The following is a 56,502-nucleotide window of genomic DNA, read 5'->3' on the forward strand; positions in this document are numbered from 1 at the left end:
GAATATCAAATTTAGAGTTTCTAGATTAGGAAGAGTGGCATTATATGGTGAGCCTGATATAAAAACTATAGCAATTTTTGTAGAAAGGTTAGTGAATATATTAACCTATATAAGGAAAGGGGACTAAAATAGTGAAAACTGTATGGGATTCTATTTCTAGTCATCCTATATTTACATTAATAGCAGGTTTATCTTCGCTAGTTTCTCTCGTTTTGTCAATAACAAATGATAAATTCTTTATTTGGGTACTTTTAACCTTAATCTGTGCAGTCATTTTACTATTATTATTTTTACTAAACACTAATTCTAAAGTATTACAAAATACTAATTTGGTAATAGGTCAAATGAATACAGTGAAATTAGATGTATTTCAGTCAAGTCTTGAGTTAGAGCTATCGCCTACTGGAGATTTTATCTCAAAATCTGACCTATTTATAGTCGTGTCTTCAGTTTGTACACCGGAAAAAGTAGAAGAAAATCCTAATGCGATTGTTAAATTACAATATCCTTCACAAATAAAAATGAAGTTTAATTTAGGTAAGGGTATCAAGAAACTTCAAGGACAGGCAAACAATACTTGTAGTTTTTTGGTTGAACTAGGAAAAGGTAGCCAATTTATTAGTTTAAACTCTATTTTGGTAAAAAATGAAGATGAGCAACATTTTAAAGAGTCGAGTAAGCTGATAGAAATAAGTGTATCTTCTGAATGCTTCGATAAAAAAATATCCTTGGATGAATCTATAATCATTGAAAATTTAGGTTGGTAGTAAAAGAAAAGAGTCTAATTAGTACTGTTACATAATTAAATATATAATGTTTTTCGAATCAGGTTCATAAAAATTCCCTATATTATAGTGATGGAATCGTTGTTTACACTTAACATAGTCGAAATCTTTAGAGGTTCGTGGATGACTAACCACTTAATAAAATTGACTTTATAAAAACTCGACTTATCAATAGAATAGTGGTATATTTTCCTTACTAGAAAAAGAGGTTGGTATAGTTGGTGGAAATCCCGTCATATCAACGTTTGATGCAGATGGGACAAAAACCTTCACAGAAGAAGATCAATCAAATGATGGCACAAATGAACAAAGTAAGTGACAATGCGGGCAAGAAAAAATAAGTTAACTTATCTTCGTTTGATTTTTTGTACAAGCTGTCTAAATATCGATTTAATCGACAAAAACCACTTTTAACTGATGTAGTAGATCAGGAAAGTGGTTTTTTTGTATTCGCATGCTGTTTGAATAGGTAAATGAATGGTTTTTAGTCCTAAAACTGAGTTGGTTGTCATGCGAGCAGCATTTTTTTCGTTGCGAATCAAGTTGATTGTAAAGCGAATCTGTTTACTTGCGTTGCATGCCGTTTTCATTGTGTTGCGGCTGTTTCATTGTGATACGATGCAATCAACATTTTACTAAAATTCATTTTTAATTTGGATAAAAATTCATAATTCATATACATATTCATGATATAATCAACTTACTATAAGCGGAAACCAGGATGGCAATCCAAATTAGTGAAGGCAAACACTTATTTTCAGAAAGCGCAAAGAGGGGTTATTAGAAATGGAGAAGAAACAGACAAAGCCCGGTAGTAAATTTATTATATTGGATTTGTTTTTCTACGCACTGATTCCTTATGTGCTTTGGAAGTTCGGCAGGAATCCTTTGGGGGATTATCCTGCAATGCTGATTTCTACGATTCCAGGATTTATTTATACTGTTTATCGCTTTGTGAAAGAAAAACAACTTAATATTACGGGATTGTTTGTGATTGTATCACTTTTTTTGGGGACTATAGTGGATTTGTTATCTGGATCAGCGGAAAAAATGCTATGGAATGGGGTATATCTTGGTCTTTTTTTTGTGATCATTCATTTCATTGCTTTAGCGGTAAGACGGCCATTTGCTTTATACTTTGCGGTGGATTTCGCTTATTTGCAAGGACATGAACGGAAAAGCAGCACGAAATTGTTTTATGAAAAAGGAATCTTTAAATGGTTCCAGATTATCCAGTTGGTATTTATTGTCCGTGGTCTTTTTATGGCGGGCTTAAAGGTTTATTTGCTGAAAAGATTTGGCGTGGACGGCTACGATCAGATGTTGATATATAGACAAATAGCAGACTGGGTATTTAGCGCATTAATTATGGGACTATTTTTTTATACAAATAAACCGATACAGAACTTTGTAAACTCACAATCGAAACATTCTATGGAGCAGGAAGGGGCCACGCCAGTTGCAATAGAAGAGTTAGCTAATAAGTAAAAAGGTTTTAGCAAGCAAGCGTTTGGATTAAATATTACCGTTTCACCTAAAGGAGTAATACTAATTATGGAGTTGCTATTGTTTATTTTATTCGTCTGTTTTCTTGCATTAATGTTTAGTTCGATATTGAGCAACCAGCATAAAAAAATTCTAAGCAATAAGAGACTAGAACAGAAATTAGATAAGTTAATAGAGATGCTTGAAAATGAAAAAAGTAATAAGTGAGGCAGATAAACTACGTCCTCAAATCTGGAACATGATTTGCCAGTGAATCGTAAACGTAAACATTAAAAACTCCAAAAACCCACTAGGGTTTTTGGAGTTTCTTTATTAGAAGCTCACCTGCACAGGGATGGTCTTCATTTCATAGATTTGTTGAAGCGTAAGGACTTGCTTTGTCTTCTGGTCCTCGTCTTCTGTAAAGAGGTACGACTCCACTAGCCTGTATCCGAATGCGAGAAGGATCATCTCATAGACGCAATGATCAGCGATATGGGATACATCCACATACTCCGAAAAGCCTTTATAATACGCGGGGACACATCGCTGGTAGTATTCTAGCATGTGATTGATATCCGATTCATCCGCAATCAGGCTTGCGAGGTCTTCTCCCAAGTAACCCCATCCAGATGTATCCCAATCGATGAGCACGAATTTCCCGTCGGCATAGATCAGGTTGGTTACCCAGAAGTCCCGGTGGCATAGCACGAGGGGCAGTCTTTCGATACGAGTGAGTATTTCGTCTGCGTGCTTATCGGTGTCGATGAGCATTTGCCGCACGTGATGTGGCAATTCGCAGTCTTCCGAGCGTATATAATTGTAGACGACCGGCCATGACCGGTAATGCAGATACGTATTCTTCATGCAATCCGCATGGCTCAGGTTGTTCAGGCTCTGCAATACAGCGGGCTGCTCCGTATACAGTATGCCTTGGTAGCGTCCTAACTCTAGTGCGGCCTGTTCATACATGTCCCCGGTTAAGTCTAAGCCGGTTACTCCATCGATATATTCCAGCCACAGCCGGAATTCATTTTCATCGGCATTCATCTCGGCGTATAAACAAGCCGGCCAGCGGAAGGCATCCGAGAACGTCGCTCCCAAATCGGACGTATATAGATCATATTCCCGGCGCCATGAACCTGGATCTCCGTAACGCTCCCATTTCTTCTGGATTTTCAGCACGATATTGTACGGCGATTTTTCACTTTCCGCGGTTTCAGCGATTCCCGTTATTAAGTACACATTTCCCACAGTCCCGCCTTGTAACTGCGTAGTTTGGCAGTCGGCATAGATGATATCCTTGTTAAACTTTCGGCTTAAGGCATAGATCAGCGTTTCTAAATTAATAATCATTTTTTCCATTTCCTGTTTTAGCTCCTTTTAATGTTGTTTTTTTGGACGCAAAAATGCCACGGACAAGCAGCCTCTAAAGAAGCTGCTGTCGCGCGGCATCAGGACGCAAAAAAGATACGACCTTCATCGTATCTTGCAAACAGCAATATTCACGAAAGGTTACTTTGGAAGGCATGCCAAATAATACGGGCGTTTTCCCGCTATATTCACGTATGCCTACTATTCTGTTTTAAAACCAAACCACCATATAAGTAGTTGCCATTTAAAAACATCTCCCTTCGTGTCAGGAACTTGCTTATCGATAAGCTATTTATAGAATAACTTGTTTTGAAAAGTAAATCAATTCCTAACAGCGCAAATTTTTTCGGCCACACCATCGGTCTGTGCTTATATAAGTATTTGATAGAGTTGTTAGAATATTACTTGCAACTTTTCATGGAATGAAACGTATTACTAATAGTTGGAAAACTAATAAGGGGGGTATTTTTTTGACAGCGGAAATGATTATGCCCTAGAAAGACGGTATAGTTAGCTACATTAGAGCGATTGGAAGTCTTGATCTGAAATTAAATCACTCCATCACGCCTATCCTGAGGATTTAGAATTTATACAGGATCAACTTGGACAGTAATACCACAAGTGGACGCCGGTTTTGCAAAGGGTCAGATTAGTGGATAGGGGGTAATTAAGATGGCAAAAAGGGGTGCTGGAATTGCATTCATTGCTATATCTGCTTTATTACTATCAGTAAAATATATAAGTGCTGCAATATTTGGTTCTGGGGTTGCAAGTTGGGATGAGGGGTTATTTAATGCGATGCTTTCCTATGTCGGTAATACTTTAAACATTTTTAGTCTATTGTCTTTACTTGTGGGGATTTTATATATTGCATGGGGAGAGTATGACGAATTAAAACGTAAAGAGAAAACTAATATCTAATCTTCAAGAATCGGGACATTTAACGGAATAAGGTGCCATCCAATTTTGGTATGGGAGTGATTTTTTGAAAAAGAAGTTTATGCTCTTGACGTTTTCTCTGATTACACTCGTACTTGTTAGCTGGATATCTACTACGATTGTTCGTTCTGGTAACTTTAAAAAACGAGACCATACATCCATAGGGGCGGAATATTTTATAAGTAGGGATGCTTTATATTTTGGTTATGACCTGTCGTGGGAAGGGATAGGCCGACCAACGCTGAAACAGATTGATTTTATAAAGAAAGATGGAACGCCAATAACACCAGAAGATGATTTTCTAATACAACCGTTTATAGAAATTTCTTCGGACGGTAACACAATTGGGGTGTTGGATGAAAAAACGGTTATGAATGAGGGGTTTATTAACAATTTACTTCCATTCGAGGATTTTCAGGTGGATGGGAAGTTTCGTTTAGTTCTCAGAGTAGAATTTCATGGGAATAGTATAGAAAATGATATTAGTGAGCTTGAAATAACTTACAAAAAGTTTGGTATTACCCAAAGTAAAGACATTTCGTTTGATGAAGGAATTTTCACAGATGAATAGTGAGTTAGGGCGCTCAATCGAAATTAAAGCGCATTCAAGTTTGTGTAGGGGGGTGATGATATATTGAAAATATTTGAGGCTACATATGATGGTCATCAAATACAAGTGGAGAATAGATGGTTTGCTGGTGAAAAGTTATATGTAAATGGAGAATTGCAGGATGAAAATATTGGCCTGGCATTAAGAGCGACGTTGACTGGAAAATTAAGGATTGATAGTAATGAATCTAAGAACATAAAGGTGACAATTGGCGGTTTTTTTAGTATCCACTGTAAAATCTTTGTTGATCATGTATTAGTTCCTTCTCATCGAATTAAAAAACGTTAGTTGTAAGGGGATTTTGAGGGGAAATGCTTTAACCAATCCCCGAAAGAAAAGAGGTGTTAGATATGAAAATCCATAGAATAGATCATGTGGGTGTAGTAGTAAATGATCTTCCCACTGCTAAAACTTTTTTTATTGACCTTGGACTTAAGGTGCTAGGGGAAACAGAAGTGCAAGGGGAGTGGGTAGAACGGATTATTGGGCTTCATGATGTTCGAAAGACGATTGTATGGTTAGGGATGTCGGACGGCCAGGCAGCTTTGGAGCTGGTCAAATACCATACTCCGTCAGACGCAAAAGGTATTCAGCAACCGTTTGCAAATACCTTGAGTGCCACGCATATTGCATTTGCCGTTGAAGATATTGAAGCCATTGTCGCCAAACTGAAAAAGAAAGGCGCGGAACTTTTTGGTGAGATACAAAACTACGAAAATGCTTATAAATTATGTTTCGTCCGAGGACCAGAGGGAATTATTTTGGAGTTGGCGGAGAAAATGAAATAAATATTGTATGGAACTTTGGATTGATTTTGATCACCTACTTGGTCATTTAAACTTGTTTTGACAGCAAAGACAATTATGTTAGATTGAACATTGATTATCATGACGGTATTGATTTTATCAAGTCAAACAATCAGGCGCTTTTCCCTCATAAGGAACAGCGCCTGTTTTATTAGATACATAAGGATAATAACGACTTTTTACCCCACCCTGACTAAACAAATTGTGTAGGTTAGGATGGCGGGGATTTTGGATTTTTATAAAAAAGTATTTAATACGGTTGATATCATTGTTTATGATGAGGATTTCATGGGAGATACGTTATGGATTGCAACAGCTTGATTATCCGTGGGAAGAATTGAAGGCGCCTCATGAATAAAACTATATATTTTGATTAGGAAGCGTAAAAATCTTTACTTTGGATGCCTATAAAATTCCCCAAAAAGCATTAAAGTTAATGGTTTCAGAATATTGACAAGATGGGTTTATTGCAATAAACTTATCAACAAGAGGTTTATCTTAATAAACCGAATAGAAGGGTGGTCAGAATGGAGCCGTATAAATTGTTCGATGCCGAATACAAATTTACATGTCTGATTTGGGATAACGAACCTATTAATTCGACTGAGCTTGTAAAAATTAGCCAAGCAGTTCTTGGCTGGAAAAAGTCTACAACTTATACCGTTTTAAGAAAGTTGTGTAAACGGGGGATTCTTAGAAACGAGGAAGCAACGGTCACATCCATTGTTAAGAAAGAGGAAGCACAGAAATACGAAAGTCAGATGGTTGTTAAAAAGTCCTTCGATGGATCCTTACCGCAGTTTTTAACTGCTTTTCTAGGTGGAAAGGGGATTTCAAAAGAGGAAGCCGAAGAGTTGAAACGGATTATCGAGGAGGCAACTAAATCATGAACTTGTTTCTTGTAATCCTTAATATGAGCATTACTGCAAGCTTTGTTGCACTTGCGGTTATCATGGTGAGATTTCTTTTGAGAAAAGCTCCTAAAATATTCTCTTATCTTCTATGGGCAGCCGTAGCCATCCGATTGATCACCCCTGTTAGTTTTACCTCAAGCTTAAGTATGTTAGGTTTTGTAAAGTTCCAGAACAAAACTGACACAGGTTTCATGGAATTTGTACCTCAAGAAATTGGAATGCAGAAAAATCCAGTCGTGGATCTTGGAATTAAGGAAATAAGCCATTTTATAAACTCCTCCCTTCCAGTGGCTACCCCGTGGGCTAGCGTAAACCCTATGCAAATCATTATATGGATTGGAAGTATAATTTGGATAACAGGTGTGGTTATTCTTTTGCTTTTTAGCATTCTGTCGTATTTGAAAATAGTAGTTAAGGTCCGAACAGCAACACTTGTTAAAGATAATATCTATGAAACCGAGCATATTGACACACCCTTTGTTTGCGGTTTTCTGAATCCAAAAATATATATACCAATCGGCATGCGTGAACATGAGCTGTCTTACATTTTACTACATGAGAAAATTCATATTATGAGACTTGATCATCTTATAAAACCTTTTGCATTTATGCTCCTTATCATTCATTGGTTTAATCCGCTAATGTGGTTATCTTATGCGCTTATGAGTAAAGACATGGAGATGTCCTGCGATGAAAGTGTCGTTAACAAAATGGGGCATCGGATTAAAGGAAGCTATTCGACCTCATTACTTACGCTTTCTGTCAGCAAGAAAGGCTTGCTAACCGGTAGTCCACTTGCTTTTGGAGAGAGCAATGTGAAGGCGAGGATTAAAAATATTCTTACGTACCGCCAACCTTCTAAAAGGATGAGTGCAGCTTTTATGCTTGTTATTGCAACTTTAGTTGTAGGATGTACAGCCAATCCCAAGCCTCTGCAACAAGCGCTGCAGCAGGAACCTTTGCAGTCATTATATTCTGGATATAATATAGAAAAGCTAATGGAGAACAAAACTCTTTATGTAGGTAACGCTAGTAAGGTAGGCGGTCTCCTCGGCGGAATGCCCGTACCAACAGGTCTTAAATGGAACGGGATGGCACTTCAAACAACGGCTCAGCCTTATGGTGTAACTGCCAATTATATAATGGATGATTCTGTTCCCGGGATACATGAAGCGGAAATAAATAGCGAAATTTATTATCGTAATTCCATTCTCCTATTAAGTCTGATTGACAATGTCGATAGTATAACCTATTCGATTGTTGACAGCCCAGAGCAAAACGATGGTATAGTTAATACCTTTACGTTTACAAGAGAACAGGCAGACAAACTATTCGGAGAGGATGTCAGGCATTATGCCACAGACGAAACAAGCCTGCGGCAATTGATCGATCGTTTAGAAAGCCTGTCGTTTAGTGAAACCAATAACACTCCTTAATAATTATCATTTTAAATATGCGCTCGAGGGATACTCTACTGTATCTCATAGCGATGCTAATTTCTTTAATAGACGCTATTTCGAAGTAATAATAAAAGTCCAATTTCCCAATTTAATTAATGGGGAATTGGGTTTTTTAATATTGAGAATCCCTAACGTGTAAACACGATTTCGTGACGCCACACCTTTTAGTGAAAAATAGTACTTAATGTAAATTAGCAGAAAAAAAAGGGCTAAAATCATACTAAGTTGAAACCTTTTTATCCCTATCTCGTAAAAAGGAGGCAAAGGGGGGAATCATTTGAAAAAGGTTTCCGTAGTAATACTGACGATGATGATAGAAGCGGGTTTGTTGTGGAGCGTATCTAAATTTATTGGATGGGACTTTATGGAGATTATTTTCTTGGGTGGATTAGTAATCTTCGCCATACCATGGCTGTTTATATATTTTTCCACTCACAACCAAAATCAATTTAACGCAAGTGTAAGAGGAATGACGGGGCAGGACACAGGGAGAGTAAAGCTGTTTGAATTTCGTTTTTCACCAATCATCCTAGGCTTAGTCTTATTTATGGTTTTAAGTTTATGTTTGACTGTTGTTTACTATTATGAATATTTTATTTGAATCGAGCTAAAAGGGAGATGAAATTATTAAAAATTGCTCATCAAAGTATATTCTATATGAACTCCACCAGTCGAAATAGTAGGAGGTATATTTAAAATGTTCAATAATTTTTATGGTAGTTTTAGTTCAGCTGTATTTGCATTCTTATTTTGGTGGGTAGCTTTGCTTCTATTTCAAAGGATTGGTTATCGTTACCCAAAAAGCAACAGTTGGAAAAAAGATATCGTATTTACATTTTTCCAAAGTGTGTTTGTCATAATTTCACTTCCAGTAATAATCCATTTTATTAGACCGTAACTTCTGTGTGTAGTTAAAGACTACAGAAAAAGAGAGCGAATTATACTTTGCTCTGTTTTCGTGTATACTCCATAGCACATATCGCCAAAATGAATGGCTTTAAGATAAGAAATACTGTGATTAAGGATACTAACAATCGAGAGGGGAAATCACAATATGAATGATCAACTTATAGAACCTGATCATACGGCGGTTCGGGTGGCACTGTGGCGTGCTTTACATGTACAAGTCGATTCGCCACCGTATGTGCTTAAAGATGAGGTCGGGTTACAATTGGTTGATCCGGACGATAAGTGGCGCCAACGACCTGACATGGACCCGGATTTTTCCCAAGGTTTTCGTGCTTCCATTGTGGCCCGTGCTCGTTTCATCGAGGATCTGATCACCGAACAATCCCATAACAATGTTACCCAGTACGTGATTCTTGGCGCTGGTCTTGATACCTTTGCTCAGCGACGACCGGATATTGCCTCTCGAATCAAGGTATTCGAAGTTGATCAACCCGAAACACAGACCTGGAAGAGGAGACGCCTAGTTGATCTTGGCTTTGACATCCCCGAGTGGCTACACTTTGTTCCAGTCGACTTTGAGGCAGGCTGGTCATGGTTTGAGCAACTGAAGGCCTCCGGTTTTGACACGAGTCAACCGACTGTGGTTGTTTCAACCGGTGTTACACAATATCTTACCAAGGATGCGATCAATGCGACACTACGTCAGGTTTCTAAACTCGCTCCTGGCTCTACGTTAGCCATGACATTTTTATTGCCGTTTGAGTCAATTAAATCCGAGGATCATCCTGAAGTTGACGTGGCGAAGGAAGGGGCACAGGCAAGCGGCACGCCTTTTATCAGCTTTTTCACGCCATTTGAAATGCTAGGTATGGCCCGCAAGGCTGGCTTTCAAGAAGTCCGGCATATATCATCAACCGAACTTAACAAGCGCTACTTCACCGGTCGAACCGACGGCCTTCATTTGCCAAATGGAGAGGAATTTCTAGTGGCAACTACCAAATAATGAAGTGCACCCCAAAAGTAAGTTTTTCGACTCTAACTTTGTGGGTGCACTTCAAAGTCTGCGCGTTTTTAATTTGCTAGTTATGCCTTTTAGATGGATGGTCCACCCGCATTTTATAATATGCCAACTCCACCTTTAGATCCATTTCAATTTCACTCATAGCAAAGAAGTTGGTCAGTCTTCTAGTAATGGATTCAACCAATGCCTCCGCCATTTCATCAGGAATCGGCTTTTGATAAATCATCGTGAATCCGATAAAGCAATCCTCGATCGGATTAAAGGCCGTCCCTTCACCACCTTCCCCTTTGCTGACGACTTCCACGAAGCCGGCGAATGCAATCGTGTTCAGAATACCCGTGTGCAGAATGTTTTTCTCCCGTTCACTTAATCCCGAACGGTCTTGAATCTTGATGTGAATGCCTTGTTTCAATTCTCCAACTCCCTTTGATCAACTCTTCACAATCTTACAATAGTTCATCCTAAAAGTACATAATTTTTCCAATATTTTCATCTATATAGGTAATTCATCTGCCGCAACCTTAAAAGAAATAAAACGTATTAATAATAATCGGAAAATAGAAAGCGGGGGAGTATCATTTTAATTTTGATTGGTTTATTGATTTCTTTTACGACGTTGATAATCTTCTTGATTTTATCGGTCAAGATAATAATTTCGTTGATTAAAAAGAAACCATTTCCGAAAAGACTATTGTTTGTAATGCTGTTTGGGATTGTATTGGTATCCTCAATCTATGTATACGAGGTATATTTCTTCACATTTAATAATATTGATAAAAAATTCATGCAAAATGGCCCCGGCCCTGTTCTATCACCCACTGGGGCATATACAGCTAATGCTTATTTTGAACCATATGGTGGTGCAGCAGGCGGGGTTAATATGTGGGTAGAAATAACGATGCATCATGATCATGATAACAATAAAATCATCTATTATAGTGACGCAAATGACAACGTTCTTTTGGATTGGGCAGATAAAAAAACGTTATTCATTACCAACGCAGGACCTTATAACAACAGTATCAAATTAGATGTGGAGCATGAGATTTATCATGATAGGGGATTGGCGTGTCGAAGTTGGTTAATGAAGGGTGAATATGTAACTTGTTATCAAGAATAGTTTTTTTGGCGTAGGGTATGAAAGTTTTGAAATTGCAAAGTGAAAGGGGTGGCGGTCATTATTAAGGAAGTTCGCTCCGAAACCATTCATCCATTACTAAAGAATCTCTTATCCTATGTTACATCGGAAAAACGAATTGCAGATGAGTATAGTAAATATATCCAATTACCAAATAGAAAGCTTTATGTAGCCGAACGTAATGGGATAATAGTTGGTTGTATTGGAGTTGAAATTATTGAATACACCGCGTATGAAATCAAACATATCGCCGTCTTTCCATCAGAACGAGGAAGTGGGATGGGTAGTGAGATGATTGATTTTGTTTGTGATAGGCATTCACTACACAGAATCATTGCTGAAACAGATTTGGATGCAGTAGAGTTTTATCGGAATTATGGGTTTAAGGTATCAAGTTTAGGAGAGAAATACCCAGGTGTAGAACGATTTTTATGTGAGTACATAATGAAAACAAATAACGATATTTAAATGAATTGTGAGAATTCGATGCTGCTTTTCATGGTACTATAGCCATGAGGGGGAAAAAGCCCCTAGGTAGTAGGGGATTAAGTAAGAATAAAGGGAGATAAGTAGATTGACTACGATAGCGCTCATTAGACATGGGATTACTGAGTGGAATGATCTTGGAAAAGCACAAGGCATATCTGACATTCCGTTAAACAAATTGGGTAGAAAACAAGCCGATAATGTTGGCGATAGGCTTCTAAATGAAGGCAAATGGGATATTATCATTTCCAGTGACTTAACGAGAGCTATAGAAACTGCACAAATCATCGGGGGTAAATTAAACTTATCCATTAGTCATTATGACAACAGAATCAGGGAGATAGATTGTGGCGAAATTGAAGGTACTACAGAGGAGACCCGACAGGAAAAGTGGGGAAGCAATTGGCGTGAAAAAGACCTTGGGATGGAAAGTTTTGAGCAGGTGGGGAAAAGGGGAATAGAATTCCTTGAAGAAATGGTCCATACATATAATGGCAAGCGAATTGTAATCGTAAGTCACGGGGCATTAATCGGTTTAACCTTACAACGATTACTCCCCACTATGTTCCAATCGACATATATAGATAAATCCTCACTGACAATCTTGCACAATTCCAATCGCCAATGGGATTGCCACTTATACAACTGCACAAAACATTTATCAAATAAAATCACATAACTATGTAACTGTTTATGACGTGCATGAAAACAACTCATAGAGAGAGGGGATATTTGTGAGGAAATGGAAAGTTGTATGGCCATACTTCATGCTTATTGTAATAATACTTATTATCAATGGATACAGGGACGGGGCTGACAGGGAGTTAGAAGTAAGTGGTGAGTCCAAGCTATTGTACGAAATTCACCAACAACCCTTCCTTCATTGAAAGTTGCTCCAACAGAAGAATGAAAATATTGATTTTGCAGTTATCGGGGCGTTGATCCGAGAGGATTAACGCCTTTTTCTGTCGAGACTAGTGTGTTTAATCAATGATAACAATTGTTGTAATACTTTGATACAATATTGGTAAAGAGAAATTCTTGATAAAAATACATAAGTCTGATAGGTGAAATTCATTACTTTCTATCTGAAAAAGGAGTAATCGTATATGTCTAAAACCATGATTTTGTTACTAGCGGGAATACTTGTTGGTTGGGTAGCTGTCAGTTTATTGACAAAAGACTTTGTTGGTACTTTCTTGATTGCAATATTGTTTGGAGTTCTCTTAGGATACGGGGTTAAAAAGAAAGAGATGGATTGAGATATCAGGAGGAGTTGTATGAACTATATTAAAGATATGAGAAAGCTGATTGGTCACGAAACCCTCTTCACAGTTGGCTGTGGGGTAATTATCGAAAACGAAGGATGCATATTACTGCAGCATCGTACTGACGAAGATAATTGGTGTATACCTGGCGGAGTGATGGAGATCGGGGAAACGTTTGAGCAAACAGCCAAGAGAGAAACATACGAGGAAACAGGTTTAAACGTTAGTGAGTTGAAGTTATTCGGGATGTATTCCGGGGAGAGCTGCTTTGTTCAATATCCAAATAACGATCAAGTGTACAGTGTTCAAATCATCTTTACGACATCTGCATATAGCGGTGAACTGAAACAGCAAGGAGTTGAAAGTAAAGAGCATCGGTTTTTCAGCAAAAAGGAATTACCTGATAACCTAAACCCGCGTCAGAAACAGTTTATACTTCAATGGGCCGAAGAGAGAAGCTTGCCTGTGATTAGTTAAGTGTGCAATCGTGCAAGCCTACCTATTCTTTAAATCTAGGAGATACTTGGAGAATGCTTGAAGTGTATATTTCTTCAGAAGAAAGGGTGGTTAAAATTGAAACAGTAACGAAAACTCGAAATGATAACAAAAAAGAACGGTGGATAGTAATAATTACACTGGTAGTCTTAACATCAATTTTTCTCCTCACTCACTTTTTATCTATATACCCAGGCGGATATTCTATTGAAAAACAGAGTGGCGAGGTGTTGATTGGAAAAGGCTCAGACATTAAACGTGTTGTAGTAAATAATGATGTGCTGCTGAATGATCTGAAAGCGGCTTCTTTAGAAAGTGAAATAACATACATTAAAACTCTTTGGTATGTAGGATTATTATTTACAGCAACGTGTTTATTCGGAACAATCACTTTTCAAAGATTAATGTTAAAAAAAGCTGTTATTATAACAGTCTCATTATATGTTGTTATAGCTATATTGATTATCTTCTCGTATGCAAGCACACTATCATCAATAGAGAATTCAATTAATGATTTAATCAAATAAAAAGAGTACGGTCTAATCCTAACGGGTTCAAGTACACGGGGAGAAAACGTTAAAAAGCATAGCAAATGGGGGTACCAATTCACACTTGAATTGGTATCCCCATTTTTGCTGTTATTTCAAAGTTTAAAACAATTATCAGTAGAAAATAACAATACAATTGGTAAACCAATTAACAACAGCGCATAGACTTATGTGCCTCCTAACTGCACTGTTAATAGAATTGAGGTTGAAAAACATTTTTAGAAATAACTGAAAACATTGAAGGGAACAAGTGATTTTGTGCTAAAATAGAGATATAAAAAGTCGTCTTGTTCAACAAACAAGCCATATTGTGAAGAAACCGCAAAGCATAGGAGTGAACGTAATTTGAAAAACGTTTTAATTGGTGGGTTTGTAATGATAGGCGGTTTATTCATCGCTGCGATCATAATTTTAGCAGGTGCTATATATGTACCTGATTCGACTTCGTGGTGGACTGGTAGGTCAAAGTTTTGGTTCGTGATTTTGGGTGGAGACACACAAGGTGAGGTTGCAGATTCTTTATTTTTGGGCTTGCCCCTGATCGTGGGTGTTGTATTAACGCTGGTGGGATTATTCATTTTGGGTCGAGAATACTATAAAAAATAATTATCTTAGTCACGAGATAATACTTATAGATTGAGCATTAAACGGGCGCAATTCTAGAACGAGTATTTGCACCTCTTCATTAAAAGGAACTTATTATTGTACAGAATGTTAAGCAGTTGGGGGAGATTTGCTTATGAAAACTATTAAGAAAGCATTGCCTATTATATTTGGGGTGTTTCTTTTGTTTGGTTGCTCTGCTAATCAAACAAACCTCGAAAAAGTAAAAGGTGATAATCTCACATTTAGTGAGTATTTTAATACATATGATGGGCTGAAAGAAAGGAAAAACAGTAATTTCTACAAACCGCTTGCGCTGGATGAGGTGCAGTTGTCTTCATTGCCTGATGAAATGAAAAAAGTTATACATTCAGTTGATTTGGATAGCTTACCTTTTCAGGTAAAAGAGGAAAAAGTCTACTTCGTCACTTCTACTAACGAAGAAGGAAAAGAGATAAGCCAAGTCCAAGTCAGTTTCCTTGGTAAGAATGACTACGGGAATACGGATGAGTTTTTTATTATTTCGGTGACGGAGAGCGATCGAAATCCTCTGGAAGGGCATGTTATCTCTGACGAAATGGATTTGGTTGGAAACAAATTAATAAAAGGACACTTAACGGAAGACTTGCCGATTTACCAGCAAGTGCGCACAACAAATGGTGCGCTGCTATATAGGTACTACTATTATGATGAAGTAGATAAAAAGATAGCGATTGTTGGAACAGCTGCGGATGAATGTTACGCTTATTACAATGGTTACATTTATCATATTGGTTATTTAATTGATCATGAAAAAAATGATGAAGAAATGCAAGAAAAGATGCTGCAGCTTGCTAGGGAATATATTTTGGGAAATTCGTACTGACATTTCAACAAACGGGCGCATTTCTTGAATAAAGGACTGCGCCTAATTTCTAGAATCGGGCCATAGAAAGGAAAAGGTGAACGTCAATGACTCGCTATATGGAAATATTTAAAGAAATTGTCGATATCGTACACCATGACTACGCAGGATATGATGAAAAACGGGGGTGGGATGACCCTGCCCATTATCTTGAAGAAATTGAGAGATTGGCATCCGGCCAGCAAATCACACCGCAGGCTTTTACGGATCTCGTCAGCGAATATCTCATGGCTTTTCAAGATCGGCATATGTATTTCAATCTGAAAGGGTCGGATGACGTAAAGGCGAGCACTCGCGGTTTCCGGACAAGAAGATATGAGGATGCGCTCTATGTCGTGGAGACTTGCGAGGAGGACAGGTTTCCAGACGGCTCCAAGATCGTTTCAATTGATCGACAGAAAATTGAAACGATCATCACTTCGGATCGAAGCTTCTTGCGGGAGACAAGTGCAGAACGCGAGGATTGGACACATCTTCTCAATAAATCATACTCCATTGAAATAGAGGATAAGAACGGAGAACTGTTAACGTTCGAATTGAAGGACTACGAACCCGCCTCCAAAAAGTTAGCACCCTCGATGGAGGAAGTTGATGAGGAGACGTTACGGATCACTTTACCAAGCTTCGTCAACGTTGATGGGACTATGGACTTTGTGAAGAACCATAAAGAAAAGCTGAAGGCATGTACAAATCTGATCATCGACGTACGAAACAATCATGGAGGAAACGGAAAATCTTTTTCAAACTTATTGCCGTACATTTTCCCACCAGATGAACACCCGTGCACGGACGGTGAGTTGAAGGAGTTCAATTATACCGATCGAAACTCGGAGCTGCTTATCCAGCTCTGCCAGCAGCTAAGAAAAGACATCACTGACGAAGAGACACTGAAATTCTTTGACTCGATTGAAGGAGATTGTGAAAAATATCGCGGTCAAGGTTTTGTGACAATGGACTTTTCGGATGAATTGGAGGCGGAAGCCTTAAAGTTTGAAGGTACTGATTCCCCTAAGAACGTGATCGTAATGACGGATGTCTATTGCGCAAGTGCCGCCGAATACTTTGTGGAAATCTGCATGGAGTCCTCCAAAACCACCGTAATCGGACGCGCCACTATGGGCATCAATGACTACAGCGATTTGCTCATCAAAGAATGGGATGGCATGTACGCACTCTACTACCCGTTGTCTCGTCGTATCCAAAAGACGTCGAACGACCCGTTGCACGGAAAAGGGACCCGACCTGATCATTATATCCCTTGGACACCTAAGCATATAGATGAAGATGTGGATCTTTTGTATGCGATGGACATGTTACGAGAAAGCAAGATTGCGGAAGGATGATTTGCAGCGTTTCTGAGCGGTTTGGTCGGGTGATGGATATGTCTATTAAAGAGATGGTAGAAAAGATCATCTTTCAATTCTCAATACGTCCCAATATAGGTTGTCCATTAATAATCGGAATCGATGGTTTAGGTGGCTCTGGAAAAACTACATTAGCAAAAGAAATCGAACAAGAATTAATTAATCAAAACTGCCAAGCTGTCACTTTTCATCTAGATGATCACATTGTTGAAAGGGAAAAACGATACCAAACAGGACATGAAGAGTGGTATGAATATTATTATTTACAATGGGATGTTAATAACTTGACCGCCAATTTATTTGAACCGCTGCAAAGGGGATATAACAATATTTCACTTGCTTTTTATGATAAATTTACTGATTCAACTTTAACCAAACAAACTTTGGTAACATCCGACAGTATTGTTCTCATTGAAGGTGTATTTTTACAAAGACATGAATGGAGAAGGTTTTACGATATTGTCTTTTACCTGGATTGCCCTCGCGAACTGAGAGTTGAGCGAGTATTAAATCGTGATTTGTATATCGGAGAGTATGAAGAACGGCTTGATAAGTATGAAAGAAGATATTGGTTAGGTGAAAAACATTACATGGACATTGTAAAACCAATAATGAATGCAGAAATTGTTATATCGCATAAATAGTAGTGCCGCCTCTTGAGATAGATGTTTCAAGATAAATCAGAAGGTGTTTTCAATTATTTGTAGAACATTCATGTAAAGGGAGCTACAAATTAATAATAGTGAAAGGGGAAAGAAAAATGGACATAAGATTTCCAATTGGGGAATTGCAAGTCCCTGAAAACGCAACTTTGGAAAATGTTCAAGAGTGGCTAAAGGACATCGAGATGTACACGGTTCGATTACGAGAAGTTGTTGATTCATTAACTGATGAGGAATTAAGGAAAACATATCGTGACAGTGCTTGGTCAGTGCGTCAACTTGTTCACCACATTGCGGATTCCCAGTTGAACATGTATCAACGTTTGAAGCTGGCGTTAACGGATGAAAATCCAACAGTACCGGCTTTCGATGAAGAGAAATGGGCCATTCAACCGGATACGCAGCTTCCAGTGGAAAGTTCCATTAAAATGCTACAGGGCATAAATGAGCGCATCGTAGCATTAGGGAATAGTTTAACTGAAGAGCAATTGGATCGAACTTTTACTCACGAGAAAAACGGCGAAATTACAGTAGCTACGAAGCTGAAGAAATTATCTTGGCACGAAAACCACCACTTGGCGCATATAAAAATTGCTTTATCAAAATGATTTTTCAGTGCTTAGGAAGGGGAATAAAAAGATCCTCTGTTCTTAACTTTGGAACAGAGGGTCTATTAATTTTCACGAAGCCGTGAAGCCGAATGTATGTAGGAAGTGCAATACTTCCAATTCATATTCCTCCGGATTTTCATTGAATGACTTTGCATGGGCACCCTTATCGAATAGCTTCATCATCTTCTTGTCTTCCTTCAACTCATACAATTCCTTTGTCATCTGAGGCAAAATGAAATCATCTTCCATACTATGGATAAACAGCATTGGTTTTTTTATATTCCCGATCGCTTCCCTTGGCGAGATGAGACCTGTCGTATAACCATCCCTGATTTTCAGGAACAAATTGGCAGCACGCAATGTCATCGAAGAGCGGAGAGGCGTATTCGTACGTAAAATATGAAGGATCTGCTCGGTGAAATCGGAAAATGGACAATCGACAATATAAAAATCGGCTTCATCTTCATATTCTCCCGCATAAAGGATCGTTGTTGCCGCCCCCATCGATTCACCGTGGATGCCAAGCAATGCCCGGCTGCCGATTCGGTCGCGTACAGCGGACACCAAAGCATTCAAGTCGATCTTTTCGTAAAAACCGAAGCTAGTCGTTTTCCCGCCTGAATCCCCATGGCGCCGGTGATCGTAAATGACGGAGTTGAATCCCAGTCGTTCAAATAATCTCGCGTATTTGATCGAGTTGATTTTGTTCTCGGTTACGCCATGGCAGATGATTACTGTTCTTGTCGTCTCTAGCGGTTGTAAAAAAACCGCGCGCAACGGATAGCCATTCGGAGAATCGACCCAAAAATCCTCTTTCCGCACAGTTTCATACCAGTGCTCATCGAATCGTTTCGCAATGATTTCCCGCTTTACAATCAGATCATGGTCTTTCAGCTTCATGAACATCAAACGATTAGCCGCGTAAAAACCGAGGACTGTCAGAATGGCGGTATAAATGCTTCCAATTATGCCTGTAATATAGAGGAAGCGCCGTTTCAATCAACTTCAACTCCTTCAGCAGCTGCGATTATTGTACAATTTGTACATTCCTGTTTCGATAGGATGCGAAACATGAGGCGCTATCATTCCAACCGCTTCGCAAATCTTTTCGACATCGATTCCCGTTTCAATTCCTAAGGAAGCAAGCATATGAACGACATCCTCCGTCGCGACATTCCCAGTTGCGCCAGGGGCAAATGGACAACCGCCCAGTCCGCCAGCAGACGTATCGAAACGGTCGATGCCAACTTGCAGCGCCGCAAAAATATTGGCAATCGCCATTTTACGTGTATCGTGGAAATGGGCTGTCAGTAACACTTCAGAAAACCGCTCTTTTAATAATTTGAACAGCTCATAGCTTTCAACTGGATTTGCCATACCAATCGTATCCGCCACACTCAGCTCATCCACTCCCATGGAAACGAAGCGGTTGCATAAGTCAATAACTTCCTCTTTCTCTATCTTCCCTTCATACGGACAATAAAACGCAGTTGAAATACATGCCCTTACGAAAATGCCATCATTTTTCAATTTGGCAATGACAGGTTCAAGTGCATCCATGCTCTCGACTGTTGATCTATTAATGTTCTTTTTATTGAATGTATTGCTGACACCTACAAAGACGGCTATGCTTTCCGCGCCTGCCTCTATCGCAAGATCTGCCCCTTTTTCGTTTGGTGCCAACACGATTTGGCGGCCAATTTTCTCTGCTTTTTCAACGATGTTTTTTGCATCCGCCATTTGCGGCACCCATTTCGGTGAAACGAATGAAGTAAGCTCCATCTCCTTGATGCCCGCTGTTTGCAATGAACGGATGAACTCCAGTTTTGCTTTTTCATCTACATGATTTTTTTCATTTTGAAGGCCATCTCTCGGCCCGACCTCGATAATTGTGACGTTCTTTGGTAAAATGAACATATCATCCCTCCTGTATATATTGTACTGAAGGGATGCGTTAAAGGGCAACGCAGAATAAAGAAATCTCTGAAATTATGAAAGCGCAAACAAAAGATAGGGGGAATCAGTATGTCAAACGAAGTAGTCATCGTCAGCGCAGTGCGCACGGCCATCGGGTCATTTTTAGGATCATTAAAGGATGTTTCCGCAACGGAATTAGGTGGAATCGTTATCAAGGAAGCACTTTCGCGTTCCGGAGTGAAAGCGGAAGATATAGATGAAGTGATCATGGGGAACGTATTACAGGCGGGACTTGGTCAAAATCCGGCCCGTCAAGCAGCTATTAAAGCCGGACTTCCAGAAACTGTCCCATCCATGACAATCAATAAAGTATGCGGATCAGGACTAAAAGCCGTCCACTTGGCAAGACAGGCAATCCTTGCGGGGGATGCGGACATCGTAGTCGCAGGCGGAATGGAAAATATGAGCCAGGCTCCATTTTTACTTCGCAATGCACGGGAAGGGTTCAAGATGGGTGATCAGAAACTTGTTGACAGCATGATTTCCGACGGACTTTGGTGTGCATTTAATGATTATCATATGGGGATAACTGCGGAAAATCTTTGCGATCGGTATTCGATCACAAGGGAAGAACAAGACGCATTTTCGGCTGCTTCCCAAGAGAAGGCTGCTGCTGCAATTGAAAATGGAAAATTCAAAGATGAAATCGTACCAGTAGAAATTCCTCAACGCAAAGGTGATTCCGTAGTGTTTGACACGGATGAGTATGTAAAAGCGGGGACAACTACTGAGAAATTGGGGAAATTACGTCCGGCATTTAAGAAGGACGGAAGTGTAACCGCAGGAAATGCTTCCGGCATTAACGACGGGGCCGCTGCATTTGTCATCATGTCACGAGCAAAAGCGGAAGAACTAGGCATTGAACCATTGGCAATATTGACAGCAAACGCAAATGCAGGCGTCGATCCGGCTGTCATGGGAATCGGACCTGTTCAAGCAGTGAAAAATGTGCTGGAGAAAGCAGGGATGGAACTTGCGGATATGGATCTCATTGAAGCAAATGAGGCATTCGCGGCGCAATCACTCGCTGTAGACCGTGAGCTGAATTTCGATAAAGATAAATTGAACGTCAACGGCGGCGCGATCGCTTTAGGTCATCCAATCGGTGCAAGCGGGGCCAGAATACTTGTCACGTTATTGCATGAAATGAAACGGCGTGATGCCAAGACGGGTCTAGCTACATTATGCATCGGCGGCGGACAAGGTGTCGCCACAATCGTTCAGCGGCCTTAATGAAAGAAGGTGGATTGAATGGCGAGGAAAAAATCAAGGACAGCAACTCCTAAAAAGCGGGAAGATGAAAAAGCGACACTTTCTGAAGCACTTGATAATGATGTTTTATTAAAATTGAAAGCAGCCAAGAAGGAAATGACAGCAAAAATCGAGGCGGATGAAGCGGAGCGCCAAGAAAAGCTCCGAAAAGAACGCATTGAACGCGAGAAAAACAAAAGCTTTGCAGAATTGCTGGATGAATACGGCGACAGCGACTCGAAATATTGAAACAACCGGGTGGAATTTTCCATCCGGTTTTTTTGAACAAAAAACGAAAAGCGATGAATAGAAGAGGAAATCCTACACACTCTATCGATGAACATCATTTGACAAGGAGTGAAAAAAGGATGAAAAAATTAGCGATTTTTCCACTTTCGTTGCTACTCATACTTGCTTTAGTTGGGTGTACAACCAACAGGGGTACAGGTGGTACAAACACTACGAACGGAAATGCAGCGAACGACCACAACAGGACTGGTGTTAACACCACAGGCGTCGGAGAATCAGCCCACGGAACGAATGGTCTGACCAACGATCGAAACACAATGAATGATCACAATGGTACTAACACAACCGGCAATACTGAAAGGAAAGTTGAAGTTGCCGACGATGCAGCAGATAAAATTGCAGCATTGAAAGAAGTCGAAAGGGCAAACGTTCTTGTAACGGATAGAAATGCGTATGTTGGTGTCGAATTGAAGAAAAACGTTAAGGAAAGCGAAGCATTGAAGAAGAAAATCGCTGATGAAGTTCGAAGAGTCCATACCGAATTCAATAATGTCTACGTATCGTTCAATCCGGATGTCGTCACACGTTTTACTGAGTATGGAAATCAAATCCGTGCCGGAAAACCTGTAGAAGGATTCTTTGAAGAATTCACGACAAGCATCCATCGGATGTTCCCAGAAGCAAAATAATCAACAATTCCATTTTGGGGTTTATTGGAAAGAGGGAAGGGGTATATATGCATACCTCTTCCTTTCATTTGTGACGGAATTATGACAAATCGTTAATTTTATGATAACCACACACAATTCGACATTTTTTTCAACTGGTCTACATTATGATAGGCAAGGGTAAAAAATTTGACGGAGGAAATGCGATGAGATTGATTGGCAAACAGCTTTTATCTTTTAAAATCCATATGAAAAGGTCCAAAATGGTCAAAATTGCAAAAGACCGAGGATTTACACACCCAGCAGTTGTAGCATGCAGCCAAGAATTGGATTCTTTATTGAATCGTTATCAAAATATAGCGTAAAGAAAAGACATACCCATTGCAGGTATGTCTTTTCCATTTAGGCTAATTTTGCAAACTCGCTCTTCAACTCGGTCACCCACTTGAAAGGATCTATTTCTTTTCCAGTCTGGATATTGGAAAGTGTGTCGAATAGCGACTTAGCCAACGGTCCGGTTTTACAATTATTGACAACCATTTTATAGCCATCCCAATTCAATTCACCGACAGGGGAGATGACAGCTGCTGTTCCGGTTCCAAATACTTCTTCCAGCTTCCCTTCGTCATAGGCTGCCCGAATTTCATCCATCGATATTTTCCGTTCCGAAACAGGGACTCCCCAGTGACGTAGCAATTGCAGAATCGATTTTCGGGTGATCCCTTCCAAAATGCTTCCGTTGATGGCGGGTGTAATGACTTCGCCATCAATTTTAAAGAAGATATTCATGCTTCCCACTTCTTCGACATATTTCCGTTCGACACCGTCCAACCAGAGTACTTGGGAGTAGCCACGCTGATCTGCAACCTCCTGCGCTTTAAGGCCGGCCGCATAATTGCCTGCAGTCTTTGCACCGCCCGTGCCGCCTTTCACTGCCCTGACAAATTCATTTTCAACAAGAATTTTGACTGGGTGGATGCCTTCCTTGTAATAGGATCCTACAGGAGATAAGATGATGAAAAATTGATATTTCTTTGCTGGTGCAACACCTAGGAATGCTTCATTTGCAATGACGAAAGGTCGTATGTACAGCGAAGTGCCTTCGACTGTCGGAATCCAGTCCTTTTCGATATGGATGAGCTGTGTCAATGCATGCAATGCCGCCTCTTCATCGATTCGTGGCATGCAAAGCCTTTCTAATGAAAGATTCAACCTTTTCATGTTTTCCTCCGGTCGGAACAAACGCACCGTTCCATCGTCAGCGGAACGATATGCTTTCATGCCTTCAAATACTGTTTGCCCGTAATGCAGGACGATTGCTGCAGGATCCAAAGTGACAGGAGCATAAGGGACGATTCGGTGGCTATGCCAACCTTTGCCTTCCTCATAATCAGCCACAAACATGTGATCAGTGAAACTTCTGCCAAACATGAGATTCTCGGGATTCGGTTTCTCTTTTCTCGAATCGCTTAGTTTAATCTGGATGGGTGTTCTCTTCATTCCGATCATCTCCTCATTTTATAGTCAAAACGACCATGTAGTATAGAATAAAATAAGTATACTGCATTTTTTGAAAAATGGAAGAGTTGAGTTGTTATATTGTTGTTACAATTTTGAAAACGTTTACACATACAGCTATGTTTGTATGTATGTTTTTCCGCTTGTACAATATTACATAAAACGAAGAAAAGGTGTTTAACATGAAAAGGATCATCATTATCGGGGCGGGAATACTTGGGGCATCAGCAGCCTACCACTTGGCGAAACGGGGTGCGGACGTTCTTGTAGTCGATCGTATGGATAATGGACAGGCGACCGATGCTGCAGCTGGGATCATATGTCCGTGGGTTTCTCAGCGGAGGAATAAAGCTTGGTATGCTTTGGCAAAAGGGGGAGCATCCTATTATCCGGAATTGATTCGACTTTTGGAAGAAGACGGCGAGACGAACACAGGGTATCGGAAAGTCGGAGCGATCAATTTACATAGAGAGTTGGGTAAGCTGGAAAAGATGGAAGCCCGCGCTTTGGAAAGAAAGAAGGAAGCACCCGAAATCGGACAAGTGAAGCTGCTCAATGAAAGCGAGACATCCAATCTCTTCCCACTGTTGTCCGAAGGCTTTTCATCTGTTCATATTGAAGGTGCTGCCCGGGTTGATGGAAGGGCCATGAGAGCGGCATTGATCAATGCTTCGGAAAAGCATGGAGCAGTTTTTATGAATGGGAATGCTCGACTCGTCGTTCATAATGGTAAGGCTTTCGGCATCAATGTAGGCGGAGAAGAAATAAAAGCGTCAAGAATTATCATTACAGCGGGGGCGTGGGCAGGGGAACTGATGGAGCCTCTCAATTTGAATGTGCAAGTGACCGGGCAAAAAGCGCAAATCGTCCATTTGCATATAGATGGACATCATACAGAAAAATGGCCAGTCGTCATGCCGCCGACCGACCAATATATTCTACCCGCTGATGAGGGGAAGGTCGTCATTGGCGCGACACATGAGGATGAAGCGGGCTTCACGCTGCATGCGACTGCAGGTGGGATCCATGAAGTGCTGTCCAAAGCTTTAAACGTAGCACCCGGTCTGGAAGAAGCTGCATTCCAAGAAATACGGGTTGGCTTTCGGCCGTTCACGCCAGGTTTTCTACCGGTTATCGGGGAAGTCCCGGGACATCCTGAATTGCTTTTTGCCAACGGGCTTGGTGCTTCTGGATTGACAGTCGGCCCTTTCCTTGGAAAGCAGCTGGCCAACATTGCGCTTGGGTGTGATGTCGAAATCGACCTTTCCTTGTATAAAGTCGAAAATGCGGTATCAATGTGAAATAAGTCGAAGGAACGATTATTAATTAGTTGTTGCAATCGATAAAACAAAAGTTTACAATTAAAACAAATGTTTAAAGGGTGATGGAATTGAATGAAAAGGAAAGGGCTGTTCTTGACTTAATCCGAGCCAATCCTTATTTATCACAACAAGAAATGGCGGATGCCCTTAGCATGTCCAGACCCTCCTTGGCAAATATCATTTCAGGTTTGATCAAACAAGGAAAGATCTCAGGAAGGGCGTATATCCTTCCTGAAGAAAAGGAAATCATCTGCATTGGCGGGGCCAACATCGACCGGAAATTCCATTTGATTGAACAGACGCAACTTGGAACTTCCAATCCGGCTTCGATGTCCGTTTCTGTTGGAGGTGTTGCCCGGAATATAGGGGAAAACCTAGGTCGACTCAACCATCATGTGCGGCTTTTAACAGTTGCCGGCAATGATAGCGATTGGGATGTGATCGATAGGGAATCCTCAGCGTATATGGATGTTTCAGACGTGGGCCAATTGATCGGGAAATCGACCGGCTCTTACTCGGCTGTTTTGGATCCGACAGGTGAACTAGTTATCGCGTTGGCGAATATGGAAATTTATGATTTCCTGACACCAGACTATTTAGAAGGAAAGTCGAGGATCATTTCAAACGCATCCATGATTATCATTGATTTGAATTGCCCGAAAGAATCTGTCGATTATATTAAAAACTTGGCAAACCAAAAAGGGAACCCACTCGTCATCATTCCTGTTTCTTCACCGAAGATGAACAGGATGCCGAGTGATTTGAATGGTGTTACATGGTTTGTCTGCAATCGGGATGAAGCGGAGACCTATACCGGCCTGACAATCGACAATGAAGAGGACTGGAAAAAGGCTGTACAAAAATTGCTTGCGTTTGGTGCTGAGAATGTCGTCGTTACATCCGGATCAAGAGGCATCATGGCCGCGTCCGCGGGTAGCGAACCGATTCGTTTTCCAGCCATTGAGAATGTGCATGTAGAGGATGTAACTGGAGCAGGGGATGCATTTGTATCGGGATTGCTGCATGGTCATCTGATCGGCGCGTCTTTAGAAGAAAATGTCCGCATGGGCTTATTGAACGCTGCAAAGACGTTGGAATGCTCATATACGGTAAGACCGGAATTGACACGGGATCTTCTTAAAAAAGAATTGGAGGAATTACAATGAAACAATATCTAACATATTCACAAGAAGTACAAGAAGCAATGGAAACTGGAAAACCAGTAGTCGCTTTGGAATCAACAATCATTTCCCACGGTATGCCTTACCCGCAAAACGTTCAAACGGCTCGCGAAGTAGAGCAGATTATCCGTGATAACGGTGCAGTACCAGCAACAATCGCCCTCATCGATGGAAAAATCAAAATCGGCCTTTCAGACGAAGAGCTTGAAATGTTCGGCAATAGCCAAGGCGTTGCAAAAGCGTCAAGACGCGACCTTGCGTATTTGATCGCAACAAAACAATTAGGAGCAACAACTGTTGCGACTACGATGATTGCTGCATCACTTGCGGGCATTAAAATCTTCGTGACTGGCGGAATCGGCGGTGTCCACCGTGGCGCTGAAAAGACAATGGATATTTCTGCAGACTTGGAAGAGCTTGCGCAAACGGATGTTGCTGTCATTTGCGCGGGTGCGAAATCGATCCTCGACCTTGGCTTGACGCTCGAATATTTGGAAACGAACGGTGTGCCTGTCATCGGTTACGGCACAGATGTCCTTCCAGCGTTCTTTACACGTGAAAGTGATTTCGGACTAAATATCCGCGTGGATGAGCCTGAGACGGTCGCGGACATTCTCCGTGTGAAATGGGATCTTGGCTTAAAAGGCGGCGCGGTCATCGCGAACCCAATTCCAGAAGCGGACGCAATGGACAAGTCATTCATCGACGGAATTATTGAAGATGCACTTAAAGAAGCAGAAGAGCAAAATATCGCAGGAAAAGACGTTACACCTTTCATGTTAGGCAAAGTGAAAGACCTTACGGAAGGCCGCAGCCTCGAAGCGAATATAGCTCTAGTGAAAAACAACGCTGTCGTCGGCGCAAAAATCGCGGTCGCATTGAACGCGTAAGAATTGAAAATTGCATTGGAGCTGTCCAGGAAAGTCTTCTGGACAGCTTTTTTTATTTAAATGATAACTCCTGCGCTCATAACTGCGGCCCATGCGCTCATAAATCGTGATTCGCGCTCGTAACTGCCGCACCTGCGCTCAAAGTAAACCGCCCCGGCGCTACTATTCTTTTACGATACTCTCTTTTCTAGTACAATGAAAAGTATTGTGTAATAAAAGGAGTTTTTAGCATGAAACTGATCTCATGGAATGTCAATGGATTAAGAGCTTGCGTCCGCAAAGGGTTTCTGGACTATTTCAAAGAACAGGATGCGGATATTTTCTGCATTCAGGAGACGAAGCTGCAAAGCGGTCAGATTGAACTTGAACTGGAAGGGTACCATCAATATTGGAACTACGCACTGAAGAAAGGCTATTCGGGTACTGCAGTCTTCACAAAGCAAGAACCACTCACCGTGACATATGGAGTAGGTGAATCTGAATCAGAAGACGAAGGACGGATTTTAACATTAGAATTTCCTGAATTTTATTTGGTGAATGTCTATGCGCCGAATGCGCAAAGAGATTTGGCACGTCTTCCTGTCCGATTGGATTGGGAACGCAGGATGAAGGATTATTTACGCCAACTGAAAAGCTCAAAATCCGTCATTCTTTGTGGCGATTTGAATGTTGCCCATCAAGATATCGATATACGTAACTTCAAATCGAATGTGGGAAATTCTGGATTCACGGTAGAGGAAAGAGGAGAATTCACTGCATTACTAGATGAAGGGTTCATTGATTCTTTCCGTCATTTAAACCCGGTTGTTGAAGGGGCGTACACATGGTGGTCCTATATGCGGGACGTCAGGGCGAGGAATATCGGGTGGCGAATCGACTATTTCCTCATATCAGATTGTCTGCTGCCGTCTTTGAAAGCAGCAGATATTCATGCCGAAGTATTGGGAAGCGATCATTGCCCGATCGTTTTGGAGATGGACTTCGCATAAAAACAGCTGGAAACGGTTAATTTACCGCTTCCAGCTGTTTTATTCAAACTGTTATTGGAGATCTAATCATCCATTAACGCCTGCTGTTATTATTATCATTTTGTTGAGCGCGGGCTTCTCCACCTTTACGTCCGATTTCTTCGTAGAAATCTCGATCATGGTTTTTCGCAGTAGCTTCTCCGCCTTTGCGTCCGATTTCCTCGTAGAAATCTCTGTCATGATTTTGTGCAGTGGCTTCTCCGCCTTTACGTCCGATTTCTTCATAGAAATCTCTGTCATGGTTTCTTGCAGTAGCTTCTCCGCCTTTACGGCCAGCTTCCTCCAAAGACATTTTCCCGCGATTGTTGTTATTGTTGTTGTTTTTAGCCATAATAAATATCTCTCCTCTTCGTTGATATATTTGTAGTGGCCTACAGTCCATCTATTGCCTCCGACAAGAGATGATAAACTGGAATGAGGGGGAATTAATAGAAGTGAAATATTATTAATTTCATTGAGATAATTGTGATGAATAAGTAATGGGAAAGTCCTGTATTATTACTTGAATTCCCAGATAAATCAATTTGTATCTAGAAAGCCCTTTCAATGTGTCCTAATGCATTTTCTGTTCATAAATTCAACATATTTTATTGCCGGAATTCCGTTGAAACCTGTCATATGCGTGTTATAATTAAAACCTAAATAACACATCCACTCATATAATCGCAGGGATATGGCCTGCAAGTTTCTACCGATCCACCGTAAATGGATTGACTATGAGAAGCAAAGTAGAAAAGGTTCATGCGGGTATTTTATGCATGTGTCTTTTTTATTCATTCGGTTAATTCAAACCCCGAATGACCTTGCTCCACTCATGAATGAATGGATGCACGGTCATTTGGGGTTTTTTAATTCCTTCTGATCGTGAATAAAAAAGGAGGAGCATCAGGTTGAAGCAGCTACAGGAGAAAATCATGCAGGAAGGTAAAGTGCTTTCTGATCAAGTATTGAAAGTGGATTCGTTTTTGAATCATCAAATCGATCCTCCGCTTATGAAAGCCGTCGGAGAGGAATTCGCTGAACGGTTCAAGGAGGATGGTATTACAAAGATCCTTTCCATCGAATCATCTGGAATCGCACCCGCAATGATGACTGGCCTAGTATTGGGCGTACCAGCGATTTTCGCTCGGAAACGCAAATCATTGACGATGAGCGATCACTTATTTACAGCTGACGTTCATTCCTTCACAAAAAATGAAACGAATGAAATTTCCGTTTCAAAGGATTTCTTGAAAAAAGGGGACAAAATTTTAGTCATAGATGATTTTCTTGCGAATGGACAAGCAGTACTAGGGCTTCTTGATATTGTTGAGCAGGCGGAAGCTGAGCTTGTAGGAGTCGGCATCGTCATCGAAAAAGGTTTTCAGCCGGGAGGCACGATGATCCGGGAAAAAGGAATCCGGGTAGAATCATTGGCGATTCTCGAATCACTCGAAGATGGAAAAGTTGAATTCAGGGAAGAAGGTACATCATTATGAAATCAGTTGTATTAGGTTTTCAACATTTACTTGCCATGTATGCAGGAGCGATTCTCGTTCCGCTCATAGTAGGTCAGGCAATCGGCTTAACTTCTACTCAACTAACGTACCTCGTGTCCGTCGATATTCTCATGTGTGGAATCGCAACGATACTGCAAATTATGAGCAACCGGTTTTTCGGAATCGGGTTGCCGGTCGTTTTAGGATGTACGTTCACGGCGGTCGGTCCGATGATTTCCATCGGCGGCAACTATGGAATTTCAGCGATTTATGGGGCGGTAATCGCTTCTGGATTAATCATCGTCCTTATCAGTACGTTTTTCGGGAAGCTGATCAAGTTCTTCCCGCCAGTGGTGACGGGTTCTGTTGTAACAATTATCGGAATCACTTTAATACCTGTAGCTTTGAATAATATGGGTGGGGGATTCGGCGCTCCGGATTTCGGATCAAGTACGAACATCCTTCTTTCCTTTGGAACGCTTCTTTGCATCATTCTGCTATACCGTTTTACAACCGGTTTCCTTCGATCCATTTCGATTCTGCTCGGAATGGCTGCTGGCACAGTGGCGGCAATGATGTTTGGCATCGTAGATTTCGGCGCAGTGAAAGAGGCTTCGACATTTCATTTATTAACGCCATTCTATCTAGCAACACCGACGTTCCATTTAATTCCGATCTTGACGATGACGTTGGTCGCAATGGTTTCATTAGTGGAATCCACGGGAGTGTATTTCGCATTGAGCGATATTACCGAGAAGGAAATCACGGAGAAAGACTTGGAGAAGGGCTACCGTTCGGAAGGATTGGCTTCTTTGATCGGCGGGATTTTCAACGCATTCCCGTACACGACCTTTTCTCAAAACGTCGGTTTAGTACAAATGTCTGGCGTCAAGTCACGTAAAGTCATTTTAATTACAGCCATCATGCTCGTCTCATTAGGCTTCATGCCGAAAATCGCGGCGATGGCAACCGTCATTCCGACTTCGGTATTGGGCGGCGCGATGGTAGCGATGTTCGGTATGGTTATCTCACAAGGGATCAAAATGTTGAGCAAGGTCGTAGGGGAGTCACAGGAAAACGCGATGATCATCGCTTGTTCAGTTGGCCTTGGCCTTGGCGTTTCCGTCGTTCCTGACATTTTCGCTAGTCTTCCTGCAAGCTTACAAATGCTAACAAGCAACGGCATCGTAGCCGGCAGCTTGACGGCAATTGTGTTAAACATCATGTTCAATATGCTTCCTTCGAAGAAGCGTAAGAAAGCAGCGCAGCTACAGTTAGCGGAGCAAGAAGTATAATTTTAACTAAAACTGTTAGAAACGAGACTCCTGCATAGGGTCTCGTTTTTGTTTATTCATTCTTTTCTAGCATCATATATGCTAAGGTATTGTTAATTATAGGAAATAAGGAACTAGACATAGCTGACGTAGGTCAATTCATACTTACAAAATAAATGTAGTTGAAAGAGGGATTAAATGTTCATATACGAATTCATTGAGGAATGTAATGAAAAATACCCTAGTATTGACAAGTCCAAACCTGCGTCGGAAGAGATGGTTAGAGCATATGAGAAAACTCTTGGCTATCCCTTACCTCAATCATTTAGAGCGTTTTTGAAACAATTCTCAAACGGCATCTTCTTATTGGATTGTGAACCAATAGGTGGAGTTGACAAAAACTCCCCTTGCTCCGATATTCGTAACGTTCACGATATTATTCCGGATGTGCCAAATCAAATACTCGCAGTAGAAACTAATGAGTTGATTAATTCATGTAGATTAATTTCTTTCACAATGTTTGATGCTGGTGATAGTTCGAATAATCATTGGGTATTCATATGTGATGATAATGTGAAAAATAATGATTATAGGGTTGGTTTCATAAGCCAAGATACGAAGAAAATTATTAAAACTTTAAGCAACTTTGAGGAGTGGATAAAAATCTTATGGGAGTATGATAAACAAGGTGATATAAATCTCCCTGTTTTCCACGTGTTATATCCAACTTTTGACCAAAGAGTATCGTTGTTGCAGGAATAATAATGGCTTTTAGTACAGGATATGTACAAGAGCTTTTATGAAGTGTAGGATAAAACGAAAAACGAGACTCCCGCAAAGAGAGTCTCGTTTTTCATTCGCTTATTTGCTGCTATCGTCAGTTCCTGTATCCGTGTCAGTATCAGTACCATCATCTACATCGAGATTCACATCAGTATCTGTGCCGTCATGTACATCGGCAGGTGGATTATTGACATCTACATCCGTATCGTCATCGCCATCTCCACATGCTGCGAGCAGTCCTACGGATAGGAACGTCGCGGCTCCAAGCTTCAACCATTTTTTGTCTTCTGTGAGTAGTTTCATTGAAATCTCCTCCAAGGTGTAATCTTTAATTGTTGCCTACTTGTTAGATACCCTTGAAATAGTTTCCTAATCATTACAGATTTGTTTCAAAAGTATTACAGAATTACAGTCGGTGCTGTTCGTACTGATGTGCTTCGGTCAATGGCACAATGGAGGCTAGCTCGGATTGATCCACTTCCTTTTCGTATGCAACAATCGAATCGAGTAGCTGATCTTTTGAGCTGGCGCCAATCAATGCGGAAGCTACTACATCTTCCTTCAGGTTGAAAGCTAGGGCGAGCGCATGCATGTCGTTGGCAGTCTCATGTAACTCGCCGACTGTCTTCTTCAAGCCTGCAGAATCATACGCAACAAATCCGTCCATATTCTTAACGCGAGTAAGGCCTTCATCCGTCAACAGCCCTTTTGCCAATGTTCCCCGAGTGATGACGGATGCCCCAGCTTCATGGATTATAGGGAACCATTCCTCAGGCCTCCGATCGAGTAGACTGTACTGCATCATGACGGAAACTGCAGAGCTGTTCGTTAAAAAACGTTCGATGACATTCGGTCGAATGGACGAAATACCATACTGCCGGATGACTCCTTCCTTTTTCAATGCCTCAAAAGCTTCGATTGTTTCCGTCACATCATCTTCCATCGTACCGCCATGTAATTGATAGAGGTCGATATAGTCTGTGCCAAGGCGTCTCAGGCTGTCCTTTACAGCCTCCATGATATATGCCTTCGAAGCATCCCAGCTCCATCCATCCTCTCCTTGAATCATGCGGTTGCCAACCTTTGTCGCAAGAATGATTTCATCCCGTCGGCCTTTCAACGCTTCGCCAACTAGAGATTCATTTTTGCCAGCAGCATATAAGTCTGCTGTGTCGAAGAAATTGATGCCAGCGTGTAATGCTGCGTCTACAATGTTCTTCACTTCTTCCAAGTTGTCCGGGAATGACATGCACCCAAGTCCTAGTTCGGATACATACATTCCGCTATTTCCAATTTCTCTTTTTTTCAATGGCGCACCTCCGTAAATTGTTTTCATCTACTTTACTAACACTGTACAATGTAGAAGATAATAGGTGAAGTATTCTTGCTTGAGTTGATGAAAAGGAGCTTGTCAAAATGAATCGTTTTGAGGAAAAGACTGTTGTATCCGAAAAAATATTTGAAGGGAAAATCATCTCCCTTCGTGTCGACGATGTCGAACTGCCGGACGGAAAGCGCGCGAAAAGGGAACTCGTCGATCATCCAGGTGCTGTCGCCGTCATTGCAATCACTGATGATGGAAAACTGGTTCTTGTCGAGCAATATCGAAAGGCGTTGAACCGGTCCATCATTGAAATTCCTGCCGGTAAAATCGAGCCTGGAGAGGACATTGCGATCACAGCACTCCGTGAATTGGAAGAGGAGACGGGGTACGGTGCAAATAAATTTGAATACTTACAGTCATTCGCAACGTCACCAGGATTTGCAAATGAAATCATTCATATATTCGTAGCGCAAGGACTATATAAAATAGACAAGCCTGCCGCGGGAGACGAAGATGAGTTCATCCAGCTATATGAATGCACGATTGAAGAAGCAGAAGAGATGGTGCAAGATCAACGTATTTACGACGCAAAAACAGCTTTTGCAATCCTCCACGCGAAAAAACTTCTGAAACATTGAGCTATTTCGGAACGGACAAGCATACGTTATAGAAACGATGCGGAGGTGAAGCCTATGGTCCGTTCCTTATCTTTTATCCATCTATTTATCGTACTAGCCGTCGGATATATCGGCGGGGCATTGTTGTTCAGGGAAATTCCGACAGCTGCATCCGAAAAATGGATCGGCTTTTTCGATCCGAGGGTCATTTCAACGATTGAAGGATCTATTTGGAGACCTTTTCTAACGATGCTGCTATTTTTTGTTGTGACTTTCCTTTTGTCAATAAACGGCAAAACGAGACATGCGATTCTTTTATTCGGTGCCGTAAAATGTGTTTTGTTTGGATTATCATCCTCTTTTCTCTTATATTCAGGGATGAAAATATGGGAATACGCGATTTGGTGGTTCCCGTTCCAGTTCATTTCCTGTCTCATATTTCTCATCTATTGTGTTGTGTTAAGTCCGCCTTATTTCAATAGAGTATCGAGGAAAGCTAGGAATCTGCAAGCGGTTCCCGTTTTGGCGGGAATGTCTTTATTCATCTTTTTATTGGAGATTACGATATTCCATTTCCTCATTCGCTGATTGGATTGGAAGTCTACTATTTCCTTTCTGTTGTCACAAAGAACGCCTCTTTGGTATAATGGGTTCAGTGTTGAGGGGGGCGTCATATGGAGAGCCGGATTGAACGGATCAAAAAGCAATTGCACGGGGCCAGCTATAAGTTGACGCCTCAGCGAGAAGCTACGGTCTTGGTCCTTCTTGAGAATGAAGAAGATCATTTAAGCGCTGAAGATGTTTTTTTACTTGTCAAAGAGAAAGCGCCGGAAATCGGCCTTGCGACTGTCTACCGGACATTGGAACTTTTGACGGAGCTGAAGGTCGTCGACAAGATTAATTTTGGTGATGGCGTCTCCCGTTATGATTTGCGTCAAGAAGGGGCATCGCGTTTTCATCATCATCTTATTTGTATTGAATGCGGAAAAGTTGCTGAAATACAGGAAGACCTCTTGGGCGATGTCGAGAAAATTGTCGAAAGCCGATATGGATTCAGTGTAAAGGATCATTGGCTGACCTTCCATGGGATTTGCGAAAACTGCAAATCTGCTGGAAATGATAGTAAAAAGTGAAATGGGGATGGCGTGATGCTGTCCCTTTTTGTAATTGGGAGGTAGTTTGTATGAAGGATAGTAAGTTTGCGCTGGAGGATTATATCCACTTTCTCAAAGTGGAACGGCAGCTCTCGCAAAATACGGTTGCATCCTATAAAAGGGACCTTTCTAATTATATTGACGATCTGGAAAAGGCGGGTGTCGAGTCCATTGATGACATCGACCGTACAGCTATTCTGCAATATTTGCATGCAATGAAAGAGCAAGGGAAATCGTCTAGGACGGTTGCAAGGCATATTTCTTCAATCCGCTCATTTCATCAATTTCTATTACGTGAAAAAGTGACGACGCAAGATCCGACCGTCCATTTGGAAATGCCGAAACTTGAACAAAAGTTGCCCTCGGTCCTGTCTGTAAAGGAAGTTGACAAATTGATTTCCATGCCAGAAAGCAGTAAGCCACAAGGGAAAAGGGACATTGCGTTGCTGGAGTTGCTTTACGGGACTGGAATGCGTGTCAGTGAACTGATCGGTTTGAATGTGGACGATATCCATATTTCCATGGGGTTTGTCCGCGTCTTCGGTAAAGGCGGAAAGGAAAGAATTGTGCCATTAGGTGGCGGCGCAATGAAAGCGTGTACAACATACATACGGGAAGCACGTCCGATTTTCATTGAAAAAACGAAAGGGACTGAGGCGCTTTTCGTCAATATGAGAGGGAGTCGCTTGACTCGGCAGGGCTGTTGGAAAATAATTAAAGGATATGCGCTGGAAGCGGGTATACAAAAAGGACTGACCCCTCATATTTTGCGTCATTCCTTTGCCACCCATCTCATTGAGAATGGGGCGGACATTCGCGCTGTCCAGGAAATGCTTGGACACGCGGATATATCGACGACGCAGATTTACACGCATGTGAGCAAAGCAAGATTAAAAGACGTATACGTGAAATTCCACCCTCGCGCTTGAAATCGCGGAGGACATTTTGGGAACTATGAATACTGGAGGTATGGATATGGAAGAAACTAAATTTAATCGCGTGCATTTAATCGTCCTTGACTCTGTCGGAATCGGCGAATCACCTGACGCTCATTTATTCGGAGACGAAGGGGCGGATACGCTTGGGCATATCGGAGAACAGATGGGCGGATTAAAAATGCCGAACATGGGGCGTCTAGGCCTTTCCAATATTAAGGAAATCAAAGGTGTTGCAGTTGAATCAAACCCTGCTGCTATTTATGGGCTTATGCAGGAAGCTTCCGTTGGGAAAGATACGATGACGGGTCATTGGGAATTGATGGGTCTGAATATCGATAAACCTTTCAAAGTATATCCGAACGGATTCCCGCAGGAACTTATCGATGAGTTGGAGAAACGTACGGGTAGAAAAGTGATCGGCAATAAACCGGCGAGCGGAACCGGGATCATTGATGAACTCGGTCCGGAGCATATGGAAACAGGTGCAATCATCGTTTATACATCGGCGGATCCCGTTCTTCAAATTGCAGCACATGAAGGAATCATTCCGATTGAAGAGCAATATCGCATTTGTGAAATTGCACGTGAACTTACATTAGATCCGGAATTCCTTGTCGGCCGCGTCATCGCAAGACCGTTTGTCGGAGAGCCAGGTAATTTCACCCGTACGACAAACCGGCATGATTATGCTTTGAAGCCTTTCGGCAGAACGGTCATGAATGAATTGAAGGACGCTGGCAAAGCGGTTATCGCGGTCGGTAAAATATCCGATATATTCAATGGAGAAGGTGTGACGGAAGCAGTCCGGACGGTAAGCAATATGGACGGGGTCGACAAATTGATCGAAGTGATGAATTCCGATTTCACTGGTATGAGCTTTACAAATCTCGTCGATTTTGATGCGTTATTTGGTCACAGGAGAGATCCGATCGGTTACGGAAACGCATTGCAGGAATTCGATGCCCGCTTACCGGAAATCATTGATGCATTGAAACAGGATGATTTGCTTATCATTACAGCGGATCACGGGAACGATCCTGTGCATAGCGGAACAGACCATACGAGAGAATATGTTCCTTTGCTAATTTACTCACCGGCTTTCAAAGGTGGAGGCGAATTGCCGATGCGGAAAACATTTTCAGATGTAGGCGCGACGATTGCGGATAACTTCGACGTGAAAGCTCCAGAGTTTGGAGAAAGCTTTTTAAGTTCATTAACGGAAAAGGTGTGATGATTGTGTTCAGGATGGTTGATATCATCGAGAAAAAAAGAGATGGGGAAATGCTTTCCAAGGAGGAAATCACTTTTTTCATCAATGGCTATACAGAAGGGTCCATTCCGGATTATCAAGCGAGCGCCCTATTAATGGCGATCTACTTCCAAGGCATGACGCCAGAAGAGCAGGGTCACCTGACGATGGCGATGGTCGAATCTGGAGACCAAATTGATCTATCTGCGATTGAAGGGCTGAAGGTCGACAAACATTCGACCGGGGGTGTTGGTGATACGACGACATTGATCCTCGCTCCATTAGTTGCAGCATGCGGCGTTCCGGTTGCGAAAATGAGCGGCCGCGGCCTTGGTCATACGGGTGGAACGCTCGACAAGCTCGAAGCGATAGAAGGATTCCATATCGAGCTTACTGAAGAGCAGTTTGTTAAACAAGTGAATGATTTTAAAGTTGCCGTCATCGGGCAAAGCGGCAATTTGACGCCCGCGGATAAAAACCTATATTCCTTACGTGATGTAACGGCAACCGTCAGCAGCATTCCGCTCATTGCAAGCTCCATCATGAGCAAGAAGATCGCTGCAGGAGCAGATGCAATTGTGTTGGACGTAAAAACAGGCGAAGGTGCATTCATGAAGACATTGGAAGACGCCGAAGCGCTTGCACATTCGATGGTCGCAATCGGCCGACAAGTCGGAAGAAACACAATGGCCGTCATTTCAGACATGAGCCAACCATTAGGCTATGCGATTGGAAACGCGCTTGAAGTTAAAGAAGCGATCGATACATTGAAAGGCCAGGGACCTGAAGATCTGACTGAACTTTGTCTCGTCCTAGGAAGCAAAATGATCGTTGCCGGCGAAAAAGCGGAAACGGTTGAAGAAGCGCGCGCAATGCTAGAGGCAGTCATCAAAGACGGTTCAGCATTGAATCTGTTTGGAAAATTGATCGAAGCGCAAGGCGGAGATGCTCGTATCGTCCATGATCCATCCTTGCTCCCTTCGGCGAAATTCCAAATCGAAGTCCCAGCCCTATCATCAGGAACGATTTCTAAAATGGTAGCGGATGAAATCGGAGTCGCAGCAATGCTTCTAGGGGCCGGTCGGGCAACAAAAGACGACCAAATCGACCTAGCAGTCGGCATCGTCCTGAAGAAAAAAATCGGCGACCAAGTAAATGCCGGCGAACCACTAGCCATCATCCACGCCAACCGTGAAGATGTCACAAAATCGATAGAATTAATCCAAAAGCACATCCACATTTCAAACCAAGTACAAGAAAAACCAGCCTTGATCCATGAAATGATTACAGGTTAACAACATCTACTATTGGGCTGCCCGGAAAGTCGAAAAACCGACTCTCCGCGGCAGCCTTTTACTTATGTAGATATGATGACCCGCGCCCAAAGCGGCCCGTCCTGCGCCCAAAGCAAGCCCTTCCGCGCCCAAAGCGACCCGTCTTGCGTCCGATACAGCCGCAATCTAATTTTTCCTAACATGTGTAAACTGTCCTAAAAATGGATAGACTTTTTCAGGTAGAATGCTTTGTCGAAAGATAGGAAAAACACAAAGTTAATGACTAGTTATGTCAGGTGAAAGGATTTTCCCTGTCCGGTGTTGAATGATTCCGCAAGAAGGAGGGATTCAGCATGGCTGAAATTAATCAAATTGATGGCATTGTGGTCGTAACATTGGCAGGGGAGTTGGACAATCTTGAAGCGAACAGGATCCGTTCTACGATCTCATCTTCCATCTTCACAGGAAAAGTGAAAGGAATCATTTGGGATTTGAGCCGCCTCGGCTTCATGGATAGCGCGGGCATCGGACTTATACTTGGTAGGATGCGTGATTTAGCACCGTTCAACGGTGAAACGCTCATCTTGAACCCGTCCCCGACAATGGAGAAAATCTTCAATTTTTCCGGCTTAGGTTCCAACATCAGACACGGCTCGGTCGACAGTGTAATTGGTGAAATCGGAGGGGTATTACATGAGAAATGAAATGACATTATCATTCGTTGCAATCGAAGAAAATGAAGCGTTGGCGAGGATGGCGATGACGTGCTTTATAACACCGCTCGATCCGACCCTTGAAGAAATCTCGGAATTTAAGACAATCGTATCGGAAGCAGTGACGAATGCCATCATCCATGGCTATGAAAGCGATGGACAAAGCATGGTCACGATTCATGCAGTCATCGACGAAAACAAAGTGACGATGACGGTGGAAGACAAAGGCGGAGGGATTTTTGACGTGCAGCAGGCGATGGAGCCGATGTACACGACAAAACCGCTTATGGAAAGATCCGGTATGGGATTTACGATCATGGAAAGCTTTTCGGACAGCCTCTCAGTAGAATCATCCATCGGAAATGGAACGGTAGTGCGATTCGAGAAAACGTTTTCTCCGGTCACGGAAGCAAGCAGAATGAGGTGACCGATGGATACATCAGTTGAACGCCAAGATGCCCTATTATCACAGGAAAAAATGAGACTGCTCATCCAACAATCCCAAGAAGGCGACAAGGATGCTAGAAGGATGATGGTAGAGGGGAATACAAGGCTCGTCTGGTCCATTGTTCAACGATTTGCATCACGGGGAGCTGACTTGGAGGATCTGTTTCAGATCGGCTGCATCGGTCTCATGAAATCGATTGATAAATTCGATCTGACTTATGAAGTGAAGTTCTCCACATATGCCGTGCCGATGATCGTTGGGGAAATCCAGCGCTTCCTTAGGGACGATGGCATGGTGAAAGTGAGCAGGTCGATTCGTGAGCTAAGCTTCAAAATTCGCCATGCGACGGATGACTATATTAAAAACCACGGGAGATCGCCATCTGTTTCGGAAATTGCCGAAGTATTGGATGTCTCGATCGATGAAGTCATTCTTGCATCGGATGCTTTGCGCGATCCGGCATCCCTACATGAACAGCTGTACGAAAATGAAGGGGATAGTTTGACGTTGATGGATCAGTTAAGGGATGACCGTTCGGAAAGGTTTTTTGATCATATTCCGCTCCGGGATGTTGTATCCAAGCTGAATAAACGGGATCAGACAATCATTTATATGCGTTATTATTTGGATTACACACAAAGTGACATCGCTGAACGTATCGGCATTTCACAAGTGCAAGTTTCCCGTTTGGAAAAGAAGATTTTGGCGCAGTTGAAGAATTGGATGAGTGCACAACCAGAGGAAAGTGACAATAAAGTGAGGACGGATTAACATATGGCAAAATTATTCACATCTTTGAAAGATGGGGAAGAATGGTTTCAAAGCAAATTCGGTATCAATGAAACATTTGATGCTACTGCAAAAACCGTCCATTTATGGGGAATGCCGGTTCTCATGTTTTATATTAACGGTCTCATCGATGGACAAACATTGACAACTTTATTGGCCGAGATGCAAGAGGGGTTTGAAAAAGATGATGGCCATAAAGATGATCCCGAATGGTTTCTCGAATATTTCCCTTTTTACGCTTTGGAAGATGTAGATGAAAAAGAGAAATTTCTAACGATGATATTAAGCGGGCTTGTCGGATTTGTTTTGCCGAATGGATTCGTTTTTGCAGCTGATTTACGAAGCTCCCCTGGAAGACAACCGGAGGAACCCGATACGGAAAAAGTTATTCGCGGTGCAAGGGATGGATTTACAGAAAATATCATCGTAAATACAGCCCTTGTCAGAAGAAGACTGAAGACGGAAGACCTTCGATTTGAAATGCACCAGACGACTGTGAATGGAAAAGCGGATGTCGCCATCACGTATATGAAAGGGGCGGCTAGCGAGGAGCACCTTGACTATATTCGAAAAAGGCTTGATGACATCAAACATGACGGCCTTACGATGACGGATAAGTCGTTGGAAGAATTCCTATTCAAACAAAGATTCCACCCAATGCCTTTTGTCCGATTCACGGAAAGGCCGGACATTTGTGCTGCGTATCTTTTGGAGGGACGTATTGCCATTATTGTCGATACATCCCCTTCCGTAATTTTGGTTCCTATGTCGATTTTCGATCATTTGCAACATGCGGAGGAATACCGACAAGCACCGTTCATTGGGACGTTTGTCAGATGGCTTCGTCTGTCAGGGGCTGCGCTTAGCCTATTCATACTTCCATTTTGGTATTTGCTTTCGACGTACCAACAATATTTGCCTGTTTCGCTAAGTTATATTGGACCGAATGATCCGGGATCCATACCTCTTTTCGTCCAGTTATTAATGGCTGATATAGGCATCGAAGTGTTACGGATGGCGGCCATTCATACCCCATCACCGATGACGACGGCCATGGGACTCGTTGCGGCAATTGTCATCGGTCAAGTGGCGATAGATGTGGGCCTATTCACCGGAGAAGTCATATTGTATGTTGCGGTAAGTGCCATCTTTACGTTTGCAATTCCTTCATTCGAATTGAGTATTACAACAAAAGTATTCAGGATTTTCATTTTGATTTTGACAGGGATTTTGGGACCTGCAGGATTCTTTTTAGGAGTCGTATTCCTGTTCTACTATTTAGCGTCCTTAAGACCGATGGGCACCCCGTATCTATGGCCGGCTCTTCCGTTCTTCCCTCAAGCGATGCAACGGATTTTAATCCGTTTGCCTATGACAATCGATGCTCCAAGACCATTCATTGCGGACGCGCCGGATCGGAATAGGCTTTCGTAGAGGATTGATTCCCGGCTTCCAGTTATGATAAAGTTTTAACAACATGACTTGGAGGAATGAATATGCATCTATATGGAACTCAATCGGTGAATAATCTTGGCCACTTGACGATAGGCGGAGTCGATACAGTAGATCTCACGCATATGTATGGCACACCTTTGCTTGTATATGATATTGCTCTGTTTAAAGAACGCGCCACAGCCTTCAAGGAGACTTTCGCAAAGGCGGGAATCAAAGCGCAAGTGGCTTATGCTAGTAAAGCGTTTTCTTCCATTGCCATTTACGAGGTTGCAAAGGAGATGGGCCTCTCGTTGGATGTTGTATCGGGGGGAGAGCTTTACACGGCAGCTGCTGCCGATTTTCCGCGGGAAAAGATCCATTTTCACGGGAATAATAAAAGTTATACAGAACTACAATTTGCTTTTGATGAAAAAATCGGTTGCATCGTCGTCGACAATTTCCTCGAAATTGAGATGCTTAAGGAAATCTCGGAATCACGCAAAGAGAAGATGAATGTTTTATTGCGTGTCACTCCAGGAGTCGAAGCTTCAACCCATGACTATATTACAACAGGCCAAGAGGATTCGAAATTCGGTTTCGATTTGAAGAACGGCCAAGCGGATGATGCCGTCCTTAAGCTTTATAATCATCCTTACATCACTGTGCTCGGCATGCATTGTCATATCGGCTCCCAAATCTTCGAAACTGACGCTTTCCGTTTCGCAGCAGAAGCGCTGATGGAAAAGATGATTGAGTGGCGGGAGAAATTCAAATTCATATGCCCTGTCCTCAATCTGGGAGGCGGTTTCGGTATACGGTATACGGAAGAGGATAAACCGCTGCATCCATCTGCCTATGTGGAGGAAATGGAAGATGTCGTACTTTCTATGACACGTAAGCATAATTATCCAATGCCGGAAATTTGGATAGAGCCAGGCAGATCGCTTGTCGGAGACGCGGGTACGACCTTGTACACGACAGGAAGCAGCAAGGAAGTTCCGGGTGTAAGGACTTATGTGGCTGTCGATGGAGGCATGTCCGACAATATCCGTCCAGCTTTATACGAAGCGAAGTATACGGCTGCTACGGCAAACAGAATGTTGGATCCTCATGCTGACATAGTGACAATCGCAGGAAAATGTTGCGAGTCAGGTGACAAATTGATTGAAGATGCATATATTGCGGAACCTGCGGAAGGAGATATCATCGCTGTTTTCTGTACTGGAGCTTACACATACTCCATGGCGAGCAATTATAACCGCCTTCCGAAGCCAGCGATCGTATTTTGTGAAAACGGCCAACATCAATTAGTTGTCCGTAGGGAAACGTATGAAGATATCATTAGGCTCGACATTCCTTTACAGAGGACAGAACAGGAAATTTCATCATGAAAAGACGCAATATGACCCTTTTCCTGTTCATAGTCATTGCAGCAATCATTTGGGGGGCAGTATACTGGTACTTTATTGCCCCATTTGCCGGCCCGAATAAATGAACTTTCTCTATCATTGAAAAAGCCTAGGCTATCATGTACGATTATCATTAATCCGGCAAAGGTCCTCTTTTGAGAATGGAGGGACAACCACATTGCCGATGCCTGAGGATTTTTTGAAAAGAAGGGATTTCAATGATGCTTTTACGATACAAGAAGGCGTATGAGAAAATCGCCATGGGCTTGCTTTCTTTTATGCCCGGAGAAAAGTCTGTGAAAAAATTGCAGGAAACGATTCATCAGTACGAAAGCGAAGATGACTGGCATTTATTTCTTTTAAAGCAAGGTGAAGATTTTATCGGTCTCGTCGGAATCATATTGGACACTGATTCATACACCGTTATGCATCTCTCTGTAAATCCGTCGTTTCGGGGAGAAGGAATCGGCAGCAAGATAATCGCAAAGCTTGGTGATCTTTTTCCCGACTTGGAATGTAAGAGTACTGAGGATACGGAATCGTTCATGAAAAAATGCCGTCAAAAAGAAGAAGTACAACAAGATGAATGAGAAAAAGGCGCAGATCAATGTGGTCTGCGCCTTTTCTTTTCGCGTTCCATAAGAATATCGGAACGATCCCGAAGCATATGTTTATGAATGACAGCAACACTTCCAGCAGGAAGTAGCTCCATTTGAGAAGCAGCGTTTTCGACAGACAGTTGCAGCGATTCCGACGTCAAAAGAATCGGGAATGAAGCGAAGGTTCTACCATTCTCCACATCGTTGATCGTTCTTCTCAAATCCTGTACAAGCTGGTCATAATCAATGCCTTCCTTATAGCGGTCGCCATACTTATCGAAGGCAAGCATCCTGCTTTCCGCTTTTACGAGTGTTCGGTAAGCGCCATCCATATTGCCCCTTCTCCAATGGTAGAGCCCTGTGGATAAAAGGATATAAGCGGTGAGTGGATGATCTTTCGTATAGTCCGGTATCGATTTCCAATACTCTTCAAGTACTTCATGGCATTCGAAGTAGTCTTGATTCCTATTGAAATAAACAATAAAATTTAAGAATAGCGGATGATGATAAGGATTCATATAATCTTTCCTTTCCGTAAGATAAGCAGTAATGCGTAATGGAGGAGTCCTATTGACTTACAAAGTTAAATTGGAGGCTTTTGAAGGGCCTCTTGATCTATTATTACATTTAATCAACCGACTTGAAATCGATATCTATGATATTCCCATGGCGGAACTAACAAATCAATACATAGAGCATCTGCATGCAATGCGTGTATTAGAGCTCGATGAACTAAGCGAATATCTTGTCCTGGCAGCCACATTGATTGAAATCAAAAGCAAAATGCTGTTACCTGTCCATGAAGGAGAAGTATTGGACGAGGACTCCGATTTTCATATTGAAGAAGACCCGCGGGATGAGTTGGTTGCCCGCTTGATTGAATATAAAAAATACAAAGAAGCCGCAACATCCTTAAAGGAATCAGCCGAAGACAGGGCGGAACATTTCACGAAACTGCCAGGTGACTTATCTGAATATGGTGAAGTAACCGTAACGGTTCCTGAAGAAAAGATGAACGTTTTCGACTTGATCGGCGCGTTCCAGAAAATGCTCGAACGAAAGAAATTGCGGGCACCGTTGACCGCAAATATTGCAAAATCCGAGCTCTCGGTAAGTGAAAAGATGGATGATATCATGACATCTCTTGAAAGACTTGGCGGCAGTTGTGATTTCGAAAGTTTATTTGACAAAGAAGATGTAGAAGATTTAGTTGTAACATTCCTGTCGTTATTGGAATTGATGAAACGGCTTGACATTATTGTTAAGCAGGAAAACAATTTCGGAAAAATGACAGTGATGGTTGGAGGGGAAGAGTAATGGAAACAATCAATGAACGACTCACCGGAATGTTGGAAAGCTTTTTGTTCATAGCCGGTGATGATGGCTTGACATTGAATCAAATCGCCGCGCTGCTTCAAACAGAGACGGACTTGGCGGTTCGAGTCGCAGAAGGCCTCCGGTTGAATTATGAAGGAAGGCCGGAATCGGGAATTACCTTAAGACTTTATGGCGGGCATTATCGCCTTGTAACGAAAGCGGAGTACGCAGACGACATTCTTCGGATGCTTGAAAATCCTACTCGCAATTCAATTACACAAGCCTCTATGGAAGTGTTGGCAATTATTGCGTACAAGCAGCCCGTGACACGTATCGAAATTGATGATTTGCGCGGCGTGAAATCGGACGGCCCGATTCAGACACTTGTTGCAAAGGGTTTTATTATGGAGAAAGGGCGTATGGAAGGAAGCGGCCGGCCAATACTTTATGGGACGACAGATTTGTTTTTGGACAGATTTGGGTTGGAGTCGATTGACATGCTTCCTCCGTTAGCAGAAGGGGAAGATGAGGAGTCGTTCGGAGATACCGATCTATTCATGACAAAATTCCAAGAAGCGTTTGAAATCACAGAAGAAGGAGGAAACAATGAGTGAGGCAGGCGGTAGCCATTGTTCTATTCTTATCGATTTTATTGACTGCAGTACCGAAAGAGGCGGCGTCAGGAAGTTCATGGGCGGTAATCGATGCGGAGACAGGGCGTCTGCTGGACGGCTCCAATGAAAATCTTCAATTGCCGATTGCAAGTCTGACGAAAATTTGGACAGCTTTGACATTCATTGAAAGCGGAGCTCCAGAAGGTGAAATTGTCATATCGCCAGAGGCAGCCTCAGCTGAAGGCTCGTCCATTTATTTGGAACAAGGCACAAAAATGGATGCGGATGCATTGCTTTACGGACTGATGCTGCGTTCGGGCAATGACGCTGCATACGCACTTGCGGAGCATGCCGGTGGATCTGTGGACGGTTTTGTCGACTTAATGAATGAGAAAGCTGAATTGTACGGTTTGGAGCGAACTACATTCACGAACCCGTCAGGACTTCATGATGACCGGCATTTGTCGACAGCATACGAGACAGCGTTAATGCTTTATTTTGCAATGAAAAATGATAAGTTCTATAAAATCGCTTCTACGGAAAATTTCGTCTATCGAAAAGGGGATTATGTAAGAAGCTGGCGGAACAAACACCGACTTATCCATACAAATGATTATGCGATTGCTGGAAAGACGGGATTTACGAAAGCGGCGGGCAGAACACTTGCAACGTATTTCGAAAAAGATGGAAAGAAACTCATCATCGTCACATTGAACAATGGGGACGATTGGAATACACACGAGCAGCTGGCTAACGAGATATTTAAAAAATACAAGAATGTCACAGTAGCAAAGAAAGGGAAATACAAGATCCTTCCTGGCGTGAATGGTGAATTGAAAAAACCGATTGTCCTGTTATTGAATGAGGACGAGGTGGAAAAAGTATCGCATGTCGTCTATATACCGCGAAAGAAAGAGCATAAAGTGAATGGAACTTGGACCGTATCTCTGGATAACGATTTACTTATCACGGCTGAAATTGAGATTCACAAGTAAATCATTCGTGATCTGAACATGAAGCAATTAGGGAAGACTGACTGTATACAGGTCGGTCTTCTTTTCATTTGCAATGAAATATGACATAATTTTTTGAGGTAGAAGGAAGGTGACGAGTTGGAAAGATTACAAAAAGTATTGGCTCAAGCGGGCGTAGCATCCCGCAGAAAAGCGGAAACCCTAATCGTTGAGGGGAAAGTGAAAGTGAACGGAAAGGTCGTAACTGAATTAGGTACGAAGGTTAGTCGCGCAGATCGTGTGGAAGTAGAAGGCGTCGAGCTTGTCAAGGAGCAATTCGTCTATTATTTGCTATACAAACCTCGGGGTTATATATCGACTGTGAATGATGAAAAAGGGAGGAAGACGGTCCTTGATCTCCTTCCGATGGTGGAAGAAAGGATTTTTCCAGTAGGACGGCTTGATTATGACACGTCAGGCATTATCATACTGACAAACGATGGGGATTTCTCGTATCTGATGACCCATCCAAAGTTCGGCATCCAAAAAAGGTATGTCGCAAAAGTGAAAGGGATACCTGAACGGGAAGCGCTGAAAAGACTTGAACGCGGGATAGAACTAGACGATGGCATGACAGCCCCTGCACGGGTGAAAATGCAGTCATTTGATAAAAGGACAAACTCTGCGATTGTTGAAATTACAATCCATGAAGGGCGCAACCGCCAAGTCCGCAGAATGTTCGACGCAATCGGCTGTCCTGTCCAAAAGTTGAGACGTGAGCAGTTTGCGATGTTGACGACCCACGGTTTAAACGCTGGGGAAGCGCGGGAATTGACGACCCATGAGGTGAAACAATTGCGAGTTCTTGCTGAAACAGGGAAGATCGGTTAACGAATCCGGTTAGACTCCGGGTGGCAATTGCCACTGTGTGCTCGCAAAAGCCGTTCTTCGTAACGGCTTTCGCTTTTGAATTGTTCACAAACCTATCACCACTTCACAATTACTTCACTAATTGTTTTGCTATACTTAATATCGGAATCTTATTACGTTAGGGGGCTATCAATTGTCCAAGGCGAATAAAAAGCGTTCGCGCCTCATTTTCCGAGGTGTTGTTTTACTTTTGCTTGCAGCAGCTATTTTATTTTCCATATTCTCGAAAGACAAAGTCAAAGTTCTGGCAGTAGGTGACAAAGCCCCGGATTTTGAACTGGTCGATCTTGAAGGGAACAAGCATCGTTTATCCGACTATGCAGGAGAAGGCGTTTTCTTGAACTTCTGGGGAACATGGTGCCCTCCTTGTAAGCGGGAAATGCCTTACATTGAAAATCAATACAAAGCTTTCAAGGAAAAAGGAGTTCATGTATTGTCGGTCAATATCGCCGAATCCAACCTAAAGGTGGATACATTCCGCGATCAATACGATCTGACGTTTCCGATCGTCATCGATAAAAAGAAGGATGTCAAGGAGCTATTCAACATCGTTCCGCTTCCAACGACATTTTTGATTGACAAAGATGGGCGGATCAAGAAGGTCATCACAACAGAAATGACTGAGGATGAAATCATTTCTTATATGGAAAGCATCCAACCTTGATAAGGAGTTCGTACACATGAGTAAAATCAAATGCCAATGCGGTCATGATAATCCATTTGGAACGGTCCTTTGTGAAAAATGCGGCCGGCCAATGACCGAGGAAGCAAAAAACAGTGAAGTCGTCGATATGCGTTACGAGGGATCTGCCCGCAGATCCCAGACGTACAAACGATCAATCATCGATAAAATTTGGAATTTCTTCTCTAGTGTGAAAATTGGAGTAAGCATCATCATCGCTGTACTTGCAACTTCAGCAATCGGTACTCTCTTTCCCCAGAAATTTTATGTGCCGGTCAATCAAAATTCACCTGCGGAAATGTTAGCCTATTATGAACGGCTCTACGGATTTATAGGTACGCTTTATTACAAATTAGGCTTCTATGATATGTATAATAGCTGGTGGTTCAAAATCCTGATTGGCATGCTCGGCACATCCATTATCATCGCAAGTGTCGACAGGGTGATTCCGCTCTACAAATCATTGAAGAAGCAAAGAACGAAGCGGCATACTTCATTCATGAAGCGTCAGCGTATATATGGTATTGGACCTACTGAAAATGCCGATGCGTCACTTGCGAAGGCGGAAGAAAAGCTAAAAGGAATGAAATACAACGTTAAGACGGAAGATGGGGCTATTTTAGCCGAAAAAAACCGTTTCTCACGTTGGGGTCCGTATGTGAACCATACCGGGCTGATTATTTTCCTGTTTGGAATCTTATTGCGCGGCATCCCTGGATTCTATGTCGACGAGACGATGTGGATCCGTGAAGGGGAATTGCGTTCCATCCCGGGTGCACCGGGCTATTTTTTGGAAAACAAAGGCTTCAGTATGGAAATGTATTCCAAGGAAGAGGCCGATGAAGTTTTCGGCAAGGCGATCGATCGGGTCGGTTCTATCGTGAAATCCTATCAGACGGACGTCTCGTTATACAAAAACAAGGAAGACAGTCTGCCGGGTTCAACGGATATGGAGCATGTCAAAGACTATCCGATCATTGTCAATAAGCCGTTGAAATTCGATGGCTACAACATCTTCCAGATGGATTACAGACAAGGTGAACTGAAATCGATGACAATGGAGCTCATTGAAAAGAAAACTGAGAAATCCTTCGGCCAATTCACGATTGATCTTGATGATCCAGAAGGGATTTATGAGCTGAATGACGGAGCCCGTGTTGATTTGATCGGCTATTATGCTGATTATGATGGGGTTGAAAACGGCGAACCGGTTTCCAAGTCACCGATTCCGAACAACCCGGCTTTCATTTTCAATATGATCACGCCTGAGAAACCGAAAGGCGAAAAGAGCTTTGTTGCAATCAGGCAAACGCTTGAAACTCAAGAAAATGCATATAAAGTGAAATTCGTCAGTGCGGAAACAAGGGATATTTCCGGTTTAACGATTCGAAAGGACAAGACATTATATGTTCTTTTACTTGGCGGACTCATTTTCATGATCGGTGTCATCCAAGGTTCCTATTGGCATCATAGACGTATTTGGATCCAGAAAGGGGAAGGCGATGAGCTATTGGTTGCCGCCCATACGAATAAAAACTGGTTCTCTTTGAAAAAGGAATTGAACACCGTGAAAGATTTCGCGGGCTTGCCAAAATATGAAGACAGGCAAGATAATGAATCGTCTGCAGAGGAAGAGGAAGGAGTAAAATAAGTATGGGATTAGCATCGTTAAGTGCGAATTTGCTTTTAGTCTCTTTTATTGCTTATTTGGTCGCCACGCTATTTTTTGGCGGTGCAGTGAAAGGCGCTAAATCGGAAGCATCCTATAGAAATCATAGATGGGGCAATGTAGGGATTACGATCACTATCATCGGCTTCATTACCCATCTCGGATATTTTATTACAAGATGGATGGCATCAGGACATGCCCCCGTCAGTAATATGTTTGAATTTACAACGGCGTTCGGCATGATGCTGGTAGGGTCTTTCATCTTGCTATTCTTTTTGTATCGGACGCCATCCCTAGGGCTGTTCGCATTGCCCATTGCTATTATCATCATCGGATATGCAAGCATGTTCCCACGGGATATTACACCGCTAATACCGGCACTTCAAAGCTACTGGCTGACGATCCATGTCATCACGGCTGCACTAGGTGAATCAATCCTTGCAATCAGTGCGGTGGCTGGCCTTATTTACCTCGTGAAGAATATTGATATGACAAAGCCTTCCAGGCAGCGTTTTTGGATTGAAGCGGTTATGTTTACAGTTGTCCTTGTACTTGGATTCGTTCTATCATCAACGACATTCAAGTTAACAGGATATGAAGCCCATTTTACGTATATCGATAAAAACCAGGCACCTGCGAAAATCGAGTATCATTACCCGCCGCTATTCGGCATGCACGAATATGAAGCGCAAACGCCTGGAGTGATGACGCCGTGGGCTGAAATGCCGGCTGTCATCAATGCGAAAACATTGACGACGTTTGTTTGGTCAGTCGCAACAGGAACAGTCTTGTATCTACTCTTGCGTCTTATTTTCCGTAGACCGATTGCGGCATTATTCCAACCATTTGCGAAGAAAGCGAATTCACAGCTTATGGATGAGATTGGCTATCGTTCCGTACTTATCGGTTTCCCGGTATTTACACTTGGAGCTTTGATCTTTGCAATGATTTGGGCGCATGAGGCTTGGTCAAGATTTTGGGGCTGGGACCCTAAAGAGGTCTGGGCACTTATTACGTGGCTGTTTTACGCAGCGTTCCTACATCTCCGGCTTTCAAAAGGCTGGGAGGGGAAAAAATCTGCGTGGCTTGCGGTTATCGGATTTGTCATTATCATGTTCAATCTGATTGCCGTAAACTTGATCATCGCCGGTTTGCATTCATACGCCTAAACCGATTGGACTGCACAGAGCCGAATAGGAACTGTGCAGTTTCTTTTTTTATTGACTGCTTGTACAATAAGGACAGAAGTGTAGTTGAAAGGGGAAATTGATTATGGAAGAGACTGTTAGGTTATTAGTGGTGGACGATGAGGATCGGATCCGCCGTCTTCTCAATATGTATTTATCCCGCGAAGGCTTCGAAATCGATGAGGCAATAGATGGAGCCGAAGCGATTGAAAAGGCGCTCGCTAATCATTATGACTGCATTTTACTTGATTTGATGATGCCTGAAAAAGATGGCCTTGAAGTATTGCAGGAGCTTCGTGATGAAAAGAAAATGACACCAGTCATTCTTCTGACTGCGAAAGGCGAGGAATCGGACCGGGTTGCAGGCTTTGAAACAGGAGCAGACGATTACATCGTCAAACCGTTCAGTCCTCGCGAGGTCGTGCTCCGTGTGAAAGCGATTTTGAGAAGATCAGTCACTTTCCCGGATACAGCGGCTGCGAACAGTTCAAAGGATCTTGTCGTCTTCCCGCAATTGACAATTGATCATGATGCACACCGGGTGACGGCTGAAGGTAAAGAAGTGAACTTGACTCCGAAGGAATACGAATTGCTCTATTTCTTGGCAAAATCGCCGGATAAAGTATTCGATCGCGAGCAATTATTGAAGGAAGTATGGCATTACGAATTTTTCGGGGATCTACGGACAGTCGATACACATGTGAAGAGGCTGCGGGAAAAACTTAGCCGTGTTTCGGAAAGTGCCGCTAAAATGATTGTTACAGTTTGGGGCGTCGGCTATAAATTCGAGGTTCCGAATGAATAGAATATGGCATTCAATCGTCGGGAAGCTATGGGCAACCATATTGCTTCTCGTTTCCTTTGTCCTATTTATCGTCACTGTCCTTCTCCTTGAATTCCTTGATAATTTCCATACAAATCAAGCTGAGGATTCCCTTCGCAGGGAAGCGACGACAATCGGGAAAATCGTTTTGGACCATGAAAGCGATTCCGCGATGCAACTGATTATCCAAGACATTTTGGATAACGAAACGAATGCGATGATCATCGACTCGGAAAAAAAGGTCTATTATTCATTTCATAGGGGTCTAAATCAAGAAAAAATAGAGCGGAAAATCTTGTCGGAACCGAAGTTTTTTTCAAATGTTAAGATCAATGAGAAAGTCGTGAAAGAACTCATTCTTCCATCTCTTGCGGAAGAGAACGCTATGGAGAAATTCCTTGTTCTCATGTATCCATATGCCGAGGTCGATGGAACCATCCATTCCATCGTCATGTATCAAAGCCTTGATGCCGTTCATCGTACAACGAAAAGGACGACGCATATCGTTTTCCTATCCGCATTCATTGCTTTCGTTTTAACGACAATCTTCGCTTTCTTCCTTTCTACGAAAATCACTTCTCCATTACGGGGAATGAAGCAAGCTGCATTTGAATTGTCGAAAGGGAATTTTGAAACGCGTCTTCCGGTCATGCAGAATGACGAAATCGGTCAACTTGCGACGGCGTTTAACCAGATGGGCAGGCAATTGAAATATCAAATGGAATTGATTAAGCAAGAAAAGGAACAATTATCAAGCATCCTTACATCGATGACGGATGCTGTTATCACATTCAATCGGGACTATTCGATTCTTTTAAGCAACCCACAAGCCGAACGACTCTTGCAGAAGTGGTATTTTGCGAATGGTGCAAATGACAAAGTGTTACCGAAGGAAATTTTTCATATGCTGGAACATGCCATCACATTCGCAGAAGAAGTCGAAGATGAGCTCGAAATCGGCGGCCAGTTTTACGGCATCTCCATTAGTCCGTTGTACAGTGAAAATAGTATACGGGGCGCTGTAGCCGTGTTGCGTGACATGACTGACCAGCATAAGCTGGATAAGCTCAGATCTGATTTTATCGCCAACGTGTCACACGAACTGAGGACACCCATTTCCTTATTGCAAGGATACAGTGAGGCAATCATAGATGATGTCGTGACGAGTGAAGAGGAACGCAATGAAATGGTGCAAATCATCCACGATGAATCGAAACGGATGAGCCGGCTAGTCACAGATCTTCTAGACCTCGCCCGAATGGAATCCGGCCATATGAGGCTATACAAATTGAATTTCCCTCTCATTCCATTCTTGGATCGAGTGCGTAATAAATTCATGCAAATCGCCCGTGATTCGAATGTATCGCTATCATTGGATTTTGATGAACATGATAAGGATATTATCCTTTTTGCAGATGATTTCCGTCTGGAACAAGTATTTACTAACCTGATCGATAATGCGATCCGCCATACACCTGATGGAGGAAAAGTGACCGTTGGTGTCGAAAGGAAAGGGGATGTGGCTGAAATTATTGTCGCTGATACGGGGAGCGGCATTCCGAAAGAGGATCTGCCTTACATCTTTGAACGTTTTTATAAAGCGGATAAAGCTAGGACGAGAGGGAAAGGCGGCACCGGGTTGGGTCTAGCAATTGCCAAAAACATTATCGACTCACATGAAGGCAAGATTACTGCTGAACTTGGCGAAACATCAGGAACTATCTTCAAATGCGTATTGCCGATCGGCCAAGTAACTGCCAATGAAGAAAATATGTAAAAAAGATTGGACGAGCGCACGCCGGGATGAAACTTTTCATCTTGAATTACGACTAATGTAATGAACGGGGGGATTTCGTGGATGACTCCGTTTTCCACAGGCTATACGAGCAGTATCATCAGGATGTCTTCAATTTCCTTATCTATTTGACGGGAGATCGGCACACGTCTGAGGATCTGATGCATGAAGTGTACGTCAGGGTATTGAAGGCCTTTGCCGGTTTTGAAGGAAAGAGCTCGGAAAAGACCTGGCTCTTTTCCATCGCTAAAAATGTCGCGATTGACCACTTTAGAAAGAAAAATGTGCGGCAAAAACATCACTTCGATAAATTTGACTGGGAGCAGAGCGAATTGCCCTCAATAGATAGCACTCCTGAAGAAATTGCATCGTTGAATGAAGAGATGAGACAGTTGCTACGGGTTTTAGATACGTGTACTGGCGACCAAAAAATGGTGATTGTTTTACGATATTTCCAAGAACTCTCCATTGCAGAAACCGCCGATACCCTCGGTTGGACCGAGGGAAAAGTAAAAACGACGCAACACCGGGCAATCAAATCATTGCAAAAGAAATTGAATGCTCTTTCGGCAGAGGAGGGATAATGAATGACGAATAATCAATGGGATGACGACAAGCTAGAAAACCTTCTTCATTCAATGCCGAAAATCGAAGATAACCGTTCAAAGGAACAAATTCTGAAGCGTCTTAAGCAGGATCAACGCCTGAAAAAACCTCGCCGGATGAACCCGATGAAGTGGATGCCTGTCATTGTTGCAGCAGCTGCGTTGCTGCTCATCAGTTTACTTGTCCCCTCAATGCTCAACAACAAGGATGGAGCAATGGAGGATGCAGGGGCCCCTCGGTCACTTTCTATCGAAAGGTCTATGGACCCCTCATCTGAAAATGAAACAATGGAGGAAGCAGATACATTTGATACGTCTGAAGCGAAGGAATCTGCTGCAATGACTTTCGCGACTGTTGAAAGCCATGTAGTGCTCGCTGACGAGCTGCATGATATTCGAGCTTTCCAAATTGGATTAGTGGAATCAGCGAATGTCATTCCAATCACATTATTAATTCCTGAATCGACTATCCAGTCCGATTTTCCGGAAGGGAATCCGGGCGTTATTGATCTATATAATAAATATGCAGCCGTAATTCCGGAAGAAGAGTTTGGGTTCGATGACTACCATCCGTATAAAGGGACTTTGTCTGTGGAAAATGGCATTCTTCATCACCAGATTCCGGATGACCATGCGTATGACTTGTCGTCCGCTCCGAATGAAGTTTATCTTAAAACGATGCGTGACACTTTTTCCGAATTTGGCAAACTACAGCTCATAGACGAAAAAGGGAATCCAACTTCTTTTGAAAGTGTCGGAAAATCAGATCCAGTCGAATTGAAACAACCATTCCCTTATTACAAATATACAATGCCTTCCGGAAAGGTTTATTTAGCTCCTTACAATCCGCTGAATACAACAGATACGGTAGCTGAAGGGCTTGTCGAGATGAAAGAAGTGAATGGGAATATTGTTGAGTCTTTAATCCCCGGTAATGTGGACTATGATGTACAGGAAGAAGATAATATTGCCGTTATTACATTCAAAGAACAATTGGATGTCAACGCCTTTGATCAGAATACAATAAATCAGATGATTGAAGGATTCATGATGACTGCTAAAGGGTATGACAAACAAGTTCGTCTTGAAAACGTAGTTCAAGAGAGCTTCGGCAAGTATGATCTTACAAAAGCGTTGCCGATGCCGCTTGGCAGTAATCCAATATGGTTCACTCCATAATCACGTAAGAAGCATCTTGTAAACAGTTGAGTTTACAAGATGCTTCTTTTTAGGTACAATAGACTTGTAACATAATATTGATTCATCTTCGGGGCAGGGTGTAATTCCCGACCGGCGGTAATGGAAGTCCACTTCCTAGCCCGCGAGCTTAACAGCTGATCCCGGTGTGATTCCGGAGCCGACAGTATAGTCTGGATGGGAGAAGGTGAAGGTGCAGCCGTCTTTTTGTGATGTCCACAAAAAGGGTGCTTATTTAAGTATGGGTACGTATTTAGGGATAAATTCCTTTTAGCAAACCCTTATTTAATGATGCCTTTTAAACTCTCCCTGAAGCGAATTTGCTTTAGGGATTTTTTATTGGACAATTCATTAACAAAAAACGGTCAGATCTTTCCTCTTTTGAAGTGAATCGCAAAAGGAGAGAGGGTTAACATGAACAACAAGAAATTACGCAGGATGATTCTCATCGCAATACTGGGAAGCATTTCGACGGTATTGATGCAGTTGAATTTCCCGCTGCCGGCATTGCCTGCATTCCTCAAGATCGACTTCAGTGAAATTCCGGCTGTGTTAGCAATCATGACAATGGGACCGGTCGCAGGAATCGCCGTAGAACTGCTGAAAAACGTACTGCATTGGTTTTTATCGGGCAGCCCGACTGGCGTGCCGGTAGGAGAGATTGCAAACTTTGCAACGGGCATTCTATTCATCATGCCGATCTATTTCATTTTCAAGAAAGTGCAAAACACAAAAGGACTGACAGCTGGTATTATTGCCGGTACAGTTTCCATGGCAGTCG

General features: G+C 42.3%; 65 protein-coding genes, 2 pseudogenes and 2 riboswitches (2 of these 69 cut by a window edge). Of the genes and pseudogenes, 58 read left to right on the forward strand and 9 right to left on the reverse strand.

Annotation, left to right across the window (positions count from 1 at the left end; all coding sequences use genetic code 11):
* From ACFPTP_RS07995 to ACFPTP_RS08010, 4 genes and pseudogenes are all read left to right on the forward strand, one after another.
* Positions 1 to 127, forward strand: partial view of a hypothetical protein gene (locus tag ACFPTP_RS07995; protein WP_381443473.1) — the final stretch only. The gene continues 539 nt to the left of window position 1, outside the view; the window shows 127 of its 666 coding nt (coding positions 540-666); its start codon lies off the left edge, out of view; it ends in the stop codon at positions 125 to 127.
* Between the two features lie 4 nt (positions 128 to 131).
* A complete protein-coding gene (locus tag ACFPTP_RS08000; RefSeq protein ID WP_381443475.1) occupies positions 132 to 767 on the forward strand; it encodes a hypothetical protein in 636 nt (211 codons plus the stop codon).
* 263 nt (positions 768 to 1,030) lie between these two features.
* Positions 1,031 to 1,126: pseudogene (locus tag ACFPTP_RS08005) on the forward strand (YneF family protein); the annotation flags it as partial.
* Positions 1,127 to 1,571: 445 nt separating this feature from the next.
* Positions 1,572 to 2,273 (forward strand): VC0807 family protein, encoded by a 702-nt coding sequence (locus ACFPTP_RS08010; RefSeq protein WP_381443476.1) that lies wholly within the window; start codon positions 1,572 to 1,574, stop codon positions 2,271 to 2,273.
* 330 nt (positions 2,274 to 2,603) lie between these two features.
* On the opposite strand, the gene ACFPTP_RS08020 is transcribed toward ACFPTP_RS08010, so the two are convergent.
* Positions 2,604 to 3,626 carry a phosphotransferase family protein gene (locus ACFPTP_RS08020; RefSeq protein ID WP_381444212.1) on the reverse strand — a complete coding sequence of 341 codons (1,023 nt, stop codon included), beginning with the start codon at positions 3,624 to 3,626 and terminating at the stop codon, positions 2,604 to 2,606.
* A 690-nt stretch (positions 3,627 to 4,316) separates the two neighbouring features.
* Between ACFPTP_RS08020 and ACFPTP_RS08025 the strand changes: the two genes are divergently transcribed.
* From ACFPTP_RS08025 to ACFPTP_RS08060, 8 genes are all read left to right on the forward strand, one after another.
* Positions 4,317 to 4,565 carry a hypothetical protein gene (locus ACFPTP_RS08025; RefSeq protein ID WP_381443479.1) on the forward strand — a complete coding sequence of 83 codons (249 nt, stop codon included), beginning with the start codon at positions 4,317 to 4,319 and terminating at the stop codon, positions 4,563 to 4,565.
* A gap of 64 nt (positions 4,566 to 4,629) precedes the next feature.
* Positions 4,630 to 5,154, forward strand: a complete 525-nt coding sequence (locus tag ACFPTP_RS08030; RefSeq protein ID WP_381443480.1) for a hypothetical protein — start codon at positions 4,630 to 4,632, stop codon at positions 5,152 to 5,154.
* 63 nt (positions 5,155 to 5,217) lie between these two features.
* On the forward strand, positions 5,218 to 5,481 hold the full coding sequence (locus ACFPTP_RS08035; RefSeq protein ID WP_381443482.1) for a hypothetical protein: 264 nt from the start codon (positions 5,218 to 5,220) through the stop codon (positions 5,479 to 5,481).
* Positions 5,482 to 5,543: 62 nt separating this feature from the next.
* Positions 5,544 to 5,981, forward strand: coding sequence for a VOC family protein (locus ACFPTP_RS08040; protein ID WP_381443484.1), 438 nt, complete (start codon positions 5,544 to 5,546; stop codon positions 5,979 to 5,981).
* Between the two features lie 545 nt (positions 5,982 to 6,526).
* Positions 6,527 to 6,889: a BlaI/MecI/CopY family transcriptional regulator gene (locus ACFPTP_RS08045; RefSeq protein ID WP_381443485.1), complete on the forward strand. Its 363-nt coding sequence runs from the start codon at positions 6,527 to 6,529 to the stop codon at positions 6,887 to 6,889.
* Positions 6,886 to 8,349 (forward strand): M56 family metallopeptidase, encoded by a 1,464-nt coding sequence (locus tag ACFPTP_RS08050; protein ID WP_381443487.1) that lies wholly within the window; start codon positions 6,886 to 6,888, stop codon positions 8,347 to 8,349. Before ACFPTP_RS08045 ends, ACFPTP_RS08050 begins: the two co-directional genes overlap by 4 nt.
* A gap of 301 nt (positions 8,350 to 8,650) precedes the next feature.
* Entirely contained in the window at positions 8,651 to 8,974 is a 324-nt protein-coding gene (locus ACFPTP_RS08055; protein ID WP_381443488.1) for a hypothetical protein, read from the forward strand.
* A 453-nt stretch (positions 8,975 to 9,427) separates the two neighbouring features.
* Positions 9,428 to 10,285 carry a class I SAM-dependent methyltransferase gene (locus ACFPTP_RS08060; protein ID WP_381443490.1) on the forward strand — a complete coding sequence of 286 codons (858 nt, stop codon included), beginning with the start codon at positions 9,428 to 9,430 and terminating at the stop codon, positions 10,283 to 10,285.
* A gap of 76 nt (positions 10,286 to 10,361) precedes the next feature.
* Here the strand turns inward: ACFPTP_RS08060 and ACFPTP_RS08065 are convergent, their stop codons facing one another.
* Positions 10,362 to 10,715, reverse strand: a complete 354-nt coding sequence (locus tag ACFPTP_RS08065; protein WP_381443492.1) for a hypothetical protein — start codon at positions 10,713 to 10,715, stop codon at positions 10,362 to 10,364.
* A gap of 174 nt (positions 10,716 to 10,889) precedes the next feature.
* Between ACFPTP_RS08065 and ACFPTP_RS08070 the strand changes: the two genes are divergently transcribed.
* The 11 genes from ACFPTP_RS08070 to ACFPTP_RS08120 all read left to right on the forward strand — a co-directional run bounded on the left by ACFPTP_RS08070 (position 10,890) and on the right by ACFPTP_RS08120 (position 18,379).
* The gene (locus tag ACFPTP_RS08070; protein WP_381443493.1) at positions 10,890 to 11,423 is read left to right on the forward strand and encodes a DUF5412 family protein; all 534 of its coding nucleotides are present in this window, start codon (positions 10,890 to 10,892) and stop codon (positions 11,421 to 11,423) included.
* A 39-nt stretch (positions 11,424 to 11,462) separates the two neighbouring features.
* The gene (locus ACFPTP_RS08075; protein WP_381443494.1) at positions 11,463 to 11,909 is read left to right on the forward strand and encodes a GNAT family N-acetyltransferase; all 447 of its coding nucleotides are present in this window, start codon (positions 11,463 to 11,465) and stop codon (positions 11,907 to 11,909) included.
* A gap of 106 nt (positions 11,910 to 12,015) precedes the next feature.
* Positions 12,016 to 12,606 carry a histidine phosphatase family protein gene (locus ACFPTP_RS08080; protein WP_381443496.1) on the forward strand — a complete coding sequence of 197 codons (591 nt, stop codon included), beginning with the start codon at positions 12,016 to 12,018 and terminating at the stop codon, positions 12,604 to 12,606.
* Between the two features lie 430 nt (positions 12,607 to 13,036).
* Positions 13,037 to 13,189: a hypothetical protein gene (locus ACFPTP_RS08085; RefSeq protein WP_381443497.1), complete on the forward strand. Its 153-nt coding sequence runs from the start codon at positions 13,037 to 13,039 to the stop codon at positions 13,187 to 13,189.
* Positions 13,190 to 13,207: 18 nt separating this feature from the next.
* Positions 13,208 to 13,672 (forward strand): NUDIX hydrolase, encoded by a 465-nt coding sequence (locus tag ACFPTP_RS08090; RefSeq protein ID WP_381443498.1) that lies wholly within the window; start codon positions 13,208 to 13,210, stop codon positions 13,670 to 13,672.
* 53 nt (positions 13,673 to 13,725) lie between these two features.
* Positions 13,726 to 14,217 carry a hypothetical protein gene (locus ACFPTP_RS08095; RefSeq protein WP_381443499.1) on the forward strand — a complete coding sequence of 164 codons (492 nt, stop codon included), beginning with the start codon at positions 13,726 to 13,728 and terminating at the stop codon, positions 14,215 to 14,217.
* Between the two features lie 366 nt (positions 14,218 to 14,583).
* Positions 14,584 to 14,844, forward strand: a complete 261-nt coding sequence (locus ACFPTP_RS08100) for a hypothetical protein (protein WP_381443501.1) — start codon at positions 14,584 to 14,586, stop codon at positions 14,842 to 14,844.
* 133 nt (positions 14,845 to 14,977) lie between these two features.
* A complete protein-coding gene (locus tag ACFPTP_RS08105) occupies positions 14,978 to 15,706 on the forward strand; it encodes a hypothetical protein (protein WP_381443502.1) in 729 nt (242 codons plus the stop codon).
* An 86-nt stretch (positions 15,707 to 15,792) separates the two neighbouring features.
* The gene (locus ACFPTP_RS08110; protein ID WP_381443504.1) at positions 15,793 to 17,088 is read left to right on the forward strand and encodes a S41 family peptidase; all 1,296 of its coding nucleotides are present in this window, start codon (positions 15,793 to 15,795) and stop codon (positions 17,086 to 17,088) included.
* Between the two features lie 38 nt (positions 17,089 to 17,126).
* The gene (locus tag ACFPTP_RS08115) at positions 17,127 to 17,753 is read left to right on the forward strand and encodes a kinase (protein ID WP_381443505.1); all 627 of its coding nucleotides are present in this window, start codon (positions 17,127 to 17,129) and stop codon (positions 17,751 to 17,753) included.
* Between the two features lie 116 nt (positions 17,754 to 17,869).
* Complete coding sequence (locus ACFPTP_RS08120; protein ID WP_381443506.1) at positions 17,870 to 18,379, forward strand: YfiT family bacillithiol transferase; 510 nt, start codon at positions 17,870 to 17,872, stop codon at positions 18,377 to 18,379.
* 72 nt (positions 18,380 to 18,451) lie between these two features.
* On the opposite strand, the gene ACFPTP_RS08125 is transcribed toward ACFPTP_RS08120, so the two are convergent.
* Entirely contained in the window at positions 18,452 to 19,381 is a 930-nt protein-coding gene (locus tag ACFPTP_RS08125; protein ID WP_381443508.1) for an alpha/beta hydrolase, read from the reverse strand.
* Positions 19,382 to 19,396: 15 nt separating this feature from the next.
* Complete coding sequence (locus ACFPTP_RS08130) at positions 19,397 to 20,299, reverse strand: hydroxymethylglutaryl-CoA lyase (protein ID WP_381443510.1); 903 nt, start codon at positions 20,297 to 20,299, stop codon at positions 19,397 to 19,399.
* Positions 20,300 to 20,407: 108 nt separating this feature from the next.
* On the opposite strand from ACFPTP_RS08130, the gene ACFPTP_RS08135 reads away from it, so the two are divergent.
* The 4 genes from ACFPTP_RS08135 (at position 20,408) to ACFPTP_RS08150 (ending at position 22,892) form a co-directional block, all read left to right on the forward strand.
* Positions 20,408 to 21,592 (forward strand): acetyl-CoA C-acetyltransferase, encoded by a 1,185-nt coding sequence (locus tag ACFPTP_RS08135; RefSeq protein WP_381443512.1) that lies wholly within the window; start codon positions 20,408 to 20,410, stop codon positions 21,590 to 21,592.
* A gap of 18 nt (positions 21,593 to 21,610) precedes the next feature.
* The gene (locus ACFPTP_RS08140; RefSeq protein WP_381443514.1) at positions 21,611 to 21,859 is read left to right on the forward strand and encodes a YqkE family protein; all 249 of its coding nucleotides are present in this window, start codon (positions 21,611 to 21,613) and stop codon (positions 21,857 to 21,859) included.
* Positions 21,860 to 21,978: 119 nt separating this feature from the next.
* Positions 21,979 to 22,548: a YhcN/YlaJ family sporulation lipoprotein gene (locus ACFPTP_RS08145; RefSeq protein WP_381443515.1), complete on the forward strand. Its 570-nt coding sequence runs from the start codon at positions 21,979 to 21,981 to the stop codon at positions 22,546 to 22,548.
* Between the two features lie 185 nt (positions 22,549 to 22,733).
* Positions 22,734 to 22,892 (forward strand): aspartyl-phosphate phosphatase Spo0E family protein, encoded by a 159-nt coding sequence (locus ACFPTP_RS08150; RefSeq protein WP_251694726.1) that lies wholly within the window; start codon positions 22,734 to 22,736, stop codon positions 22,890 to 22,892.
* 37 nt (positions 22,893 to 22,929) lie between these two features.
* Here the strand turns inward: ACFPTP_RS08150 and ACFPTP_RS08155 are convergent, their stop codons facing one another.
* Complete coding sequence (locus ACFPTP_RS08155) at positions 22,930 to 24,027, reverse strand: branched-chain amino acid aminotransferase (protein ID WP_381443517.1); 1,098 nt, start codon at positions 24,025 to 24,027, stop codon at positions 22,930 to 22,932.
* Between the two features lie 200 nt (positions 24,028 to 24,227).
* Between ACFPTP_RS08155 and ACFPTP_RS08160 the strand changes: the two genes are divergently transcribed.
* From ACFPTP_RS08160 to ACFPTP_RS08175, 4 genes are all read left to right on the forward strand, one after another.
* Entirely contained in the window at positions 24,228 to 25,346 is a 1,119-nt protein-coding gene (locus ACFPTP_RS08160; RefSeq protein WP_381443519.1) for an NAD(P)/FAD-dependent oxidoreductase, read from the forward strand.
* Between the two features lie 89 nt (positions 25,347 to 25,435).
* Positions 25,436 to 26,533 (forward strand): PfkB family carbohydrate kinase, encoded by a 1,098-nt coding sequence (locus ACFPTP_RS08165; RefSeq protein WP_381443520.1) that lies wholly within the window; start codon positions 25,436 to 25,438, stop codon positions 26,531 to 26,533.
* Positions 26,530 to 27,438: a pseudouridine-5'-phosphate glycosidase gene (locus tag ACFPTP_RS08170; RefSeq protein ID WP_381443522.1), complete on the forward strand. Its 909-nt coding sequence runs from the start codon at positions 26,530 to 26,532 to the stop codon at positions 27,436 to 27,438. Before ACFPTP_RS08165 ends, ACFPTP_RS08170 begins: the two co-directional genes overlap by 4 nt.
* 230 nt (positions 27,439 to 27,668) lie before the next feature.
* Complete coding sequence (locus ACFPTP_RS08175; protein ID WP_381443523.1) at positions 27,669 to 28,427, forward strand: exodeoxyribonuclease III; 759 nt, start codon at positions 27,669 to 27,671, stop codon at positions 28,425 to 28,427.
* 88 nt (positions 28,428 to 28,515) lie between these two features.
* On the opposite strand, the pseudogene ACFPTP_RS08180 reads toward ACFPTP_RS08175, so the two are convergent.
* Positions 28,516 to 28,797, reverse strand: a pseudogene (locus ACFPTP_RS08180) (KGG domain-containing protein); the annotation flags it as partial.
* Positions 28,798 to 29,101: 304 nt separating this feature from the next.
* Positions 29,102 to 29,203, forward strand: a riboswitch (purine riboswitch).
* Between the two features lie 153 nt (positions 29,204 to 29,356).
* On the opposite strand from ACFPTP_RS08180, the gene ACFPTP_RS08185 reads away from it, so the two are divergent.
* The 3 genes from ACFPTP_RS08185 (at position 29,357) to ACFPTP_RS08195 (ending at position 31,980) form a co-directional block, all read left to right on the forward strand.
* Positions 29,357 to 29,944 (forward strand): xanthine phosphoribosyltransferase, encoded by a 588-nt coding sequence (locus ACFPTP_RS08185; protein WP_381443525.1) that lies wholly within the window; start codon positions 29,357 to 29,359, stop codon positions 29,942 to 29,944.
* Positions 29,941 to 31,239, forward strand: a complete 1,299-nt coding sequence (locus ACFPTP_RS08190; RefSeq protein ID WP_381443526.1) for a nucleobase:cation symporter-2 family protein — start codon at positions 29,941 to 29,943, stop codon at positions 31,237 to 31,239. The genes ACFPTP_RS08185 and ACFPTP_RS08190 overlap by 4 nt, the downstream gene beginning before the upstream one ends.
* Positions 31,240 to 31,416: 177 nt before the next feature.
* Positions 31,417 to 31,980, forward strand: a complete 564-nt coding sequence (locus ACFPTP_RS08195; protein ID WP_381443528.1) for an SMI1/KNR4 family protein — start codon at positions 31,417 to 31,419, stop codon at positions 31,978 to 31,980.
* A 99-nt stretch (positions 31,981 to 32,079) separates the two neighbouring features.
* On the opposite strand, the gene ACFPTP_RS08200 is transcribed toward ACFPTP_RS08195, so the two are convergent.
* Positions 32,080 to 32,304, reverse strand: coding sequence for a hypothetical protein (locus ACFPTP_RS08200; protein WP_381443529.1), 225 nt, complete (start codon positions 32,302 to 32,304; stop codon positions 32,080 to 32,082).
* Positions 32,305 to 32,407: 103 nt separating this feature from the next.
* The gene (locus ACFPTP_RS08205) at positions 32,408 to 33,310 is read right to left on the reverse strand and encodes an aldo/keto reductase (protein WP_381443530.1); all 903 of its coding nucleotides are present in this window, start codon (positions 33,308 to 33,310) and stop codon (positions 32,408 to 32,410) included.
* A gap of 107 nt (positions 33,311 to 33,417) precedes the next feature.
* Here ACFPTP_RS08205 and ACFPTP_RS08210 point away from each other — a divergent pair, with 107 nt between their 5' ends.
* From ACFPTP_RS08210 to ACFPTP_RS08265, 12 genes are all read left to right on the forward strand, one after another.
* Positions 33,418 to 33,963 carry an NUDIX hydrolase gene (locus ACFPTP_RS08210; RefSeq protein WP_381443531.1) on the forward strand — a complete coding sequence of 182 codons (546 nt, stop codon included), beginning with the start codon at positions 33,418 to 33,420 and terminating at the stop codon, positions 33,961 to 33,963.
* A 54-nt stretch (positions 33,964 to 34,017) separates the two neighbouring features.
* Positions 34,018 to 34,530, forward strand: coding sequence for a hypothetical protein (locus tag ACFPTP_RS08215; protein WP_381443533.1), 513 nt, complete (start codon positions 34,018 to 34,020; stop codon positions 34,528 to 34,530).
* A gap of 86 nt (positions 34,531 to 34,616) precedes the next feature.
* Positions 34,617 to 35,075: a ferric iron uptake transcriptional regulator gene (gene fur, locus ACFPTP_RS08220; protein WP_381443534.1), complete on the forward strand. Its 459-nt coding sequence runs from the start codon at positions 34,617 to 34,619 to the stop codon at positions 35,073 to 35,075.
* A 50-nt stretch (positions 35,076 to 35,125) separates the two neighbouring features.
* The gene (gene xerD, locus ACFPTP_RS08225) at positions 35,126 to 36,025 is read left to right on the forward strand and encodes a site-specific tyrosine recombinase XerD (RefSeq protein WP_381443536.1); all 900 of its coding nucleotides are present in this window, start codon (positions 35,126 to 35,128) and stop codon (positions 36,023 to 36,025) included.
* A gap of 46 nt (positions 36,026 to 36,071) precedes the next feature.
* Positions 36,072 to 37,265: a phosphopentomutase gene (gene deoB, locus ACFPTP_RS08230; RefSeq protein WP_381443537.1), complete on the forward strand. Its 1,194-nt coding sequence runs from the start codon at positions 36,072 to 36,074 to the stop codon at positions 37,263 to 37,265.
* 14 nt (positions 37,266 to 37,279) lie between these two features.
* Complete coding sequence (locus tag ACFPTP_RS08235; RefSeq protein ID WP_381444215.1) at positions 37,280 to 38,578, forward strand: pyrimidine-nucleoside phosphorylase; 1,299 nt, start codon at positions 37,280 to 37,282, stop codon at positions 38,576 to 38,578.
* A gap of 332 nt (positions 38,579 to 38,910) precedes the next feature.
* On the forward strand, positions 38,911 to 39,261 hold the full coding sequence (locus ACFPTP_RS08240; RefSeq protein WP_381443538.1) for an anti-sigma factor antagonist: 351 nt from the start codon (positions 38,911 to 38,913) through the stop codon (positions 39,259 to 39,261).
* Entirely contained in the window at positions 39,251 to 39,697 is a 447-nt protein-coding gene (gene spoIIAB, locus ACFPTP_RS08245; RefSeq protein ID WP_381443539.1) for an anti-sigma F factor, read from the forward strand. Before ACFPTP_RS08240 ends, spoIIAB begins: the two co-directional genes overlap by 11 nt.
* Positions 39,698 to 39,700: 3 nt before the next feature.
* On the forward strand, positions 39,701 to 40,489 hold the full coding sequence (locus ACFPTP_RS08250) for a SigF/SigG family RNA polymerase sporulation sigma factor (protein WP_381443540.1): 789 nt from the start codon (positions 39,701 to 39,703) through the stop codon (positions 40,487 to 40,489).
* A gap of 3 nt (positions 40,490 to 40,492) precedes the next feature.
* Positions 40,493 to 41,941, forward strand: coding sequence for a spore germination protein (locus ACFPTP_RS08255; RefSeq protein WP_381443541.1), 1,449 nt, complete (start codon positions 40,493 to 40,495; stop codon positions 41,939 to 41,941).
* A 62-nt stretch (positions 41,942 to 42,003) separates the two neighbouring features.
* Entirely contained in the window at positions 42,004 to 43,332 is a 1,329-nt protein-coding gene (gene lysA / locus ACFPTP_RS08260) for a diaminopimelate decarboxylase (RefSeq protein ID WP_381443543.1), read from the forward strand.
* A 236-nt stretch (positions 43,333 to 43,568) separates the two neighbouring features.
* Positions 43,569 to 43,940: a GNAT family N-acetyltransferase gene (locus ACFPTP_RS08265; RefSeq protein ID WP_381443544.1), complete on the forward strand. Its 372-nt coding sequence runs from the start codon at positions 43,569 to 43,571 to the stop codon at positions 43,938 to 43,940.
* A 14-nt stretch (positions 43,941 to 43,954) separates the two neighbouring features.
* Here the strand turns inward: ACFPTP_RS08265 and ACFPTP_RS08270 are convergent, their stop codons facing one another.
* Positions 43,955 to 44,467 carry a DUF309 domain-containing protein gene (locus ACFPTP_RS08270; protein WP_381443546.1) on the reverse strand — a complete coding sequence of 171 codons (513 nt, stop codon included), beginning with the start codon at positions 44,465 to 44,467 and terminating at the stop codon, positions 43,955 to 43,957.
* A gap of 52 nt (positions 44,468 to 44,519) precedes the next feature.
* Here ACFPTP_RS08270 and ACFPTP_RS08275 point away from each other — a divergent pair, with 52 nt between their 5' ends.
* The 12 genes from ACFPTP_RS08275 to ACFPTP_RS08330 form a co-directional block, all read left to right on the forward strand.
* Entirely contained in the window at positions 44,520 to 45,266 is a 747-nt protein-coding gene (locus tag ACFPTP_RS08275; RefSeq protein WP_381443547.1) for a segregation/condensation protein A, read from the forward strand.
* Positions 45,266 to 45,880: an SMC-Scp complex subunit ScpB gene (scpB, locus tag ACFPTP_RS08280; RefSeq protein ID WP_381443549.1), complete on the forward strand. Its 615-nt coding sequence runs from the start codon at positions 45,266 to 45,268 to the stop codon at positions 45,878 to 45,880. Before ACFPTP_RS08275 ends, scpB begins: the two co-directional genes overlap by 1 nt.
* Positions 45,877 to 46,875, forward strand: a complete 999-nt coding sequence (locus ACFPTP_RS08285; RefSeq protein WP_381443551.1) for a D-alanyl-D-alanine carboxypeptidase family protein — start codon at positions 45,877 to 45,879, stop codon at positions 46,873 to 46,875. Before scpB ends, ACFPTP_RS08285 begins: the two co-directional genes overlap by 4 nt.
* Positions 46,876 to 46,992: 117 nt before the next feature.
* Positions 46,993 to 47,724: a pseudouridine synthase gene (locus tag ACFPTP_RS08290; RefSeq protein ID WP_381443553.1), complete on the forward strand. Its 732-nt coding sequence runs from the start codon at positions 46,993 to 46,995 to the stop codon at positions 47,722 to 47,724.
* A 172-nt stretch (positions 47,725 to 47,896) separates the two neighbouring features.
* The gene (gene resA / locus ACFPTP_RS08295; protein ID WP_381443554.1) at positions 47,897 to 48,427 is read left to right on the forward strand and encodes a thiol-disulfide oxidoreductase ResA; all 531 of its coding nucleotides are present in this window, start codon (positions 47,897 to 47,899) and stop codon (positions 48,425 to 48,427) included.
* A 16-nt stretch (positions 48,428 to 48,443) separates the two neighbouring features.
* Complete coding sequence (resB, locus tag ACFPTP_RS08300) at positions 48,444 to 50,096, forward strand: cytochrome c biogenesis protein ResB (RefSeq protein WP_381443556.1); 1,653 nt, start codon at positions 48,444 to 48,446, stop codon at positions 50,094 to 50,096.
* A 2-nt stretch (positions 50,097 to 50,098) separates the two neighbouring features.
* Positions 50,099 to 51,283, forward strand: a complete 1,185-nt coding sequence (ccsB, locus tag ACFPTP_RS08305) for a c-type cytochrome biogenesis protein CcsB (RefSeq protein ID WP_381443558.1) — start codon at positions 50,099 to 50,101, stop codon at positions 51,281 to 51,283.
* 103 nt (positions 51,284 to 51,386) lie between these two features.
* Positions 51,387 to 52,106, forward strand: a complete 720-nt coding sequence (locus tag ACFPTP_RS08310; RefSeq protein WP_381443560.1) for a response regulator transcription factor — start codon at positions 51,387 to 51,389, stop codon at positions 52,104 to 52,106.
* Positions 52,099 to 53,901, forward strand: coding sequence for an ATP-binding protein (locus ACFPTP_RS08315; protein WP_381443561.1), 1,803 nt, complete (start codon positions 52,099 to 52,101; stop codon positions 53,899 to 53,901). Before ACFPTP_RS08310 ends, ACFPTP_RS08315 begins: the two co-directional genes overlap by 8 nt.
* Before the next feature lie 77 nt (positions 53,902 to 53,978).
* Complete coding sequence (locus tag ACFPTP_RS08320; RefSeq protein ID WP_381443562.1) at positions 53,979 to 54,503, forward strand: RNA polymerase sigma factor SigX; 525 nt, start codon at positions 53,979 to 53,981, stop codon at positions 54,501 to 54,503.
* 3 nt (positions 54,504 to 54,506) lie between these two features.
* Positions 54,507 to 55,703 carry a hypothetical protein gene (locus tag ACFPTP_RS08325; RefSeq protein ID WP_381443563.1) on the forward strand — a complete coding sequence of 399 codons (1,197 nt, stop codon included), beginning with the start codon at positions 54,507 to 54,509 and terminating at the stop codon, positions 55,701 to 55,703.
* A gap of 80 nt (positions 55,704 to 55,783) precedes the next feature.
* Positions 55,784 to 55,914: riboswitch (FMN riboswitch) on the forward strand.
* A gap of 221 nt (positions 55,915 to 56,135) precedes the next feature.
* Positions 56,136 to 56,502 carry the 5' portion of an ECF transporter S component gene (locus tag ACFPTP_RS08330; RefSeq protein ID WP_381443564.1) on the forward strand. Its footprint extends 215 nt past the window's final position, so the window shows 367 of its 582 coding nt (coding positions 1-367); it begins with the start codon at positions 56,136 to 56,138; its stop codon lies beyond the right edge, outside the window.

It is taken from the genome of Sporosarcina koreensis, from assembly GCF_042655825.1.
Taxonomy (GTDB): Bacteria; Bacillota; Bacilli; order Bacillales_A; family Planococcaceae; genus Sporosarcina; species Sporosarcina koreensis.

What these genes read in the sequence shown, in the direction of transcription:
- ACFPTP_RS08095 (WP_381443499.1), top strand. Translation starts at nt 13,726, where the DNA reads ATGCTTGAAGTGTATATTTCTTCAGAAGAAAGGGTGGTTAAAATTGAA.
- ACFPTP_RS08010 (WP_381443476.1), top strand. Translation starts at nt 1,572, where the DNA reads ATGGAGAAGAAACAGACAAAGCCCGGTAGTAAATTTATTATATTGGAT.
- resB (WP_381443556.1), top strand. Translation starts at nt 48,444, where the DNA reads ATGAGTAAAATCAAATGCCAATGCGGTCATGATAATCCATTTGGAACG.
- ACFPTP_RS08240 (WP_381443538.1), top strand. Translation starts at nt 38,911, where the DNA reads ATGGCTGAAATTAATCAAATTGATGGCATTGTGGTCGTAACATTGGCA.
- ACFPTP_RS08115 (WP_381443505.1), top strand. Translation starts at nt 17,127, where the DNA reads ATGTCTATTAAAGAGATGGTAGAAAAGATCATCTTTCAATTCTCAATA.
- ACFPTP_RS08210 (WP_381443531.1), top strand. Translation starts at nt 33,418, where the DNA reads ATGAATCGTTTTGAGGAAAAGACTGTTGTATCCGAAAAAATATTTGAA.
- ACFPTP_RS08170 (WP_381443522.1), top strand. Translation starts at nt 26,530, where the DNA reads ATGAAACAATATCTAACATATTCACAAGAAGTACAAGAAGCAATGGAA.
- ACFPTP_RS08235 (WP_381444215.1), top strand. Translation starts at nt 37,280, where the DNA reads ATGGTTGATATCATCGAGAAAAAAAGAGATGGGGAAATGCTTTCCAAG.
- ACFPTP_RS08085 (WP_381443497.1), top strand. Translation starts at nt 13,037, where the DNA reads ATGTCTAAAACCATGATTTTGTTACTAGCGGGAATACTTGTTGGTTGG.
- ccsB (WP_381443558.1), top strand. Translation starts at nt 50,099, where the DNA reads ATGGGATTAGCATCGTTAAGTGCGAATTTGCTTTTAGTCTCTTTTATT.
- ACFPTP_RS08255 (WP_381443541.1), top strand. Translation starts at nt 40,493, where the DNA reads ATGGCAAAATTATTCACATCTTTGAAAGATGGGGAAGAATGGTTTCAA.
- ACFPTP_RS08315 (WP_381443561.1), top strand. Translation starts at nt 52,099, where the DNA reads ATGAATAGAATATGGCATTCAATCGTCGGGAAGCTATGGGCAACCATA.
- ACFPTP_RS08110 (WP_381443504.1), top strand. Translation starts at nt 15,793, where the DNA reads ATGACTCGCTATATGGAAATATTTAAAGAAATTGTCGATATCGTACAC.
- ACFPTP_RS08155 (WP_381443517.1), bottom strand. Translation starts at nt 24,027, where the DNA reads ATGAAGAGAACACCCATCCAGATTAAACTAAGCGATTCGAGAAAAGAG.
- xerD (WP_381443536.1), top strand. Translation starts at nt 35,126, where the DNA reads ATGAAGGATAGTAAGTTTGCGCTGGAGGATTATATCCACTTTCTCAAA.
- lysA (WP_381443543.1), top strand. Translation starts at nt 42,004, where the DNA reads ATGCATCTATATGGAACTCAATCGGTGAATAATCTTGGCCACTTGACG.
- ACFPTP_RS08250 (WP_381443540.1), top strand. Translation starts at nt 39,701, where the DNA reads ATGGATACATCAGTTGAACGCCAAGATGCCCTATTATCACAGGAAAAA.
- ACFPTP_RS08090 (WP_381443498.1), top strand. Translation starts at nt 13,208, where the DNA reads ATGAACTATATTAAAGATATGAGAAAGCTGATTGGTCACGAAACCCTC.
- scpB (WP_381443549.1), top strand. Translation starts at nt 45,266, where the DNA reads ATGGAAACAATCAATGAACGACTCACCGGAATGTTGGAAAGCTTTTTG.
- ACFPTP_RS08140 (WP_381443514.1), top strand. Translation starts at nt 21,611, where the DNA reads ATGGCGAGGAAAAAATCAAGGACAGCAACTCCTAAAAAGCGGGAAGAT.
- ACFPTP_RS08310 (WP_381443560.1), top strand. Translation starts at nt 51,387, where the DNA reads ATGGAAGAGACTGTTAGGTTATTAGTGGTGGACGATGAGGATCGGATC.
- spoIIAB (WP_381443539.1), top strand. Translation starts at nt 39,251, where the DNA reads ATGAGAAATGAAATGACATTATCATTCGTTGCAATCGAAGAAAATGAA.
- ACFPTP_RS08190 (WP_381443526.1), top strand. Translation starts at nt 29,941, where the DNA reads ATGAAATCAGTTGTATTAGGTTTTCAACATTTACTTGCCATGTATGCA.
- fur (WP_381443534.1), top strand. Translation starts at nt 34,617, where the DNA reads ATGGAGAGCCGGATTGAACGGATCAAAAAGCAATTGCACGGGGCCAGC.
- ACFPTP_RS08130 (WP_381443510.1), bottom strand. Translation starts at nt 20,299, where the DNA reads ATGTTCATTTTACCAAAGAACGTCACAATTATCGAGGTCGGGCCGAGA.
- ACFPTP_RS08105 (WP_381443502.1), top strand. Translation starts at nt 14,978, where the DNA reads ATGAAAACTATTAAGAAAGCATTGCCTATTATATTTGGGGTGTTTCTT.
- ACFPTP_RS08195 (WP_381443528.1), top strand. Translation starts at nt 31,417, where the DNA reads ATGTTCATATACGAATTCATTGAGGAATGTAATGAAAAATACCCTAGT.
- ACFPTP_RS08265 (WP_381443544.1), top strand. Translation starts at nt 43,569, where the DNA reads ATGATGCTTTTACGATACAAGAAGGCGTATGAGAAAATCGCCATGGGC.
- ACFPTP_RS08040 (WP_381443484.1), top strand. Translation starts at nt 5,544, where the DNA reads ATGAAAATCCATAGAATAGATCATGTGGGTGTAGTAGTAAATGATCTT.
- ACFPTP_RS08325 (WP_381443563.1), top strand. Translation starts at nt 54,507, where the DNA reads ATGACGAATAATCAATGGGATGACGACAAGCTAGAAAACCTTCTTCAT.
- ACFPTP_RS08020 (WP_381444212.1), bottom strand. Translation starts at nt 3,626, where the DNA reads ATGATTATTAATTTAGAAACGCTGATCTATGCCTTAAGCCGAAAGTTT.
- ACFPTP_RS08150 (WP_251694726.1), top strand. Translation starts at nt 22,734, where the DNA reads ATGAGATTGATTGGCAAACAGCTTTTATCTTTTAAAATCCATATGAAA.
- ACFPTP_RS08025 (WP_381443479.1), top strand. Translation starts at nt 4,317, where the DNA reads ATGGCAAAAAGGGGTGCTGGAATTGCATTCATTGCTATATCTGCTTTA.
- ACFPTP_RS08200 (WP_381443529.1), bottom strand. Translation starts at nt 32,304, where the DNA reads ATGAAACTACTCACAGAAGACAAAAAATGGTTGAAGCTTGGAGCCGCG.
- ACFPTP_RS08145 (WP_381443515.1), top strand. Translation starts at nt 21,979, where the DNA reads ATGAAAAAATTAGCGATTTTTCCACTTTCGTTGCTACTCATACTTGCT.
- ACFPTP_RS08270 (WP_381443546.1), bottom strand. Translation starts at nt 44,467, where the DNA reads ATGAATCCTTATCATCATCCGCTATTCTTAAATTTTATTGTTTATTTC.
- ACFPTP_RS08215 (WP_381443533.1), top strand. Translation starts at nt 34,018, where the DNA reads ATGGTCCGTTCCTTATCTTTTATCCATCTATTTATCGTACTAGCCGTC.
- ACFPTP_RS08050 (WP_381443487.1), top strand. Translation starts at nt 6,886, where the DNA reads ATGAACTTGTTTCTTGTAATCCTTAATATGAGCATTACTGCAAGCTTT.
- ACFPTP_RS08135 (WP_381443512.1), top strand. Translation starts at nt 20,408, where the DNA reads ATGTCAAACGAAGTAGTCATCGTCAGCGCAGTGCGCACGGCCATCGGG.
- ACFPTP_RS08120 (WP_381443506.1), top strand. Translation starts at nt 17,870, where the DNA reads ATGGACATAAGATTTCCAATTGGGGAATTGCAAGTCCCTGAAAACGCA.
- ACFPTP_RS08045 (WP_381443485.1), top strand. Translation starts at nt 6,527, where the DNA reads ATGGAGCCGTATAAATTGTTCGATGCCGAATACAAATTTACATGTCTG.
- deoB (WP_381443537.1), top strand. Translation starts at nt 36,072, where the DNA reads ATGGAAGAAACTAAATTTAATCGCGTGCATTTAATCGTCCTTGACTCT.
- ACFPTP_RS08160 (WP_381443519.1), top strand. Translation starts at nt 24,228, where the DNA reads ATGAAAAGGATCATCATTATCGGGGCGGGAATACTTGGGGCATCAGCA.
- ACFPTP_RS08175 (WP_381443523.1), top strand. Translation starts at nt 27,669, where the DNA reads ATGAAACTGATCTCATGGAATGTCAATGGATTAAGAGCTTGCGTCCGC.
- ACFPTP_RS08060 (WP_381443490.1), top strand. Translation starts at nt 9,428, where the DNA reads ATGAATGATCAACTTATAGAACCTGATCATACGGCGGTTCGGGTGGCA.